This window comes from Psychrobacter cibarius, assembly GCF_904845955.1.
Lineage (GTDB): Bacteria > Pseudomonadota > Gammaproteobacteria > Pseudomonadales > Moraxellaceae > Psychrobacter > Psychrobacter cibarius_B.
The window spans coordinates 461,373-505,972 of sequence record NZ_CAJGYX010000003.1; the positions used below are offsets into that span (position 1 = coordinate 461,373).

At 42.4% G+C, this 44,600-nt stretch carries 35 protein-coding genes, 2 tRNA genes and 1 pseudogene (1 of these 38 only partly in view); 21 read left to right on the forward strand and 17 right to left on the reverse strand.

The window, feature by feature from the left end; translation table 11 throughout:
- Nucleotides 1-263, reverse strand: partial view of a M15 family metallopeptidase gene (locus tag JMV76_RS08715; protein ID WP_227690236.1) — the beginning only. The gene continues 787 nt to the left of window position 1, outside the view; the window shows 263 of its 1,050 coding nt (coding positions 1-263); the start codon lies at nt 261-263; its stop codon lies off the left edge, out of view.
- Nucleotides 264-680: 417 nt separating this feature from the next.
- Between JMV76_RS08715 and JMV76_RS08720 the strand changes: the two genes are divergently transcribed.
- The 11 genes from JMV76_RS08720 (at nt 681) to JMV76_RS08770 (ending at nt 15,970) form a co-directional block, all read left to right on the forward strand.
- Nucleotides 681-2,465 (forward strand): hypothetical protein, encoded by a 1,785-nt coding sequence (locus JMV76_RS08720; protein WP_201502379.1) that lies wholly within the window; start codon nt 681-683, stop codon nt 2,463-2,465.
- 66 nt (nt 2,466-2,531) lie between these two features.
- Complete coding sequence (gene tssM / locus JMV76_RS08725) at nt 2,532-6,578, forward strand: type VI secretion system membrane subunit TssM (protein WP_201502380.1); 4,047 nt, start codon at nt 2,532-2,534, stop codon at nt 6,576-6,578.
- Complete coding sequence (gene tagF / locus JMV76_RS08730) at nt 6,575-7,555, forward strand: type VI secretion system-associated protein TagF (RefSeq protein WP_201502381.1); 981 nt, start codon at nt 6,575-6,577, stop codon at nt 7,553-7,555. Before tssM ends, tagF begins: the two co-directional genes overlap by 4 nt.
- A gap of 110 nt (nt 7,556-7,665) precedes the next feature.
- Nucleotides 7,666-8,502 (forward strand): OmpA family protein, encoded by an 837-nt coding sequence (locus tag JMV76_RS08735; RefSeq protein WP_201502382.1) that lies wholly within the window; start codon nt 7,666-7,668, stop codon nt 8,500-8,502.
- 172 nt (nt 8,503-8,674) lie between these two features.
- A complete protein-coding gene (locus JMV76_RS08740) occupies nt 8,675-11,530 on the forward strand; it encodes a DUF2345 domain-containing protein (protein ID WP_201502383.1) in 2,856 nt (951 codons plus the stop codon).
- Between the two features lie 2 nt (nt 11,531-11,532).
- Nucleotides 11,533-11,964 (forward strand): hypothetical protein, encoded by a 432-nt coding sequence (locus JMV76_RS08745; RefSeq protein WP_045451239.1) that lies wholly within the window; start codon nt 11,533-11,535, stop codon nt 11,962-11,964.
- Nucleotides 11,961-12,485 carry a hypothetical protein gene (locus JMV76_RS08750; protein ID WP_198330575.1) on the forward strand — a complete coding sequence of 175 codons (525 nt, stop codon included), beginning with the start codon at nt 11,961-11,963 and terminating at the stop codon, nt 12,483-12,485. Before JMV76_RS08745 ends, JMV76_RS08750 begins: the two co-directional genes overlap by 4 nt.
- Before the next feature lie 157 nt (nt 12,486-12,642).
- Nucleotides 12,643-13,275, forward strand: a complete 633-nt coding sequence (locus JMV76_RS08755) for a hypothetical protein (RefSeq protein ID WP_045451234.1) — start codon at nt 12,643-12,645, stop codon at nt 13,273-13,275.
- Nucleotides 13,276-13,302: 27 nt separating this feature from the next.
- Nucleotides 13,303-13,749 carry a hypothetical protein gene (locus tag JMV76_RS08760; protein WP_201502384.1) on the forward strand — a complete coding sequence of 149 codons (447 nt, stop codon included), beginning with the start codon at nt 13,303-13,305 and terminating at the stop codon, nt 13,747-13,749.
- A 46-nt stretch (nt 13,750-13,795) separates the two neighbouring features.
- On the forward strand, nt 13,796-14,848 hold the full coding sequence (locus JMV76_RS08765; RefSeq protein WP_201502385.1) for a hypothetical protein: 1,053 nt from the start codon (nt 13,796-13,798) through the stop codon (nt 14,846-14,848).
- 408 nt (nt 14,849-15,256) lie between these two features.
- Entirely contained in the window at nt 15,257-15,970 is a 714-nt protein-coding gene (locus JMV76_RS08770) for a GAD-like domain-containing protein (protein WP_201502386.1), read from the forward strand.
- Between the two features lie 260 nt (nt 15,971-16,230).
- On the opposite strand, the gene copM is transcribed toward JMV76_RS08770, so the two are convergent.
- The 3 genes from copM to JMV76_RS08785 form a co-directional block, all read right to left on the reverse strand.
- A complete protein-coding gene (gene copM / locus JMV76_RS08775) occupies nt 16,231-16,965 on the reverse strand; it encodes a CopM family metallochaperone (RefSeq protein WP_227690238.1) in 735 nt (244 codons plus the stop codon).
- A gap of 125 nt (nt 16,966-17,090) precedes the next feature.
- Complete coding sequence (locus tag JMV76_RS08780) at nt 17,091-17,558, reverse strand: DUF305 domain-containing protein (RefSeq protein WP_087815467.1); 468 nt, start codon at nt 17,556-17,558, stop codon at nt 17,091-17,093.
- Nucleotides 17,559-17,634: 76 nt separating this feature from the next.
- Nucleotides 17,635-18,237: a DUF411 domain-containing protein gene (locus JMV76_RS08785; protein ID WP_201502387.1), complete on the reverse strand. Its 603-nt coding sequence runs from the start codon at nt 18,235-18,237 to the stop codon at nt 17,635-17,637.
- 257 nt (nt 18,238-18,494) lie between these two features.
- Here JMV76_RS08785 and JMV76_RS08790 point away from each other — a divergent pair, with 257 nt between their 5' ends.
- Nucleotides 18,495-19,262 carry a heavy metal response regulator transcription factor gene (locus tag JMV76_RS08790; protein ID WP_201502388.1) on the forward strand — a complete coding sequence of 256 codons (768 nt, stop codon included), beginning with the start codon at nt 18,495-18,497 and terminating at the stop codon, nt 19,260-19,262.
- Between the two features lies 1 nt (nt 19,263).
- Entirely contained in the window at nt 19,264-20,745 is a 1,482-nt protein-coding gene (locus JMV76_RS08795; RefSeq protein ID WP_201502389.1) for an ATP-binding protein, read from the forward strand.
- 286 nt (nt 20,746-21,031) lie between these two features.
- On the opposite strand, the gene JMV76_RS08800 is transcribed toward JMV76_RS08795, so the two are convergent.
- From JMV76_RS08800 to msrB, 4 genes are all read right to left on the reverse strand, one after another.
- Nucleotides 21,032-21,108: transfer RNA gene (locus JMV76_RS08800), tRNA-Asp, on the reverse strand.
- A 51-nt stretch (nt 21,109-21,159) separates the two neighbouring features.
- A tRNA-Val gene (locus tag JMV76_RS08805) sits at nt 21,160-21,235 on the reverse strand.
- Between the two features lie 304 nt (nt 21,236-21,539).
- A complete protein-coding gene (locus tag JMV76_RS08810; RefSeq protein ID WP_045451216.1) occupies nt 21,540-22,025 on the reverse strand; it encodes a glutathione peroxidase in 486 nt (161 codons plus the stop codon).
- Nucleotides 22,026-22,176: 151 nt separating this feature from the next.
- Nucleotides 22,177-22,602: a peptide-methionine (R)-S-oxide reductase MsrB gene (gene msrB / locus JMV76_RS08815; RefSeq protein WP_201502390.1), complete on the reverse strand. Its 426-nt coding sequence runs from the start codon at nt 22,600-22,602 to the stop codon at nt 22,177-22,179.
- A 646-nt stretch (nt 22,603-23,248) separates the two neighbouring features.
- On the opposite strand from msrB, the gene JMV76_RS08820 reads away from it, so the two are divergent.
- Nucleotides 23,249-24,892: an aminotransferase class I/II-fold pyridoxal phosphate-dependent enzyme gene (locus JMV76_RS08820; RefSeq protein WP_445260951.1), complete on the forward strand. Its 1,644-nt coding sequence runs from the start codon at nt 23,249-23,251 to the stop codon at nt 24,890-24,892.
- A gap of 110 nt (nt 24,893-25,002) precedes the next feature.
- Here the strand turns inward: JMV76_RS08820 and JMV76_RS08825 are convergent, their stop codons facing one another.
- Together JMV76_RS08825 and JMV76_RS08830 are read right to left on the reverse strand one after the other, a co-directional pair.
- The gene (locus JMV76_RS08825; RefSeq protein ID WP_201502391.1) at nt 25,003-26,610 is read right to left on the reverse strand and encodes an inorganic phosphate transporter; all 1,608 of its coding nucleotides are present in this window, start codon (nt 26,608-26,610) and stop codon (nt 25,003-25,005) included.
- A 639-nt stretch (nt 26,611-27,249) separates the two neighbouring features.
- Complete coding sequence (locus JMV76_RS08830) at nt 27,250-28,971, reverse strand: ATPase (RefSeq protein ID WP_201502392.1); 1,722 nt, start codon at nt 28,969-28,971, stop codon at nt 27,250-27,252.
- A gap of 253 nt (nt 28,972-29,224) precedes the next feature.
- On the opposite strand from JMV76_RS08830, the gene JMV76_RS08835 reads away from it, so the two are divergent.
- The 5 genes and pseudogenes from JMV76_RS08835 (at nt 29,225) to JMV76_RS15175 (ending at nt 35,410) form a co-directional block, all read left to right on the forward strand.
- A complete protein-coding gene (locus JMV76_RS08835) occupies nt 29,225-29,935 on the forward strand; it encodes an FFLEELY motif protein (RefSeq protein WP_201502393.1) in 711 nt (236 codons plus the stop codon).
- Between the two features lie 81 nt (nt 29,936-30,016).
- Nucleotides 30,017-31,177 (forward strand): bifunctional demethylmenaquinone methyltransferase/2-methoxy-6-polyprenyl-1,4-benzoquinol methylase UbiE, encoded by a 1,161-nt coding sequence (gene ubiE / locus JMV76_RS08840; protein ID WP_201502394.1) that lies wholly within the window; start codon nt 30,017-30,019, stop codon nt 31,175-31,177.
- A gap of 111 nt (nt 31,178-31,288) precedes the next feature.
- Complete coding sequence (locus tag JMV76_RS08845; protein ID WP_201502395.1) at nt 31,289-31,993, forward strand: ubiquinone biosynthesis accessory factor UbiJ; 705 nt, start codon at nt 31,289-31,291, stop codon at nt 31,991-31,993.
- A gap of 154 nt (nt 31,994-32,147) precedes the next feature.
- Nucleotides 32,148-33,809 (forward strand): ABC1 kinase family protein, encoded by a 1,662-nt coding sequence (locus JMV76_RS08850; protein ID WP_201502396.1) that lies wholly within the window; start codon nt 32,148-32,150, stop codon nt 33,807-33,809.
- A gap of 206 nt (nt 33,810-34,015) precedes the next feature.
- A pseudogene (locus tag JMV76_RS15175) lies at nt 34,016-35,410 on the forward strand (FAD-binding oxidoreductase).
- 92 nt (nt 35,411-35,502) lie between these two features.
- On the opposite strand, the gene ruvB reads toward JMV76_RS15175, so the two are convergent.
- From ruvB to JMV76_RS08880, 5 genes are all read right to left on the reverse strand, one after another.
- Nucleotides 35,503-36,483, reverse strand: a complete 981-nt coding sequence (ruvB, locus tag JMV76_RS08860) for a Holliday junction branch migration DNA helicase RuvB (RefSeq protein ID WP_201502430.1) — start codon at nt 36,481-36,483, stop codon at nt 35,503-35,505.
- 202 nt (nt 36,484-36,685) lie between these two features.
- A complete protein-coding gene (gene ruvA, locus JMV76_RS08865; protein ID WP_045446946.1) occupies nt 36,686-37,306 on the reverse strand; it encodes a Holliday junction branch migration protein RuvA in 621 nt (206 codons plus the stop codon).
- Nucleotides 37,307-37,400: 94 nt separating this feature from the next.
- Entirely contained in the window at nt 37,401-38,438 is a 1,038-nt protein-coding gene (gene fba, locus JMV76_RS08870) for a class II fructose-bisphosphate aldolase (protein ID WP_201502397.1), read from the reverse strand.
- A 555-nt stretch (nt 38,439-38,993) separates the two neighbouring features.
- Nucleotides 38,994-39,380 carry a hypothetical protein gene (locus JMV76_RS08875; RefSeq protein ID WP_201502398.1) on the reverse strand — a complete coding sequence of 129 codons (387 nt, stop codon included), beginning with the start codon at nt 39,378-39,380 and terminating at the stop codon, nt 38,994-38,996.
- A 259-nt stretch (nt 39,381-39,639) separates the two neighbouring features.
- Nucleotides 39,640-40,854: a phosphoglycerate kinase gene (locus JMV76_RS08880; RefSeq protein WP_201502399.1), complete on the reverse strand. Its 1,215-nt coding sequence runs from the start codon at nt 40,852-40,854 to the stop codon at nt 39,640-39,642.
- 355 nt (nt 40,855-41,209) lie between these two features.
- Between JMV76_RS08880 and JMV76_RS08885 the strand changes: the two genes are divergently transcribed.
- Nucleotides 41,210-41,539, forward strand: coding sequence for a TraR/DksA family transcriptional regulator (locus tag JMV76_RS08885; protein ID WP_045446956.1), 330 nt, complete (start codon nt 41,210-41,212; stop codon nt 41,537-41,539).
- Nucleotides 41,540-41,588: 49 nt separating this feature from the next.
- On the opposite strand, the gene JMV76_RS08890 is transcribed toward JMV76_RS08885, so the two are convergent.
- Both JMV76_RS08890 and JMV76_RS08895 read right to left on the reverse strand, forming a co-directional pair.
- Nucleotides 41,589-42,257, reverse strand: a complete 669-nt coding sequence (locus JMV76_RS08890) for a thiamine phosphate synthase (RefSeq protein WP_201502400.1) — start codon at nt 42,255-42,257, stop codon at nt 41,589-41,591.
- 172 nt (nt 42,258-42,429) lie between these two features.
- The gene (locus JMV76_RS08895; protein ID WP_045451193.1) at nt 42,430-43,518 is read right to left on the reverse strand and encodes a serine hydrolase; all 1,089 of its coding nucleotides are present in this window, start codon (nt 43,516-43,518) and stop codon (nt 42,430-42,432) included.
- 426 nt (nt 43,519-43,944) lie between these two features.
- On the opposite strand from JMV76_RS08895, the gene JMV76_RS08900 reads away from it, so the two are divergent.
- Complete coding sequence (locus JMV76_RS08900) at nt 43,945-44,580, forward strand: response regulator (RefSeq protein ID WP_055123802.1); 636 nt, start codon at nt 43,945-43,947, stop codon at nt 44,578-44,580.
- Nucleotides 44,581-44,600 lie beyond the last annotated feature (20 nt).

Genomic DNA, 44,600 nt, shown 5'->3' on the forward strand with positions numbered 1-44,600 from the left:
ATGACAATCAAAAAAGACAATGCCGATATCACTGGAATACGAGAAACATCTATATCCGAAATAAAACGAATAAACTGCTTGATACGATAATCAAATGCTTTCTTTGGTGTCTTTATTGATGGACGCTTGAATTTTAGGCTAGACAATCGATGAAAAAATACCATTACCTTATCTAATAGTCGCCCACATAGCTGCCGATCAAAAAGCATGACCATCATGAGGATAGAGAGCAATGTAAAGGCCGATACAGTCAAGTAAATCATAGGCAAGAGTCAGCGACAGTTGAGACGATAAAAACAAAATAATAATAAACAGGCGTTGATAATTATGATTTCGTCAGTATTATATAGACAAATCATCTCCTTTTAAAATAAAGCTAACTTAATTACACTAATTTTTATTTATTTCTATCCATTAGCTTATCTACAGACAACTTAAAAATACCATTTCATTATAAAAATTTACTTAATAATGCTTAAAAGGCTTGCTGGTTATCGATTTTATAGTTTAACAATATTTTCAAAGCGACTCCTATCATTACAACCGAATCATAAAAAAGACAAATAAAGTTAACTAGTATAGTAAAAATAAGCTTGTAGCTATCATGAAATTTGGATCGCAAAGCTTGTCTACATGGTAATAATCATAATAACAACCCAACAAATAGGGAGTTTAAATAAGTGGGCGTAAAAAAAACACTGTCATACGGCCGATCTGTTTTAGTCATGCTTTTGGTGTTGTATCTCATTTTGGTCTGGATGTACTTTAAAGACAATGCGCGACAGCTGACCTCATCTGGTTTATTACTATGGTTTGTTACCATCCCTTTATTGTTTCTTGGCTCTATCATGGCGCTCTCATGGTGGCAAAAAAAACTGGATAAACAAACAACCGATTCACCAAAGATACTTGATGGAACAACAGATAAAACAGACGCTATTAAGCCGCCCAATACTTATCAGTTATTCATCTATAGCCGTGTCTGTCTACCAGAAGGAGACTGTTGGTCTGAGGTGGTGGACAATGATGCAGACCTAACCGTACTGAGCGAGGATTTGACAGATATTGATGGTATGCCAATGTTGGTCAAACCGATTGCAAGACTCTTTGATGCCGCCGCCCTACCATATCCTAGTCTGTCTGATGCCTACTCAGCAGATTCAGAGTTTGACGACAGCTATTCAGACCATTATTTAGATTCGAACAGTGATTTAGACAGCAGTTTAGACAGCCATCTCGATGATGAGAGATTTACTGAACGTAAAGCTGCGTTAAATGATACTACCTTGCGTTTACAGGCATTAATTTATGAGCAGCTAGTCTTGAGCGAGGAGATGCTGTCTAGCCTTGCCGAACACTTTTACCAACATCACCAACAAGATACGACTCAGTCCAACGAAGCCATTCATATTCATCCCGAATGGCAGCAACATTATTTGGTGAGTGCCAACGAAGTAAGTAGTGAAAATAACAGCCGTAAAGAGAACAGTGATGACAAAATGACAGCAGCCTCTGCTGGTCATTTAGCCAATCTTCCTATCTATCTATGCTTACCTGCCAGCGCCGATTCAGCATTTTTAATCGCGACCATAAAAGAACAGTTAGCAACTTACGGTATTCCTGATACACGGCTTGCTATTACGATAATCATAACTGACAGCACTGATGTCGCAAACACCGTAGCAAATAATGGCGCTAACAATACTGCAATTGCCACACCTACAGAATTCATCAATAGACATCTACTGCCTTTATCTAAATCAACTGCGCCTGATCTTTGCTTAATTATCATTGCAGATTCACAGATAAGTGAAGAATGGCTAGACACTCATTTGTATGCTGAGCAAATGACCAATGTCGTTCCAACTGAGGCGGGTGCGCTGTTGCTATTCTCGAATCAAGCGGCTCAAGAGCTACTCAATATTGACGCCAGTACCAGTATTTTATTAACGGAGATAGGTACAGCTCATCGCACTGAGCTTTTGAGTGATAAACGTCGCTATTTGAATCATTTAACGACTATCAAAAGTCTATTAATAGACAATATGCTTTCACTGTCACCGACCGATACGACCACGCTAAAAACCCCTGATAAACAGACAGTAAAGTCCGCAAAACAATCGTCTGACATCAGCAGCAAAGAAAAATACAAGACTAATGTTGCTATAACAGACATGGCCATTACCGCCATGTCTGACATTAATCCATTAAAGCAGTCCTATGACTTATCAACGTATATGAGCTTTCTTGAAGCATTTATAGCACAAGGCGCTCTAGTAAACGAGCATCATTTAGGGCATTATATGCCATTGAATAATTGGTTGAAGCCATTCATCAGCCTATCACTATTCATTGACTTAGCCAAAGAAGACCAACAAGAGTCAGACATATCGTTTTTAATTACTCAACATAAGCACTGTAATATGCTTTGGTTGCTAGACTCTTCTCCAACATCTGAGTCGTAGTTTTAATGGTGCTTTGTCGTGGTAAATACTCGTTTTATTATCTTAAGTTCACACTAGGTAGCACGCATGTTTTCAAGGTTTTTTCATCTTATCTATAACCCAAGAGTATTATTGGCGCTGGGGCTCATAGTCGCCCTAGTCTTACTTTATGATTATGTGACTATTAAAACCTTTGTCATAATCATTGGCGTCCTAATCACATGTACGGTGCTGGGGGCGCTTGGCTATTACCTGTGGAAAAAACGTAAGCTTGCCTCAGATGAGCTGGCAAACTTAGTGGAGGATAATGGCAACGAGAGCCAAGGTGACGATAGCCCTCATGTGGCCAAAGATGAAAACGCTCAAGAAGTGCAAGCGCTACGTCAGCAAATGCAAGATGCCATTAAAACCATTCGCAAATCAAAGATAGGCGATCAAACAGGCAAAGCGGCGTTATATGAGCTGCCGTGGTATATGGTCATTGGTAATCCCGCGGCAGGCAAAAGCTCTGCAGTGCTACACTCTGGCTTAAAATTTCCCTTTATGGAACAAGGTAACAAGCTATCCGTTAAAGGCGTCGGCGGTACACGTAACTGCGATTGGTTTTTTTCGACTGAAGGTATTTTGCTCGACACCGCAGGACGTTACTCCGTTTATGAAGAAGATCGCTCAGAATGGTTGTCATTTTTAAGCCTACTCAAAAAGAATCGACCTAAAGCACCGATCAATGGCATCATCATCGCGGTCAGTATCGCCGAACCCACCAAAAATGACCCAAACTATGCCTTGGATTTGGCCAAGAATCTGCGCAGCCGTGTGCAAGACTTAACTGAACAGTTAGAAGTTTATGCGCCTGTCTATGTGGTCTTTACTAAAATGGATTTGATTTCAGGCTTCCGTGACTTCTTTAATGACTATGAGCAAGAAGAGCGCAGCCAAGTATGGGGCGCGACCATTCCCTACCCTGAAGACCCAGAAAACATCAATATTACTGACGTATTCGAAGAACATTTTGGCGTATTGGTCAATGGTTTAAAAGATTTGAGCACCACTAAGCTATCCTTACGTCATCAGCGCACGGTATCTCCCAGTCTAATGACTTTCCCAATGGAATTTCAGTCATTACGTCCCATGATACGGACGCTGATGCATGCTTTGTTTGAGGACAACCCTTTCCAATTTAAGCCCGTATTGCGTGGCTTTTACTTTACCAGCGCCTTGCAGGACGGGCAAGTTAGCAGCCAAATGACGTTGCAAATGGTACAAAATTACGATTTGCACCCACCTGCGATACCGCTCAATGCGCAGCAAGAAGCCGCAGACAAGCCCTATTTTTTACAAGATCTATTTTCTAAAGTCATTTTAAAAGACAAGCATTTGGTCAAGCAGCATAAAAACCGACACAAGCGTAGTCATCGTGCGCTTGCGACGCTAGCTGCTGTCGTGACTTTGTGTGCGGCTGTCGGTCTGTGGACATGGTCTTATGCCAATAATAAACAGCTCACTGAGCGTGTCGTGGCTGACTTACAGCAAGTCGCAGCGCTACAAAAAAATTCTAACGGTGATTTACAATCTCAGCTTGAGTCGCTCAATATTCTACAAAGTCGAATCGAGCAGCTTGAAGGCTATGAAGACGACAAGCCGCTGTCTTTGAGTTTTGGCCTCTATCAAGGCGATAAGCTTAAGCAAAAATTGCTAGCAGAATATTATAACGGCATCAGCATCATCGTCTTAGCGCCAACCAAACAAAATATCGAAACGTTTTTGACCGAAGTAAATACCAATGCCGATCAATTAGAAGTCCGTACAGAAGACTCAAGCACTGATGACACCTCTGATGCTGCCGTTAATGATGCTTATATCCAGTCAGACCCCACAGACGTTGAAGATGCTTATAACGCGCTCAAAGCTTATCTCATGCTTGGCAATCATGACAATTTAGAGGCCAGTCATTTGAGTGATCAGATGACCCGTTTTTGGCGCAACTGGCTCGAAGCCAATCGCGCTGACATGCCGCGTGACAAGATGATTCGCCAAGCTGAGCGTATCTTGAGTTTTACCTTGGCTCATGTCGACGACCCCGCCTTTCCATTGATCCAAAATGACTTAGGGCTGATAGACAAAACCCGTAGCAATTTATCCAAGGTTAGCAAAGGCCAACCTGCTCGTGAGCGTGTTTACTCTGAGATTAAAATGCGCGCATCTGCCCGCTTCCCATCGGTCACGGTTGCGCAGATTACGCAAAACAATGCTAATGAAGCACTGCTTGGTAGCTATGTCATTTCAGGCACTTTTACTAAAGAGGCATGGGAGGCTTTCGTCAGTGATGAGATTGATAAAGCTGCCACCACAAGAGTGGTCGCCGATGATTGGGTGTTGGCCACCAGCAGCCAAGATGACCTTACCTTGACGGGTAGCCCTGAACAGATACGACAATATCTGGTCAATCGCTATAAGCAAGAATATATCAGTGAATGGAAACGTTTTTTATCGCAAGTGTATGTTCGGGATAGCACAGGTTTCGATGATCATGCGGTCTTATTAAATCAGCTGTCCAATGCCACAGAGTCACCGTTAAAAACTCTGTTTGAGACAGTAGATCGCCAAACTCAATGGGACAATAAAGCAGCCAATCAAGCAGCTGGCAATGGTGGCGAATCTCGTCGCTCATTTGTCAATTGGTTTAAGCAAATCATCCTGCGTCAAAGCCCTGCTGAGCTGCGGCAAGCAGAAGCAGCGATGAATAATGGTGGTAGCTCTAGTAACGCCGCGCCTGTAGCACAAGCAAGCTCAGGTGTGATTGCGCAAGAATTCTCCTCTATACATGCGCTAGTAACGCCAAGAGAAGAAAATCAGGATCTGTCATTATTAGACAGCTATTTAGTCAGCTTAGGCGATATCCGAACCCGTTTTAACAATATCGCTCGGAGTGACGACATCGGCCCTGATGCTTTGTTGTTTGCCTCACAAACTCTCAGCCCCGAAGGCTCAGAGTTAACCAAATCTCTACAGATATTAGATGAGCAGATCCTGAGTCAAGCCAACTCTGAAATAAAACAACTGGTTCGTCCGTTGTTGAGTGAGCCACTGACTCGTTCATTTAACATGCTGCTGACGCCCACTAAAGCAGAGATTAATAAAGTTTGGAAAGCGCAGGTCTATAAGCCTTTCCTCGATAACCTAGGCAATAAGTACCCCTTTACGGCCAATGCAAACTTAGAAGCGACGCCTGCAGAGATCGGTCAATTCTTCGGCGAAGATGGCTATGTGGCGCGATTCGTCAACGAAACGTTATCGCCCTTTATCATTCGCCGCGGCGATCAAATCTCCAGTAAAATCTGGAATGGTGCAGGTCTGGGTCTCAACCCGCAGTTTGTCGCTGATTTTGGCCGTTACTTTACCAATTATATGGGCAGCAATAGCACAGGCGCTGCTGGTGCGAATAATACTGGTGGCGCTGCCAATCAAACCACTTTTCAAATTATGCCATTACCCGTCAGCGGTTTGACTGAATATACCATTGTAGTCGATGGTCAACAGTTGCGTTATCGCATGGGTACTCAAGCGTGGACAACGTTTGTATGGCCAAATCCAAGTAGCCAACCTGGTGCCAGTATTCGAGCCAAGGACTATGATGGCAGAGACTTTACTGTCTTTGAAGAAGCAGGCAGCTTTGGGGTAGAAAGGCTCATTAACAGTGCACGCCGTACTGAACTTGGCAATGATATCTTTGAGATGGCATGGTCTGGTGACGGTATCACTATCTCTGTACGCTTTAGAATCATCAGCGGCAGCGGCAGTAGTACCACTACCGGTCAAGGTCGCTCTACCAATCCCTTTACTGGCATGAAACTACCAGAGGAGATTATTGCCCTTGGTGTCACACGTACAGCAAGGCCAATTTCTGATGATAATGCTGTTGATGGCGATACTCCTAATGCGGGTTCTGGCACCAATCAGCCAGTACCGACTGGTGAGCAAAATACAAGCAATGTCACGCCGCCTGCCCGCGTATCTACTGTAGTCCCTAATACCGATAGTGAAAATAGTCCACCAGTACAGCCGCCTACTGATACCATGACGGCTACTGATGATCGTTCAGCCGTGACTGAACAGCAGGAGCAAACGCCATGACTCCAGACTCCTTGCCTTTAGTATATTTTGGAAAATTGCCTGCTCGCGGGGACTTTGTACGGGCGCGCGCTCATATCTCTGAGACCAATGCCATTGATGAATGGGTCAGCGAAGCGCTAGCCATGTCGGAAAGTGTATTTAGCGGAATTCCGATAAACAATGTCAGCAATCATAACTTTGCCTTTTTAAATTTCAGTCATATCGACACTAGAGCTAACGAGATTATCACCGGTGTTTTGATCCCTAGTCACGATAGTAGCTATAGAAATTACCCATTGATAGGTTTTGGCGTGCTTCATCTCGATAAACCGAAAAACTGGATGAACTATCTGCCCGTCAAGTCATCAGCGCTTTGGAATGACACTTATGAAGTTTTGAGTATGGCAAAATCCAAAACTGACAATAGCGATCTTATGGAGCACCTCAATCATAGCCAACTCAGCATCGATAACAATGCCAGTACTTACTACTATGATTTTATCAATACCACTACGTTGCATGATATCGCGATCTTAATGAACATTGATAAAACGCAGCTGATACAGCAAATCATTGCCACTGGCCTGTTATTTTTACCGACCTTTACTAAGGGTTTTTATGGCTTGAATAAAGCCATCTGCTGGTCACTTACCTCTGATAGAGAAAACTCGATACACATGGCCACTTTTTGGCACGATCTCATCAATGGTTTTTATCAGCCACACCAGCTCTACTTGAATACCTACTTATATCGTGTCGCTAATTGCTATCGCTTGCTCATGAGTTTTACTAAACCCGATGGACGTATACTCAAGCAAATATCAGAAAGTGAACAAACTTATCCTGAAGATTGGGTGGTCATCGCTCATAGCGACTGGACTCAAGGCTATATCGATGAAGACATTGGATTGACCCGTTTCAATAAAGTATTGTTACAAGACAATTTATATCTGTATGATACTAGGCAATTGTTTAAAAAAACTTTTTTAGCACAATAGATAGTGGCTCACGATAATTGCTGATTCGTAACAGCTAATAGTAGCCGCCATGCATCATACCCCTGCAATTAGTCACTGCTCAACAATAGACAGATTAAAAAGGTACTTGAATGAAAGTCCTCTCTAGAATAACAAAATCCAAGCGAACAAATCACACGAAAAACCTGCTATTAGCCGCCGCTATCACCCTTCCTATGAGCGCCGTTGTATTTGCAGAACATAACGACGCTCATGTGACAAATAACTCACAAAATGTGCCAGTGGTCATCAAAGGTGTGGTCGCTACCAGTTCAGACAAACAGCAATTGCTTGACAAGCTAAAAGCACAGTATCCTGATAAACCTGTCAGAGATGAAATCGAAGTACGTTTGAACATCAGTATACCGACCAACTGGCAACAGATAGCCACGACTATCATTGATAGCGACATCTCTAACATTCGTCAAGGGCGTATTGACATTCATGGTACGACCATTAGCTTACATGGCAAGGTAAGCAGCCTTGAACAAAAGCAAGCCATTCAAAACCGTATTCACTCGCGCCTAACTGATCTCTATCAATTAGAAAATCAGCTGGTCGTGGTAGAAGGTGAACAACGCCTCATAGACGAGACTTTAGGCAACCGTATCGTCGAGTTCGAGTCTGGTAGCACCAATCTAACGCCGATGGGCCTTGGTATCTTAGACGATATGGCAGGGGTGTTACAGCGGGTCGGTGATAAGCCTGTTCTTATCACCGGTCATACCGACAATGTCGGCAATTCTACTGCCAATCTTGCCCTATCAAATAAGCGTGCAGAAGCCGTCAAACAATACTTGATCGGTCGAAATATCAATGCGACTCGTCTCAGTACTACTGGCAAAGGGGACTCAGATCCTATCGCTAGTAACGACAACGAAGAAGGTCGCACTCGCAATCGCCGTATCGAATTTACCCTTAATGAATAACATCGCTATGTAGAACGTATGACGATAACGGCAACTAAGCAATGACGGTTAAGTGCTGATAGCTGGTTTGATAATGCTGAAAAACATACTGTCATTGCTACTAGAGATATCGATGCTACAAAAAACACCAATGCTAAAAGAGAGCCACTGCTAAAAAAATAGGGACATAACTATGCTACGCTTGACCAATACCGTGCTGCCTATGCACCCTGATCGGATCTATGCCAGTGAAGGCAGCACTCAAGCGCCCTATCCGAGCGCTCGCCAAGACATTAAGGCTCATCGTGCGTGGCAATATAAGCTCATGCATAGCGCTGATGAAGCCGATATCATTGCTCAACTAAACCCCAATGGTAATTGCCAATACCAGCAGCATGGTATCGACACTTATGTGTTACATGTTTATATCCATGAGCGGCATCACCCTCCCTTTACGCCATTAACCAATCTCATCGGTAGCCCTCTGACCTTGAGCTTTGATATTCCAAGTGGCCTAAGCTTTCGTCATCTGTATATAACGGCTGTGCATCAGCTAGATCATGATGGCAGCTACGGCTATTATCGCCTGCTCGCCCAGCCCATCACTTATCGTCTGCATCAGCATATACGCGGTCACATTGATACTCATTTGACCGTACAAGCGATAGTAGCAGAGCGCACGGCTACGCTGGATATAGAAATCATCGATGACAGCAACAATGGTGAAGATGCTAACTGGTCACCAGCACGCATGACCCAGTGGCAAATAAGCGACTGGACACATATTTGCGAGCGGCTCGCGCGTCAAGGGCTGACCGCCTATCTGCGCCATGAGCAAACGGACGAGCACAGTCCACCAAAGCTCGTTATTACATCGCATAGTCCAAGTAATAGCGATGGAATCAGCCTAAATATTGGCGCGCTGCGTTACCAGCAAGTGTTACATGACCGTGTCCATGCACCAGTATTGGCATTGAGTGAGCAGGTCATCACCCAGCCAAATTCAGTAACGATGCAGCGCTTTAATAGCAGCAGTGTTGCACACCCAACGCAGTCCGCTGACGTTACGATGAGCCGTAACCCTAATAACATAAGCCATTCAAATAACCACACTCTCACATTAGACACGCCAGCTGCTTTTGCGCCAGTAACCAATACTGAAACCATAGACGAAGCAACCATCGTGGCAAACAGTCATCAAAGTCAATATAGCGCCTATCATGCCCTAGCCCATGCTACCGATTTGAGTGTTGCCGATACTTTTATGCTTGTCGATCACAGTGCGCTCAATCAACACTACCGTGCTACTCATATCATTCATTTGGCACGCAATAGTCTGGCGCATGTCACAGGGCTGACCCAAAGCTCACGCCACCAACAGCGTCATGCGTCGACATTAGCATCTGGCATTCATTTAACTCAACTGCGCCTCATTACCGCTGATACCCCATGGATCGGTCCTTTATATAGCAGACGCGCTCTACCGCCGATGACGGGTATCACCGAAATGCAAAATGAGATGGATAGCCGTAACCATATGACGCCCACGCGCAGCTATTTACTGGATAGCCCTGCCCAGCCTATCAGTCGCCTTGAGGCTCAGGCTGGCGCGAACTACGGCACACACTTCACCCATAGAGCGGATGACCAAACCCTCATGCAATCTATCGGCGATAGCGAGCATCTAATTAACACTGGCAGTTTATTGTCATCGACTCGCCCTAGCCTATTTGCCACGGACAATGAACAAGCGATTGAAAGCGGTTATCGCAACACAGGCAACGGTTTATCAGAATGGATTACTGATCACCGTACAGAACAAGCGTACTCGCAGCTAAAAGTAGACAGTGCCGGGATATCTGCCAGTCTAAAGATGGGGGTCATCAATCCATCAGACACAGCCAAACGTCAAGGCATCGATGCGGCTACTAACGCTCAAATCAATATAAAATCAGGCGAAGCTCTCGTCCTTTCCACTCAACCGCAAACTCATACGCAATCTAGACAGCATAACTACCAGCAGCACACCCCGACCCTGACCCAAACTGCATTAGGTGGTCAGCACTTAGCCGAACGTTTAACACAATTGGCAACAGGGCTTGGACGTCATGTCAATGACCACAAAGCGATTAAGACGCAGCTTGAGACTATCGCAGAGGAACAGCAAACCAAAACCCATCAAACAATGCCATTCGCGTTAATCGATAGCGCAGCAGACAGTGCTTATGTCAGTGACGATACGCTGATTCACAGAAGTATGGGTGAGATGATTAGTACTACGCAGCAAGATATGATGATCAGTAGTGGGGAGAGTCATAACCAAGTCAGTAGCGAGTCTCTAAATATCATAGCCGATGGTCAATTTAGCATGACCAATGCCAAAGAGAATATCACCCTCTCCGCCCATACGGGTAAGCTTGAAGCCACGGCTAAGCAAGATGTCAATATAGCCTCCTCGACCAAAGAGGTTGAGATAGTAGCGACGAATAAAATTACACTTACCGCTGGTGGTGCAAGTATCACTTTGGATGGCGCAAATATTACGATAGCCGCAAAGCAGTTTACGGAGAAGGCTGGTAAGCATAGTAAGGCTGGGGGTGGAAGGGATGGGATGGGTTTGGCGGGGTTGCCGAGTTTGATAGCTGGTGCGATGTTTAAAGCGCAATTTAAGTTCGCTGACGATGATGATATCGCCTACACCAATACACCATATATTGCTATTAATGAGAATACAAAAGAAACATTCGAGGGTGTAACTGATGCTGAGGGAAATACTGAGACTTTTTATAGTTCTGACTCCAATAAGATTAAAGTACATCTAAGAAATGAAGACCCTTGGGGATCTATTAAGCTTTATAAAACTAAATTTAAGTTTACTGATGATGATGGTAACCCCTATAGTCATGTTCATTATCGTGCAATATCTGAGGTAAAAGAGTTAATTTATTTTGGAATCACTAATGCTGAGGGTGAAACTGAAAACCTTGTATCATCACTTGAAGAAAACTTTAATGTTCACCTCTATCTATCAACGAATGGAGATTATTAGTTATGCAAAAACCGCCTCAATATTCTACAGATAAAACTACTTTAGATGGTAAAACTAAACAGGTGAAGATTACAAAGGGGAACAAAAATTTAAAATCTTGTCCTGTATTTGAGAATTTAGTGCTCAGTGCAAAGGGATCTGAATATTTAGATGATATTAACTCTCGTCTTAAACTTGGTAGCTGGCTAACAAGATTTTTAGGTATAGGAGGAGTAGCTACTGTCTTTATAGGCGGAACAACTTTAAATGCAGAAGTTGCAGTAAAATCAACAGACTGGATAATGCTTGCAGAAGGTATGAGAGACGTGAGTAAGATAACTCGACGAAAAGTTGAAGACATAGCAGGTATGGCTGTCATTGACCTTCAAAGTGATGGAGCAAGTAACGATGAAATTAAATTCTTTAGATCTATTTACGATGGATGTATACCATGAAAAAAACTATATTCTTTTCATTAATATTAATCATATTTTCAGTACCGGCTTGTGCTAAAACAGAGACACAATTAGAAGATAAACTTACTCTAGAATCAGCAATAGAACAGTACGAGAACACTATAGATCTATGCACTGCTGAAGAAAAAAACAGAACTTTACCTGATGAAAGTACTTTAAAGAAGATAAGTAAAATTGACATAAAAAAAGTTAAAGATTACATATTATATCGTTCAGATATCAACTATAAGATATGTATGCTTAAAAATGGTGCAGCTCCACTTGAATATTTTGTAGCTTTATCAACAGATAAGGCAAAAAGCTCCGCAGTACGAAAGAGAGCACGTTTAATTTCTGAAGAAATAGTCAGCAGTCATATAATAGACAAAGTAAATAATATTTCAAATTTAACATCAGAAGAAATGTTACAACTAAAGTCAATCGGTTATTTAAACACAAGCTTTGATGCGGTTAAAACATATGATGCTTTAAAATCTTATAACAGCCAAAAAATCGATTGACTTAATGATAGAAATTAGAATAGCAATAAGTAAGAAGCAGTGCACTTTGATGTTTGATCTGAATGAGTAGATAGATATGTTGAAGCGATTAAGGTTCATTACTTCTTTTTTTATCATATTGATAGCTACTTCTTGCCAAGCTAAAACAAAGGTTAATATGCCTGATAAATCTTTAGAAATTTCATTAAACATGACTGCTAAAGATTTATACGGTGCTAACCCTGAGTATAAAGCTTTCCAAGAAGCAGACGCTCAGCCTATGGGGGTTACTTTTCAAGGTTATGATTTTCCAAGATATAAAGAACCTACTGTCATTATTAAATATCCTAATGGTGAGTTAAGTATTGACGGTGTTATGTCAGTCTTGGCTTACGACGATAACAAACAAGCAAATTACAAACTCTCGAAAGTCAATCTTGGCTTTTTATTCAACCATAAAGTAAGCGGTATATCAGACGAAGATGCCTATCAGAAAATGATGTCTTTCTTTAAAGAACTACAAGATAAAGGTTGGACTTATGCTAAAAGTTTAAGTGAACCTCGTTTAAGCCCTAAAGACAGCTTTACATTTGCCACAAAAGAAGGTGGAAGTGACTTTAATCTTGATTACACCTACCCTTTGAACTTTGAGCAATGGATGCAGCTCAGTGATTTGCAAATATGGCAACTGCGACATGGTACAGATGTATTTATGAATATTAGAATAAATAGGCAAAGTGACCCTGAAACAGGCAACCGTCATTACCTGATTAGCTTAGATATTTTCGATGAGTTAGAGTTAATAAGATAAATCATTCCTAATAGCTATGATGAATCTTTGACCAAAGAATATAGTAAGCTTTATGGCGGATTACCTGAAGCTAGACTTTTTTTCGAGACTAAAGCCATTAAAATGGGATTGAAGATTCAGCAAAATCAACCTGATTATACGCTACCACTCGTACTTAAAGAGACAGGTATCGACACCAGTAAATTTATCTCTATTGACCCTTATAAAATTACTTATGAAGAGTTTATGCAGCGTTCTGAGGCGGGTGAAGATATGACGCCTTATTATGAGAACCAGCCTACCACTAAACCTGAAATTACTAGTCAAGCCAAAGGGCGTTGCCCAGCAAATCAGCCTTGCCCTAAGTCAGGCTACTGGTTCACTCAAGCAAAAGCGAACAGTCGTGCCTACTTTAAGCAAGGTGACATCATGCCTGATTACCCTAACAACCAATGGGGCGAAGTTATTTGGCAGTTTGAAGGTGAACAAGGGTAAGGCTATAAAATCCCATTATTCAAGCAACTAAGGCATGTTTGGTATTATGTTTAAACAAATTTTCATTACTCTGATTTGCTTTAGCTTTCTTTTTTTAGCTACTGCCTGCCAAGCAGAAAAAGAGGTTATTATGCCTGATAAACCTTTAGAAATTTCATTAAACATGACTGCTAAAGAGTTATACGATGCCAACCCTGAGTATAAAGCTTTCCAAGAAGCAGATGCTCAGCCTATGGGATTTACCTTTCAGGGTTATGACTTTCCAACAAACAACATGGGGAAAGTAATTTTCCATTATTCTGACGGTAGTTTCAATATTGACCAAGTTGTCACTATTTTAGCTATGGATAAGGTAACTAGCGAGCAGAGAGGGTTGAATCAAATTACAGTTGCTTTTTTCTTCGATAAGACAGACAACGGTATATCAGACGCAGATGCTTATCAAAAAATGATGTCTTTCTTTAAAGAACTACAAGATAAAGGTTGGACGTATGCGCATTCAAATAGCGCTCCTAGGTTGACTGCCAAAGACAGTTTTACATTTGCAACGACAGATGAAGGTTCAGAACTATATCTTGATTACAGTTACCCACTTACTTTTAAAGAGTGGATGCAACTTAATGATCTACAGCTATGGCGATTAATATATGGCACAGAAATCTATATGGACATTAGGATAAATAGACAAACAGATCCATCTACTGGTAATCGTCATTATCTGATTAGTTTAGATATCTATGACGAATTAAAAAAAATTCAAACCAATTTAGACTCTGAGGATAGAATCAGATGGCAGGATGCCTATCCAAAAATCCATCCAGAAATAGCCTCTTGGAGATTAGAGAATGAGACTTCTGCCATCAATATGGGATTAAAAATTCAACAAGATCAACCTGACTACACCTTACCTATCGTTTTAGAGAAAACAGGTATCGATACCAGTAAGTTTGTATCCATTGACCCCTACAAAATAACTTACGATGAATTTATTGAGCGTCAAGAGGCAGGTGAAGATATGACGCCTTATTATGAAAATAAAACCAAGCCTAATAAACCCGAACTCACCAGCCAAGTGAAAGGCCGTTGTCTAGCCGGATAACCCTGCCCTAAATCAGGCTACTGGTTCACTTTAGCCAAAGCAGACAGCCAAGCTTACTTTAAGCAAGACGACATCATGCCAGACTATCCTAATAATCAATGGGGCGAAGTGATTTGGCAGTTTGACGGTCAAAAAGGTTAGTTTGTTATTATTTTACTTAAGCCACCTTCGGGTGGTTTTTTATATTTATGACTCTCAACTCAAGCTCGAGCTCCAATAACAAACAGGACAACTACCAGTATCATCCTGCTACTTTGATGCAACTAGGGCTTGATAGAGAATTAAACGACCACAGGGCAATTAATAAGGCATTATTAAACAGTAATAATAAATAGCAAGCCAACACCTACCAACAAATATCATTGACACTGATTAATATGTACAAGTAAACATCTAAAGGATAGAAAAATGAGTCACTTTATTATAGACGAAGGATTTGATTACTTTTTAGAAAAATTTGAACAACCCGACTGGCAAAAACCTGTTGATCAAGCTACCTTAAGTTACTATCAGGATAAATTACCTAATAGACTTCTATTCTATTGGGAGCGTTTAGGGTTTTGTCGCTTTAAAAAAGGCTTATTTTGGATAGTCAATCCAGCTGACTACGAAGAAGATCTGACTACATGGCTCGGCGATGAGGTTATGAGGCAAGATAACTATTATGTGATCGCTCGAAGTGGCTTTGGCGAATTATACGTTTGGGGTGAAAAATCAGGATTCACATTTGAAATCACTCCTACTCTAGGTTGGATATACCAAAAGAAAGGTAATGCAAAAGAAATAGCGTATGGAAAATCTAATCAAGAATTAGCTATGTTTTTTGGGTTTAAACAGATTGAATATACAGATATGGAAGACAATAACGGTAAACTACTATTTGACCGTTGCGTGAAAAAGTTTGGAGCACTTGAATACGATGAAATGTTTGGCTTTGTCCCTGCCCTTGCGATTAGTGACAATGCTTCTATCAAAAATATAGATAAGATGAATATCTTTGTACATCTCAATCTTTTACCCGACTTGATTGAAATCCAATACATAGACTTTAAGAAGTTGGGACAAATGGCATTTGGCGTTGAAGATACTTCAACTTTGCCTGATTTAGATAATTTGAAATGATTCATAATGACATAAGCCACCTTCGGGTGGTTTAAACACAGTTATATTATCCTAGCAAGTCTTACTCATATTAATGGCGTACCTAAGAGGCTCAACCTTTTAAGGCTTATGGTAGACAAAGGTGGCGACGCGAATATTGATACAGGCAATGGCAGAATTTTAGAGAAGATTAAGAAATATAGAGCAGAAGAAGCAGTACCTTAAGAAATATAAGACACTGCTTTTTATCTAAAATACTTCCATTCTTAAGCGCTCATCATTTAACTATTGTGCTTGGCTATCCAGTTTTGCATTTGCTCAATTTCAGGCTGCTGCGCGTTAATTACTTGTTGTGCCAATTGACGCATTTCTTCATTTTTGCCATACTTTAGCTGTATCTTTGCCATATCTACTGCGCCAATATGATGCGGCAACATACTACGAGCAAATGCCATATCTGGGTTAGGGTCAGCGATACCTGTCATCATTTCACTATGCATCGTATCCATACCTTTAGCATAAGCTGTCTGCATGGCTTCAGTATCAGACGTTGGCTCAGCAGCATCAGGATGGTTGGCAAGCCAGTTCTGCATTTGCTCAATTTCAGCTTTCTGAGCGTCAATAATCTCTTGTGCCAACTGACGCATTTCTGCATCCTTACCATACTTTAGCTGAATCTCTGCCATATCAACAGCACCTATATGATGACCGAGCATTCCTTGCGCAAAGGCAGCATCGGGATCGTTGTATGCCATGCCTGCCATCATCTCATCATGCATCTTAGTCATAGAGTCGTTATACTCTCCATGCATGCCCGTCATCGCATCACCTGACATATCATGACCTACATGAGCATCCATCGCGCTAGTGTCGGTTGTAGCATTATTAACGGGAGCCGCTTCGTCTTTGACAGTAGCCTCTGTTACATCATTCGTCGGCTGACAAGCGCCAAGCATCATCACGGCACTGACACTAACTGCAAGCATGGCAAGACGTGAATTTCTTATCATTTTCATAGTAGATCCTTCATTACGATCGTTTGGTAGTTATGGTTCATATAAAAACTGGCAAATCAGCTAAGATCCACCAGTTGGAAAAATCATTTAATTTATGTACTAAGAGCAGTGTGTTTTAAGGCTATTTATTCTAATGCTTCGATCAGTGCCTTCATCTCTTTAATTTCACGTTGTTGTGCTTCGATGATGTCGTCAGCAAGTTGCTGTACTCTAGGGTCTTCTATATCGGCTCTTGAGCTGGTTAAGATCGCAATTGAATGATGCGGTATCATAGCCTGCATCCAATCCACTTGATCGACGGTTGCTTGAGATCTGACGCCCCAGATACCCACGGCAAACATCAGCACACTAAGACCATAAATCATTAAGTTGACCTTAGTTTTCTTGTACATATTGCTCATAAAGGCGAGCATAATCACTGCCATGCCTGCGCCCATATATAGCGCCATATATGCTCTGGTCTCACTAAAATAAATATGATCCCACTCATAAGTATTGAAGTACATCATGATATACATCACCACGGTAGACGTCAGCATCATGAGGGTGAACTTTACATAAGGGTTCATCTGTTTTTGCTCTGCATGATTCATCAGTCAGTCTCCATCAATGCTGCTATCAGTACTACAATGAGTAGCTGAAATTTAAAAAACTATCTAAAGTATTAACTTATAGCTGCTGCTCTGCGGACTCAATCTCAGCGTATACTTGGTTTGTGCCATCTTTGTTGATTTGCATAATTTGGTATGGCATAAACTTATCTTGATATTCCATACCAGGACTACCGACGGGCATACCCGGTACCGCCAAACCAATGGCTTGCTTTGGTGGATTTTGCAAAAACTCAGCCACATACTTGGCAGGAACATGACCTTCGATGACATAACCATCACTGGTAACGGCGGTATGGCAAGAACGCATCTCAGCAGGCACACCGTAACGCTCTTTAAATAATGACAAGTCTGCAACATCATGGGCAGTTGTCGTTAACCCATTATCTTCTGCGTGCCCTATCCATTCTTTACAACAGCCACAATTGGCATCTTTATAGACAGTGGCTGACACGTTCTTGAGCAGGTCTGGGTTGTTGGATGGTGTCACTGTTTGCTTACTCTGTATAGCGTTTGCCTCACCACTGCTGGCGTTAGCGGCATTGGCAGTAGAGGTGCTAGCATTAGAAGCATTGCTGTCAGATTGCCCACATGCTGATAATATGGCAGCGGTTAATAAGACCGCTGACCCTCGAACAAACTTAACGGTAAAAGGCTTCATAGAGGCTTCTCATAGTGTTGAATATTTCATAGTGTTGAATATTTCATAGTGTTGAATATTTCATAGTGTTGAATATTAAAATTAGGATGTACTGATGCCAAACTAGCATAGCCACTCTGACAGTCAGATGACGCCAAGATGACAATTTTGTCATCTTCTAGACTGAGCATAGGTTTATTACCAGTATTCCTCTATGATTGATAACAATAGAGACATTTTATATTGATCTTATCCTAAATAATTGGCGCGAGTATGCTATGAAAGTATTGTTAGTCAAAGATGAGTTATCGCTTGGCGACTACATTAAAAAAGGTTTAAGCGAGGCAGGTTTTATCGTTGAGCATAAAACCACAGGTTTAGATGGGTATCATGCATTGATGACTGAGGACTTCACTGTCGTGGTGATGGATGTGATGCTGCCTGATGTCAGTGGTTTTGAGCTGGTCAGTAACTATCGCGCTGCTGGTAACACCACCCCTGTATTATTTTTGACCGCAAAAGATGACCTTAGTGACCGTATAAAAGGCTTTGAGATTGGCGGTGACGATTATCTTACCAAGCCTTTTGCCTTCGCTGAGCTGTTGGTCAGAATCAAAAGCTTACTACGCCGTGCCAATCAAGCAGATTACACCAGCACAGTGCTTCAAATGGCTGATTTAAAACTGGATATCGCCAAACGTAGCGTGCATCGAGATAAGGGTTCTATCAAATTGACGGCCAAAGAATTTGCGCTATTGCAGTTTTTACTTGAGCATCAAGGCGAAGTATTGCCCCGCTCTGTCATCGCTTCACAAGTATGGGATATGAATTTTGATAGCGATACCAATGTGATTGATGTGGCGATAAGACGCTTACGCAGTAAAATCGACGATGGCTTTGAAAATAAGCTCATTCATACCGTACACGGTATGGGCTATAAACTAGAAGCGGACAATAGCGCCGTTACAGTCAATAATGAAACTAGAATTGATATGAGTAATGAGGCTAATAAGGTTTCTAAACTCAACCACATTGAAGTGAAATAGCATGGCATATAAATCTGAGCATCGACGCTTGTCATTACTGTGGCGCACTACCCTAGTATTAACGGTATGTGTGCTGATATCTCAAGCTTTTTTGTACATATGGATACAGCGTTCGGTTAATGATCATTTTGAACAAATGGACTCAGAGATCCTGACTCATGCTGCGTTTAATTTACGACAGTATATGACAGAGGTGACATCGGATGATCAGCGCTCTAACAACCTTGCCGACCCTGCTCATCTCGCCAATACAGCATCATCCGTGATAGATATCTTTCGACCAGATTATGAAGTCAAAACAATTATCACTGACCATAATGGACATGTCATTAATAGTCAGCCAAAGGATTTTATTGATAAACTCAATGACTCCCAATTGGTCGAAAAACTATGGCAGCAGCACCGCGATCAACCCTTTGACTTGCAGCTTAATCATCGTCATTATCGCGCGCTGGTCATTGAGCACTCTAATCGCTTGGCATTAATCGCGCTACCGATTGATGTGCATCATCAATACCTTGCCCAGTTTAATCGCCATCTTATTCTGATACTTATTGCGATCACTTTTATCTTAGTATCAGTGGCGGCTTTTAGCGTCTATTTAGGATTCGCCCCCTTAGCGACCATCAGTCAAAAAATGGCACGTATCAACGCCGAGCAGTTAGACGATAGAATCATCGTCTCTGAAATGCCAAGCGAGCTGCGACCATTGGCTGACGCTTATAATGCCATGATGGATAAACTCGAACATAACTTTGCCTCATTATCACAGTCTTCAGATGACATTGCTCACGAACTGCGCACACCACTGGCAACATTAAGTACCCAAACTCAAGTGATGCTCAGTAAACCTAGAGACCATCAAGAATATGTCGAGCAGCTACATCATCAACACGACACGCTCAAGCAACTATCCCTGCTAATTAACAATATGCTATTGCTGGCAAAAACTCAAAAAGGTCTTTACGATTCACAACGTCATCTTGTCGATACTGACTCACTGATAATTAAGCTCATCGATTATTTTGAGCTGATAGCCGAAGAGCGCGGTATCTCTTTTGAGAAAAAAGGGGCATTTGATGTGGTATTAGGGGATGAGAGCTTGTTACAAAGGCTGTTTGCCAACTTGATATCCAATGCGGTTTACTACGCCGCCAGCGACAGTATCATTACTATTACCGCCGTTTCTAGGACTGCTAGCCTCATAAAACATAACGCTCACGCCCTTAGAGAAACGGCTCAGCAGCCCTCGCTAAACATCACCATCACTAATCGCTTGCAGACGCCTCTAACTCAGGCGGAAGCAGATAGACTGTTTGAACGCTTTTATCGTCATGACAAATCCAATAATCAGCACTCGGGCACAGGACTAGGATTGGCCATCGTACAAGCAATCGTCAATGCCCATAACGGCAAAGTCAGTATTACCATTAAGGATGAGTATTACTTTCAAGTTAACGTACAGTTATTAAAAGAATCATAGGACGTGTTTAATCGAGAATAGTCACCGTTTGGTCACCGAGCAGGTGGTCAGCAAGGAGGTGATCAGCGATTTTCAAAAGATAGAATGTATGCAACCAAACTTATAGAGAATACTTTATCTAAGATAGACTAGTCCCTAAGAGTTGATAAGGGAAAAAAAGCCAACCTTTATAGATAAAGGCCGCAAGAAGAATTTTAGACACAAAAAAACCCCAAACAAAATTATGTTTGAGGCGAAACTTGCTTAAACTCGAGAGTTTAAATTTGTTTTAGCTTTTTACTAAATATGGCGCAGCGGACGGGACTCGAACCCGCGACCCCCGGCGTGACAGGCCGGTATTCTAACCAACTGAACTACCGCTGCTTAGGTCGTCTTAGCATCTTCTCTTATTACAGAGACACTCGCTAAAAAGAGTGGTGGGTGATGACGGATTCGAACCGCCGACATTCTGCGTGTAAGGCAGACGCTCTACCAACTGAGCTAATCACCCTGAGAAGCGTTAAAAAATTGCACTGCAATTTTAGCTTCGCAAGTTAAAATTCCTTAAAAGGAATTTTATAGAAAGTTTAATCTTTAAAGTTGTCACGCTTTAAGTCAGTAAAAATTCTAACAACATTGAACTTAATTAAGTCCCCTTGCTGTGGGTGTGTATTATATAGATTTACACATGGCTGTCAAACAGTATTTTCATTTTTTTAACCTATTTTATAGGTTTTTATTTATTAATCTGACAAGCCTATGTTTTCATTGGATTTATATTTTTATAAAAAACCAATAAATTTTCAAGCATGACCCTATTTACTGGCTAATGCTTGTTCGATATCCATTTTTATGGCTTCTGGTTTGGTGGTTGGCGCATAGCGGTCAATGACCTGTCCATCTTTACCAATTAAAAACTTAGTAAAATTCCATTTGATACCGTCTGTTAATACGCCACCCTTTTGCTCTTTGAGCCAATCAAAAATAGGATGAGCGTCTTTGCCATTGACATCAACCTTCGCCATCATTGGGAAACTGACACCATAGTTCTTTTGACAAAATGCGCCAATCTCCTCATTACTGCCTGGATCTTGCCCGCCAAATTGATTACAAGGGAAACCAATAACGACCAATCCTTGATCTTTATATTGCTGATATATTGCTTCTAAACCTTCAAATTGCGGCGTAAACCCACATTTGCTGGCGGTATTGACGATTAATAACATCTTACCTTGATAATCAGCAAAGGCTTGTACAGTTCCGTCCATGTGCTCAGCAGTAAAATCATAAATAGTACTCATCATTTGTCCTTAAATTGATTAATTTATTATTTTGGTTTTTTTAAGCCGTGCTCATGTCTCAATAACATTCATAGTTCTAATAACTGGCAAAGAAGCATATCGCACTTCTTTGCCATGATTCTAAAACAATTTAAGCGACTTGTTCTACCGATTACTTGTCAGGTTTATCTAGATCAATAGACACAGAATTGATGCAATAGCGCATCCCCGTCGTCTCGCTTGGGCCGTCAGGGAAGACATGACCTAAATGTGCGCCGCAGTTACTACAGGTCACTTCTGTCCGCGTCATGCCCAGCGAATTATCCACATGCTCCTCGATAGCGCTGTTATCAACTCCTTGGTCAAAACTTGGCCAACCACAGCTGGCATCAAATTTATTGCTTGAGTCAAATAAGCTCGCACCGCAGCCTTTGCAGCGATAAATACCGTCATCAGTCGCATCGTTATAGACGCCCGTAAATGGGCGTTCTGTGCCCTTTTCACGCATCACGTGATATTCATCAGCACTCAAACGCTCTTTCCAATCAGCTTCTGTTAATTGGCTGATCTCTTCTTGGCTAAGTTGATTGTCTTGCATAATGTATCCTTAATTTGGGTATGTATTATCTCATCCATTAGCATTAGCTTTTATCTGCTATTAACTAACACTTTATCGCCATATTTTTATAAAAACGATGGGCCTTATCTATTGTTTATCCACTCAATATTCAAGGTATACATTACAAGAAAACTATCATAAACAAGCGATAGTGTAAGGTATTGAAAAAGCTATGATAAATAAAATACAGCAAATTTTCTTAACGTATCAATGAATATAGATGTAGCCACGACAATGATTCTCTGAAAGAAGTTTGATATATAGGGCGTGTCCTCAATTCAATCGATTATCTTCTAAATGAGCTAAAAATGGCTAAATTTTGCCAAACATCGTCAAATAGCTTAGCAATATCTCGATATTATTTGCACTACTTTCCTTGTTTAACGACAATTTATCTCATTTTTATTACCATTTTTAAAATAAGGACACGCCCTAGTAGAGTAGCAATGAGGTAACTATAATACTATCAATGCAAGTTATTCTTGCATTGATAAATACATCTTCCTTAAAAACAGCTTGCATTGATACTGACAATGCAATAATATCTTGCATTAAGGCTTAATTAAAACAAATGCCTGCTTTCCTTCTCTCCATTACCAACTAATGAATAAAGGCTTGAATGATTATGGCTGATGACAAAAATAAAAGTACACAAGCCGAAAGACTGGTACAGCTACGTCGTGATAAAGGGCTGACTGCTGAGCAATTAGCGCAAGCCATGACCGCAGCAGGCGCAAAAGTCAGTCGCGGGGCTATCTCGAATTGGGAGCGTGGCACCAATGGCATTGTGTCATCTAAGCTACCAACGCTAGCACACATTTTAGGCTGCAGCGAAGGCTATCTGTTACGCGGTGAACTAAAAAACGACAGTGATAATAATAAAGAGGTGAGTGAAAGCACTCATTCTCATAATAAGGATAGTCAAAATACGTCATCTGCTCAAACTGACAAGATACATGACTCCCAAGCCAATCACACTACTACAACTCCTACTATAGATACAAATTCACAAAATAACCCTATGAGTGGTCACACTATGAACACAATAAAAAAATCGGATAAATTACAAAATGTTTGCTACGACATTCGAGGCCCGCTATTACAAACAGCCAATAAGATGGAAGCAGAAGGCAAACGTATATTAAAGCTGAATGTCGGTAACCCAGCCCCCTTTGGTCTAGAAGCCCCGCATGAGATTTTGCGCGATGTGGCGATGAACCTACCAGACGCGACCGGTTATTCCGACTCGCAAGGGATTTTTTCAGCGCGCAAAGCCGTCCTACAGTACTATCAATCAAAGGGGTTGCTATCGGCAGTTGATGTTCGTGATGTCTATTTGGGCAACGGAGTTTCTGAGCTGATTGTAATGACCATGCAGGCTTTGATGAATGATGGTGACGAAGTGCTTATCCCAATGCCAGACTACCCGCTTTGGACGGCAGCGGCGAACCTAGCTGGTGGCACAGCGGTACATTATCGCTGTAATGAAGACGACAATTGGCATCCTGATATCGAAGACATTAAATCTAAAATCACCTCTAAAACCAAGGGTATCGTGGTGATTAACCCTAATAATCCAACAGGTTCACTTTATAGTGATGAATTACTCAAACAAATTATTGAGGTCGCTAAAGCGCATGATTTAATCATCATGGCCGATGAAATTTATGATCGTATTCTTTATGATGATATGGTACACACCCCAATGAGCACCTTGACTGATGATGTGCTGGTGCTCTCATACAATGGATTATCTAAATCGCATCGTATCGCGGGATTCCGGGCAGGTTGGATGATGGTGTCTGGCAAAAAACACCATGCCACTGACTTTATCGAAGGCTTGGACATGTTAGCGTCTATGCGCTTGTGTTCCAACGTCCAAGGTCAATACGCTATTCAAACCGCGATGGGTGGCTATCAAAGCATGAAAGAGCTCACGTCAGAGCGTGGGCGCTTATATAAGCAGCGTGAAATGGCTGTGTCACGGCTTAATGCGATAAAAGGTATCTCTTGTACCATGCCACAAGGCGCGTTTTATTGCTTTCCAAAGATGGACCCTGATGTTTACCCTATCGAAGATGATATGGCATTTATGATGGATTTGCTTGTTGAAGAAAATGTCTTAATGGTGCAAGGAACAGGCTTTAACTGGGATAAGCCCGATCATTTCCGCTTGGTATTTTTGCCAAACCTACATGATTTAGAAGATGCCATGGACCGCTTAGATCGCTTCTTTGCCAAAAAGCGCAAACAATTTGGTACCGAATAAACCTTAACTTGACATAAAAGAAACGCTTATCGGCATGATGCTGATAAGCGTTTTTTATTTGGAAACGTGCTTATAAATAACGTTAAATAAAACTTTAATAAGCGTACATTTTAAAAAATATTGACCAAAATGATATAACTGATTGCAGACATTGCCGCTGCTGCAGGAAGAGTAATGATCCGTGCCAAACCGATAGGGTTCATCAACGCCGAATTGGTGTCTCTATTGACGATACCGATACCCAGTACTGCACCGACCAAGGTATGCGTGCTTGATACAGGCAGCCCCATAGTTGATGCGCCCATTACCACTGCTGCCGCAGCCAATTCAGCTGAAAAACCAGAAGCGGGATGCATTTTTGCCAAGTTGGTACCAACCGTTTGAATGACTTCTTTACCAATGAACCAAAGACCAACGATAAGCGCAACACCAAAGGTCAGCATAACCGCAGGCGGTACAGCGGCTTCAGTCGCAATGCTATTGGTACGGATAACATCCATAATCGCAGCAAAAGGACCGACTGCATTGGCAATATCGTTTGAGCCATGGCTAAAGGCAAAAGCAGAGGCAGTAAAGACTTGCATCCAGCTAAACATAATAAACGTCGCTTTGGTCAAATCCTCTTTATGTTTACCGCGGATACTCTTGGTATAGATAAAGGTCGCAAGCCACACCAGCGCCGCGATCATACCCATGATTAAAAAGCCTTGCAGCGTCGTCATGCCATTATTGACATTCTTTAGCCCCTTAAAGATGACCAAAGAGGCCATGACCGCGCCGCCTGCAGCCGCAATGATAGGCACCCATTGCTTCAACGCTTTTAGCGTATCAAGGTTGCTGCGTTCATTTTCAATCTCATAAAGCTGTTTATAGTAGTCAGTCTCTAAATCTTCAACATCGCAATCATCATCTTTGTAGATTTCTTGATCACGCAACATCGCTGACGTATAGGCAAGTTGTTCTGATTCTGTTAAACCGTCCAAAAATTCTTTGTGGTTTTGTTTTAAGGTTTTTTTGTCGCCTTTCAAAGTCGCAATGTGCGCCTCTGTTCTATCATTATATTCGATGATATTTTTCTTAATCTGTCCATATAATACATAGGACAAAACGCCGCCCAATAGCGGTGATAATACCCAAGAAATCGCGATGGTGCCAATCGTACTCCAATTCACCGTTGATAATGCCATTTCAGTACCACCTAACGTGATACCTAATACAATAGAGCTACCAACAACGCCGCCAATAATGGCGTGCGTGGTCGAAACAGGCAGACCTTTTTTGGTGGCAAATAATAGCCAAAATGCGGCAGCGATGAGCGCTGACAGCATGACATAAATGAATTGGTTGGGCGTTACTGAAAGACCATCTAAATCGACAATGCCGCTTCGAATAGTATCGGTGACTTCACCACCTGCCAGTACGGCTCCGGACACTTCAAATATCGCTGCGATACCCAATGCCTGCGGGATAGTCAACGTCCCTGCACCTACTGAAGTACCAAAGGAGTTGGCGACATCGTTACCACCAATATTGAATGCCATAAAGACACCAAAAGCAGTGGCCACAATAAATAGCGTCGTCTGTTGACGCATCGTGTAATCTAGACCCCACCACAAAAAGTAGGCGGTCATCGCAATCAGTAAAATGGCAAAAAATAGATTTATTCTCATAGAACCGACTGATTTGGCTGGCTCTGTAGAACTGTTGCTGATACCCATACGTTGATACGTCCTGCGTAAGCTGATTGAAATTATAGGCGGTTGATGACATTGCGCGGCTATTAATAATGCTCGTGATAGCTTCTGACATTAATATAACGTATATGAAACGCGCAATATGCTTGCTAAAAAACGGTTTTTCTTACTGCTATCTTGGTGCTCTACCCTAGCGCTTACCTTTTATTTACTCGTATTTTATTTTACGTAAAGGCAGCAAATAAGATAAAACACATCACTCAATATGTCACAAAGCCGCAAGGAATATTGCCAAATCGTCTGATTACAGCAGCTTGCGGCTTAGATATGTCGTAGTAATAATTTTGGTTCTAATAACTGCTATTGTAAGAACCTTTGCCAAACTTATTAATCAGAGTGATTAAAATGTCTGTGTCAAAGGGTAAAAACACGCTACTCACTCAGTGAGTTTCGTGCACAGCAGAAGCTATTACGCGCCTATTATATTAAATATAAGCGCATAATGCATGATGATATTGCAAGATTTGTAACTGCCAGCAGATGTGTTAGAAAACATCCTGCTGTAACGCCGCATTATACTCTCTTTCCCTGAATTTATTTAACGTTAAATATATAATTATGGCGCTTTGTAACCAACTACCTAATTGAATGACCAATCACATATCAGCTGCCACACACCGCTGATAGTTGCTTAATCGCATGATCTAAAACATCCAAACGTGCTTGACGCTTCTCATTGGTCGCGATGACGCACCACGGTGCGTGCTCTGTATCGGTACGTGCCAGCATATCCGCCGCAGACTGCACATAATCCGACCATTTATCACGGTTGCGCCAGTCATCGTCCGTCAGCTTAAACTGCTTGTGCGGTGTCTTTTGACGTGCCTCAAAACGTTTAAGCTGTTCTTTTTTATCGATAGCCAACCAGTATTTGATAACGATTGTCCCCGCCGCGGCTAAATCCGCCTCAAAGCGATTGATTTCATCGTAAGCACGCTGCCATTCCTCATCCGTGGCAAAACCCTCAATGCGCTCAACCAAAACGAGCCCATACCAAGTCCGATCAAAAATGGCAATACGGCTAATACGGTCGGTTTGCTCGTTCGGAAGTTTGGTCCAAAAACGCCATAGATAAGGATGTTGCAGCTCATACAACATTGGCGCACTGATATTATAAATTTGATACTCGCGTGGGTCGAGCGGCGCCACCAATCTTTTAATCGCGCCACCTTTGCCAGCAGCGTCCATTCCTTCAAAGGCAAAAACGATATGACGCCCTTTGCGCGCACGCAGCAACTGGGCAAGGCGAACTTGTTTTTCTACCAACGCATCACGGTAGTCCGACTTATCAATCTCTGCATTATTGATATCTTTTAAACATTTAGGAATTTTTACGGGTTCAAACTTTGCTGATTTGAGTGATTGCTGAGCTTGCTTCTTAGCCTTCGATTTATCAGAGGTTTGTACTGTATTTTTTTTACTACTCATTAGCGCGGTTTGCATCGCTTGTAGCACTTCATGGCAAAAATGGTCAGCCGCATCTGACTTGTCATCACCATCAATGATGATCCAATCATCTTGCTGGCGTAGCAGAACGGTAGCCACTTGATTAAAGGTTTCGATAACTTTTTTACTATTCCAGTCAATTTGGTATAAAAACTGCGGATCGGCTTCATCATCATTCAGTCGCGCTTGCAACGTTTCGATATCGACATGGAACCAGCATTTAAGCAGTCGGGTTTGATTGGCAGCTAGGTCTTGTTCGAACGCTTGTAGCTTAATAAGCTGCTGCTGTAAATATGCTTGCCATTGCGCAATCGGCAACGCTTTGTCGTTGTCAGACTTGTCATTGTCAGACTTTGTGCTTTTTGATTTTAGATTTTTTGACTGTTCCTTATTATCATTGACATTATCATTGGCATTGACATTGTCTGACGTTGCCATACGCATGACGTTATAAAGCAAGTCAGCATACCAGTTGCCAAAATGAACCATCACATCGCCATGACGGGGTAACGCCTTGGTATGTGCCTGCCAAATCGGCTGATACGCTAAGGGACAATCACCAACGGTTGCCTCAACTTTAAGTAGTCGAGGATCTACCCATTGGCGCAATTGCTTAACAGCAGTGCCCTTGCCTGCCTGCTCCATACCATTGACCAATACCAATAGCCCTGTTGGTTTATTGAGGGTTGGTGGCGTCTGTTGCCGCGTTGCTCGTAGAGCATATTGGGCGGTGACCAGTGCCAATCTCAGTGCATCTTTGTCCATAGAAAACTGGCTCAGGGGATTGGGGGTTAGGCGCTCATCGACAATTTGCTCACTAAATCGTGCACTTAGCGCTTGTGGTGCGGTGGGTTCAGTCGTCTTATTATTTTTGCTCATAACTGTCATCATCCTATGATTGAAAGCGTGTTAGCGTCATCATAGCATTGCAGCAATTCGGTAAATAACGCTGCTATGTAACAGTTTGACATTTGTATTCTGCTTTATTTTCTTTTAAGGTGAACACAATCTCAGACACATGCTGTAATCACGCTCTATAAATACAAAAACCAAAAATATAAAACACGGTTTATCCTGAGCTTTTTATTCGCAACCTTTTAATCCTCTTTACTTTTATGCAGGTTTACTGACCATGGCCTCTTTAGCCGACTTACAACAACATTTGAACCGTTTTTGGGCACTGCCTTATCATGAAGATTTGGCATTAAACGATAAACTTAGCGAGGTGCAAGCTTGGCAACGAGATCGTATTCAGAACACTCATAAAACCTTATTTGAACAACCTCAAAATCAGCTGATGGCAGATTATTTTTTGACACAATTGTATGGCGGCGATGAGTTTAAATTGCTGGCCAGACAGTTAGAACGTATTGTGCCTAAAGCGCAAAAAGTTGAACGTTTTGCGCCAGCAGCGGCTTTAGAGACTGGCAGCATGGCAATACAAGCAGCTATCTTAGCGATAGAGCTAGATTTACATTTAGCAGAATGGCTATTGGCCCAAGATTTAGCCGTTAACGAAGACAACATGCTGAACGCCTATCGCGTAGTCAATGAAGCCGACACCAGACGTATCCAAATCGGTCATTTAAAAGAGGTGTGCTATCGTACCGATAAATATATAAACTCTTTTATGTTGCAAAAAGCCTTTGCCTTGGCTAAAGGCACCGCCTACCGTTACAACTATCAGCCTTTGTATAAATTTATCGATTCAGGCTTTAAAGCGATGAAACCACTAAAAAGTGTCAGCGGCTTTATTGAACCGTTTTGTGAGCGTGAACTTGAGATTATTGACCGTGTTCATGAGACGGATAATGGCGGTAAGCCAATGACGTTTGGTGTATGATAGACGCATCATTTGCTTGGTTAGCTGCTATTTTATACCTTGCAAACCAATAATCATAAAAGTGAATAACAGGATAATGCTATGACCGATAATACCAATAACAACACCGCTCACTCTGACCAAAAGCCAGCGCTCAACACCACGACTAATGGTCACCTGCAAGATAAATTGGTCAGAGATAGCATCACCCACAATCAAAATATTACGTCACAAGTACAAGCACGTCGAAGCTATGAAACTAATACCACGCTTAATACAGGTATTGATGCTGGCGTCGAAAACAGCAAGAGAAATGACTTTACACAAGTCCAAGACCTACCAACGGGAACGCCACAAGGCCAACAAACCACTATGCCAAATAATACTACCAGTAACAATATCAGCAACAACGCTAATAGCAACCATGTAGACAATGTATCTGCACAAACACAAACCGCCAAACAAACGCTTTTTAATCAACGTGATGACATCAATAACCCACATACGCCTGATACTGACGGTAATGAAGAAACGCATTTTGGCTATAAGACTGTCAATAAAGCTGAAAAGCAAGCGCGCGTTGCCGATGTTTTTACCTCAGTTGCCAAAAAATACGACATCATGAACGACTTAATGTCATTTGGTATTCATCGACTATGGAAGCGTTATGCCATTAGCTTATCAGGCGTGCGTGCGGGTCAGCATGTGCTTGATATCGCTGGCGGTACGGGTGATTTGGCCAAAGTATTTAGCCGTGAAGTCGGTAGAAATGGCCATGTGGTGTTATCAGATATCAATGCCGCCATGCTAGAAGTCGGTCATGAACGCTTAATCAATGCTGGCTGCAACAACGTCGATTTTGTACTTGCCAATGCAGAAACACTCGCGCCATTTGATGACAATAGCTTTGATTTGGTCACTATCAGCTTTGGTCTACGTAATGTCACGGACAAAGACGCAGCGCTCAAATCGATGTACCGTGTGCTTAAGCCAGGTGGACGTTTATTAATTTTGGAGTTCTCAAAACCTGTATTTGAGCCATTGTCTAAAGCCTATGATTTATACTCATTTACCGCCTTACCTATTATGGGCAAGCTGATTGCCAATGATTCTGAGAGTTATCAATATTTGGCCGAATCGATTCGTATGCATCCTGATCAACAGACGTTGAAACAAATGATGCAGCAAGCGGGCTTTGAAAATTGTGATTATCATAACTTGACGGCTGGTATTGTCGCTGTCCATCGCGGCTTTAAAGCGTAATATTAAGTTAAAAACTATCGTAATAGACATGCCATCACGTAAAGTGGTGGCAACTGACCTTTACAAATGATGCGCTCTTTTCAGGCGCTCAACTGACTATGCGAGAGCCTTATGCTGACTGTTCTACTTTTGGCGGGTGCCGAAAAGCTGATTAACCTTGCTATTGCTAGTGATGAAATTACCAAATCAGGATTGGCACCGCTTGCTGGCAAAGTGTTGCGACTCAATATGGCCATGCCTGAGATTCGTTTGGATATTTTATTCACTCATGAGCGTTTGCGTTTTGAGCCGGTGACAACCGAGAGTGTGTTTGAGCAAAGTGGCGCGATGAACGAGCACCAACAAGCCAGTATGGAGCGCGCACGGATTGGTCATAGTCGCCCAGACTGTACCATTACTGTAGATAGCCCAGCGCAACTGCTGAATCTGATGCGTGGTGCCGAAGGCAATTTACCTATCGCGGGTGACTACAAGGTACTAATGCAGCTCAAACAACTGGTCGCAGGTTTCGATCCAGATGTTGCAGGACAGCTTGAGCCATTTATTGGTAAGCCGATGGCCAGTCAGTTACATCTACTTATATCACAGCTAAAAGGTAACTGGCGTCATAGTGCCAAACGCGCTTTTGACGATGTCAGCGACTGGGCTAATGAGGTAGCAGGTAATAGTGCTCCTGATCCTACCGAGACAGCAGAAGTAAACGATCTTAAGCAGCAACTGTTAAAGCTGCGGGCTGATGTCGAACGTGAAGAGGCCAAACTTGCTGCTATCAAAGATGAACAGGCACGCTTTCTCAATAACTCGTTTCATCAATAACTGTTGTCGTCGATGATCGCTAAATTCTATTATCGATAGCGCTTTTTATAGATAAGTGCAATTTATAGATAAGTGCAATTTATAGATAAGCACAGTTTATAAATAAGTGCAGTGCCCACCCTATTTTCGACTTTCTTTAGAGTACCCATACCTCATGCTATTATCTCATCGCGCCCGTTTACTTGAGCTTTGGCGTATCGCCGCAACTTATCGCATCGATACTCATCTTTCTATCGAAGACGCGCCACAGCTGCAACCTTTGGCGCGTTTGATTCGCCTACATCCAGCGGCGTGGGGTAAAAAACACCAACCCAATGCGATTAAATATGCACTTGAAGACATGGGCACACTGTTTTTAAAGCTCGGACAACTATTGTCAACGCGTCGCGATTTAGTGCCGCCTGAGATTATCGAGCAATTGGTTCAACTACAAGATAAAGTCAAACCTTTCAATTCTGATGTGGCCATTACCCAAATCCAAGACCCTAAACACGGTCTTGGTCAATCGATTGGCACCTTGTTCGCACGCTTTGATGTCAAACCTCTAGCGGCGGCTTCTATTGCCCAAGTACATACTGCTGCGCTGCATGATGGTCGTGAAGTGGTGGTAAAAGTGGTGCGTCCTGATATTCGTACCACCATCATTGCTGATTTTGAGCTACTACGTGAGCTGGCCAATTGGGCATCAGCGCGTATTGAAGCGGCACGTGCCATTCATATCATCGATATTGTCGAAGACTATCGCCAAGTGATGTTAAACGAGCTGGATTTGATCTTAGAGGCAGACAATACCACTCAGATGCGCAACAACTTCTTGGGTTCCGCATTGATGTACGTACCAGAAGTCTATGATTCTGCCAAAAATGTGATGGTCATGGAGCGTATCCAAGGCGTTCCTATCTCGCAAGTTGAAGTGTTTGATAAGCTAGGTTATGACCGAGCAGCACTAGCAGAAAAAGGCTTAACGATATTTTTTACCCAAGTATTCCGCGATAACTTCTTCCATGCCGATATGCATCCGGGTAATGTGTTTGTAGAGACGCCGCCGGTTAAAACGCTCACTGCCGATATGGCAGCGGTTGACTTAGGGCACGAACCACGCTATATCGGGCTTGATTGCGCCATCATGGGTACGCTATCAAAAGACGATCAGCTTATCGTCGCGCGCATGCTGTTGGCGGTGATGAATAACAACTTTACGGCGATGGTTGATATCGTCAGCCGTGCCGGTTGGATTCCACCAAATACAGACAAGCATGCCCTGATGCGCGATATGAAACGCACGGTTGGTCCAATGTTACAAAAGTCTATCAGTGATATCGACTTTGCTGGTGTCTTAATGCAAATTTTAGATATCGCCCGTCGTCACCATATGAGTATCCCGCCGCAACTCATGCTGCTATTGAAGACCTTGGTTCATGTCGAAGGACTCGGTCGCGACTTGTATCCTGACCTTGATATCTGGTCACTTGCCAAGCCGATTTTAAGCAGTTGGATTAAAGAGCAGCTCGATCCGATGCGTAATTTGCAACACTTGCGTCAGCAGTTACCAGAGATTTTATTATCGACCACTGATATTCCAAAGCTATTGGATCAAGGCTTACAAAGCCTTGCCTCACAAGGATCACGCCAAGACAGTCAACTGCGAGAAATACAACAAATTCGTGCGGATATGCTTAATGATCGCCGCCGAGATTGGCTAGCACTGTCAGGTTTTGCCATTTTAATTGCTATTGCAACACAGGTTGTTGGCTGGCTCTCGCCTATCTTTTATATATTGGCTATTTTGGTTGTCGTTTGGCGTATTTTAGCTTAACACTCTATTATTTTTAATAAAAATAAGTATTGGTTAATAGCCATTACTATCTAATTTTTATTCAATAAACTCCCACTCACTTTCATTGCTTTTTAGTGACATTTAAAGTGAGTGAGAGCTTAGCTTTTACATTGCCTCATTTCTCATTGGCTCGGTAAAAAAGACACTCTGTATAGGAGTCACCCATGTCTACCTCTAAAATATCAATGGCTAAAAAAGACCACAGCGAGGCTATTGCTGCCTTACAAACCCGTTTCGGTAAACAACTTACTACCAATATAACGGTACGTGAGCAGCATGGGCATACGATGACGTGGCTTGCCAATCAGCCACCCGATGCCGTCTTGACAGTAACAGATAAGCACGAGGTAGCAGCTGCGGTGGAGATTTGCAATCAATATAAAATGCCAGTGATTGCATTTGGTATTGGTTCATCCTTAGAAGGTCAATTAAATGCGCCTTATGGTGGATTATGCATCGATATGCATGCGATGGATGGAATATTGCAGGTACATAATGAAGATCTGACGGTGACCGTACAATCAGGCGTCACACGTGAGCAGCTCAATCACTACTTACGTGATACAGGACTGTTTTTTCCAATAGATCCGGGTGCCAATGCCAGTATCGGCGGTATGGTCGCCACTCGCGCTTCAGGCACCAATGCGGTACGTTATGGCACGATGAAAGATGTGGTACTCGCGCTTGAGATAGTCACCGCTAGTGGAGAGATTGTCCGCACTGGTACCCGTGCCAAAAAATCTGCGGCGGGTTATGACTTGACGAGATTAATGATCGGCTCAGAGGGGACACTTGGTATTGTTACTTAGGTGACGCTTAAACTATTCGGTATCAGCGAGCGTATTGGTAGCGGTATTTGCCATTTCACAACGATTGAAGATGCCTGTCAGGCAGTGATGCTGACCATTCAAATGTGCTTGCCGATTGCGCGCATTGAGCTACTTGATGCCATGCAAATTAAAGCCTGTAATCAATATGCCAATCTTGATCTGGATGAGACGCCTACCCTATTTGTAGAGTTTCATGGCACAGATACCAGCGTCGCTGAACAAGCTCAAATGTTTACGGATATTATCGAAGAATTCGGCGGTCGTGACTTCGCTTGGGATACCAATGAAGCCGAGCGCAAGCGTCTGTGGCAAGCACGGCATAACGCTTATCATGCCAGCTCTGCTCTACGTCCTGAAGCCAGAGCCTTATCGACGGATGCTTGTGTGCCCATTTCACGATTAGCAGAATGCGTCAGTGCGACAGCAAAAGATATCGAAGCGTCGGGTATGATTGGGCCTATCGTCGGTCACGTTGGCGATGGTAATTTTCATGTTTTGTTATTAGTCGATACCGATAACCCTGAAGAAATCGCTACTGCTGACGGCATTATCAGCCGCTTAGCTACCCGCGCTATTGAAATGGATGGCACTTGTACAGGTGAGCATGGCATCGGGCAAGGCAAACAAAAATATATGCAGCAAGAGCACGGTAATGCCTTAGTGCTGATGCAAGCGATTAAATCAGCCCTTGACCCTAAAAATATCTTAAATCCAGGTAAAATATGGCCTGAGGCTTTACCCACTGTTTAACTGTTAAATGGTGATTATAAGAAACCAAAGCCTAAAAAATGCCCCTACGTTTAATACTCTAGTTAAACGTAGGGGCATTTTTTAGGCTAATTTCATAACATCTGGTCAATCGCCATCTGGGTCAGTACGCGTCCACGTGCAGTACGTAATACGTAGCCTTGCTGAATAAGGTATGGCTCAATCACATCCTCAAGCGTACCGCGATCCTCAGCCATTGCTGCTGCTACCGCTTCAACGCCAGCTGGACCACCATCAAAACGTTCGTGCAATATCTCAATATAACGTCTGTCCAAATGATCAAGACCACGTCTATCAACTGCCAGCATATCGAGCGCACTGCCCGCAATCGCGCCATTGATAGTACCGTCGCCTCTCACTTCAGCATAATCACGTACACGGCGTAATAAACGATTGGCAATCCTTGGCGTACCACGCGCACGGCGAGCAATTTCCACCGCGCCATCTTCACTCATCGGTACACGCATCAAACGTGCGGCACGACTCACAATCGTGGTCAGGTCAGCAATATTATAAAATTCGAGCCGCTGCACAATGCCGAAACGATCACGCAGTGGTGAGGTCAATAATCCTGCTCGCGTGGTTGCCGCAACCAAGGTAAACGGCGGTAAATCCAGCTTAATAGAACGTGCCGCAGGCCCTTCACCAATCATAATATCCAGCTGAAAGTCTTCCATAGCGGGGTATAGTATCTCTTCAATAACGGAACTCAATCGATGAATTTCGTCGATAAATAGCACATCACCTTCTTCTAGATTGGTTAGCATGGCTGCTAGATCACCGGGACGCTCAAGCACAGGTCCTGAGGTTGAACGCAAATTACCACCCATTTCACGAGCAATAATATTGGCAAGCGTCGTTTTTCCAAGACCGGGCGGACCAAAAATCAAAGTATGATCTAATGCCTCACCCCGACCACGCGCTGCGCCAATAAATACCTCCATCTGCTCACGTACCACTGGCTGACCAATATATTCAGCCAATAATGCCGGTCGAATATTAGAATCAGGCGCATCGCCTGCCCCTTCGAATGGATTAATCAAACGATCTTGCATCATAGGTTTTATCATTATATTAAATCATTATTTTTAAAGAATAGGTATAAATAGCATAACCAAACGCTACGTATAAGTCATGCAAAACATCATAAAGCAGCTACTAAATAAAGCACAGCCTAAAACGAAAATAAGCGACAATGAATGTCGCTTATCTGTTTAAGACTTATTGATACATATCAAGGGTAGTGAGCTATATGAATCAAAATCCTGACAACTGTTGCAATGTGGCTTTTAGTAAACCTTGCGTATCGGCAAAGGTATTACCATTACTCTTAGCAGCTTTAATCGCTTGCTGTGCCTCTCTTTCTTTATAGCCCAAGCTAATCAACGCGCCTTCTACCTCAGCGATGATGCTGCCCTCGTGAGACACCTCAGCAGGTTGCATGGCAAACTCTAAATGACTGCTATCGACTTCGATATTTTTCAGCTTATCTTTTAGCTCAATCAATAAGCGCTGCGCTGTTTTTTTACCGATACCGGGAATACGGGTTAATGCCGTCTCTGACTCTTGCTCGACATGCATCTTTAGCTCAGCAGCTGACATCGCAGATAGCATTGCTAACGCCATTTTTGCGCCAACGCCATTGATCTTGATCAATTGACGAAAGACGTCACGCTCTTTGCGATCGATAAAGCCATAAAGCAGCTGCGCATCTTCACGCACATGAAAGTGCGTCCAAATGCTCGCCTGCTCATTGAGACGCAACTGGCAAAATGACGGTAGCGGCAGCTCTATATCGTAGCCGACACCAGAGGTGGTCATGACACAGGCAGTCGGTGCCATCAAATACTGCACTTGACCACTAATCAATCCGATCATAATCCACTACCTTTATTAGAGCTGATATAAAAAATGAACTGAGCTGCTATTTAATGATAAATGCTATTAAATAAGCATATCTTGTTGGCAACGCTTATCTATAAAAATCAACCATACCTTCAAGACTGATCGGGCGAATTTTATGTGCCTGACCAGCTGAACCAAAGGCCTCGAAACGATTGGTACAGATATCTGACATCGCAACCATAGAGGCTTTGAAGTATTTACGCGGATCAAATTCGCTAGGGTTTTCTGCAAGGAATTTACGAATAGCGCCCGTTGATGCCAAACGTAAATCGGTATCGATATTTACCTTACGCACACCATGCTTAATCGCTTCAACGATTTGCTCAACCGGTACACCATAAGTCTCACCGATGTTGCCACCATTTTCATTGATAACTTTTAACCACTCTTGCGGCACTGATGACGAGCCATGCATGACCAAATGAGTGTTAGGAATACGGGCATGAATCTCTTTTACACGCTCAATCGATAGGATGTCGCCTGTCGGTGGACGGGTGAATTTATAAGCACCATGACTGGTACCGATAGCAATGGCTAACGCATCGACGTTAGTGTCTTTAACGAACTGTTCTGCTTCATCAGCACTGGTCAATAGCTGCTCGTGATCTAAGACGCCTTCTGCGCCAGAGCCGTCTTCTTCACCAGCCATACCAGTCTCAAGACTACCTAAGCAACCAATTTCACCTTCTACCGAAACACCGCACGCGTGTGCCATCTTGACAACTTCGCGAGTCACGCTGGCATTGTAATCATAATCCATTGGCGTTTTACCATCTTCACCGAGCGAGCCGTCCATCATCACTGATGAAAAGCCCAGCTGAATTGAGCGTTGGCAAATCGCTGGTGACATACCATGATCTTGATGCATCACGACTGGAATATGTGGCCACTCTTCGATAGCAGCAATAATCAGATGACGCAAAAATGCAGAGCCTGCATAACTGCGTGCACCAGCACTAGCCTGTACGATAACAGGAGAATCACAGGCGTCGGCTGCCATCATGATTGCACGCATCTGCTCTAAATTATTAACATTGTAAGCAGGGACACCGTAGTTATTTTCGGCGGCATGATCTAGAAGTTGACGTAACGATATTAAAGCCATAAGACGCTCTCTGATTAAATTTTGAATATGATATTAAGAAATCATTCTTAAAAATACGATGTTGCAACAATTGCCCTAAAACCCTAGCCTGATAATAGCCAGACCAGCAAAAAACCAGTGTTTTTTGATCGTAATTATTACGCCGTGATTATAGCAAAAATTGCCAGCGCTTCGTAGCGGTTAACCGACTATTTCTTTCTTTGCTTGATTCACAAAACAGAATGATAGCGAGTTTTATAAAACAATTTGATAAGTTCCATATGATACGCAGCTGATTGAAAAAATGGATAAACCTTGTGCACCATATTTTTGACTGACTAGGGCATGCCCTCAATTCAATCAATGGATATTTAAATGCGCTAAAAATGAGGACACACCCTAACCTCTAGATTATGATTTTAAATACAAAAAAGCCTTGGCTATCACCAAAGCTTTTTAAATATTTTGAGGGCTTAGACAGTAATCAATACCTGCAACCAACAGCTTAATAAGCTATTCATCAATCGATAAATTAGTAGATCAATGGCTTAGGTCCAGTTGCTTATGTATTGATAATTAGTACTGTTGTTCTGCTTCTACTGCGTTTTCACTGGCTTTATTCTCAACAGCAGATGCGCCATCGGCAACCACTTCAGCAGTTTTGGCAACGGCTTCATTTGCGCCTACCACAACTGCTTCACCAGTGTTTTTTAGTGCATCTGTAGCAGCAACACCGGCAGTTTCAGCGCCTTCGGCAACTTCAGTACCAGCATCTTTTGCAGCAACTTCAGCTTCAGCGGCAGCGGCTTCTGTTTCAGCAGCGGCAGTATCAGCGTTAGCAGCAACATCATCACCAGCAGACTCAACAGTAGCTTCGGCGTTCTCTTCTGTTTGTTGGCTACATGCAGTGATTGCAAAAGTACCAGCAAGTACGCTAGCAAGTAATAAATGGCGTTTTAACATAATAAATCCCTCATAAATAAAGCATGTCAAATACATGATTTGCGCTATTTTATAGAGTGCAAATTAGACATGCAATCATAATTTTCAGTATAGAAACAAATAATTACTACTTAATAATAATGAGTGGCCACTGACTCTTATTTCTCTTAAAACAATAAGATAAGAATAGTAGCCAAAATATTATTGATACAGCGTACATGAGATGGTGAGGCTAAATTGTACGGCTAATGTTACTCATCTGCTAAATATCGTTAAAGCGTTACGCATCAATCTGTAGAGCAGCAACCGCAGGCAATACCTTGCCTTCTACAAACTCTAAAAATGCGCCACCACCTGTTGACATGTAGCTAACGCCATCTGCCACTTGATATTTATCAATTGCAGCAAGCGTATCACCACCACCAGCAATCGAAAATCCTTCGCTGTTTTTAACGGCATTTGCTATGATTTGTGTGCCCTGACCAAAAGCATCGACTTCAAAAACACCGACCGGACCATTCCATAAAATGGTTTTTGCGTTGATAATAGCATCCGCTAATTGGTTAGCACTTTTTGGAGCGATGTCCAATATCATGTCATTTTCGCCAATCGTATCGACAGATTTGATGGTCGCAGTGGCTTGTTGTAATGAGCCCGTGAAGTCAGCAAAATCAATCTCATTTTTATCAGCAACGACAACATACTCAGGTAATAAAATCTCAGTCTTAGTCATAATGTCACGAGCTGTCTCAACCAAGTCCGCTTCATAAAGTGATGCACCAACGCTATAACCTTGCGCGGCTAGGAAGGTATTCGCAATACCGCCACCAACGATAATCTGCGAGCACAATTCAGACAAACTGTGCAGCACTTCTAGCTTTGTCGATACTTTTGAACCACCAACGATTGCCAACATTGGCTGTGCTGGGGTTTCAAGTGCCCAGCTTAACGCATCAAGCTCAGCCGCCAATAAAGGTCCTGCACAAGCTGTTTTTCCTGCTCGATGCATAGCTTGGGTAACGCCTTCTGTTGAGGCCTGCGCACGATGTGCGGTGCCAAATGCATCCATCACGAATACATCGCATAAATCAGCGTATTTCTGTGCTAAATCCGCATCGTTTTTCTTTTCGCCCTGATTAAAGCGCACGTTTTCTAATAGCATGACCTCGCCTGCTTGAATTGTCACGCCTTCAGTAAGGTAGTCATTGTTTAAGCTAACGGGCTTTGATAACTCTGTGGCTAATTTATCGCTTAAATACTCAGCAACTGGTGCTAGCGAATATATCGACTCAGGACTGCCTTCAGTTGGACGACCTAAGTGTGAACAAACTATAACGGCCGCGCCTTTTTCTAACGCCATCTTAATCGTAGGCAAACTGGCTTGCAGGCGTGCATCACTGGCGACTTTACCGTTTTTAATAGGCACATTGAGATCTTCACGAATCAACACCACTTTATCCGTTAAGCTCAGCTCACTCATACGCAAAAAATTCATTACCTGCTCCTATGCATCATCTCTTGTTAATCTATCGGTTGGCTTTTTACTCATTACTGAAAATATTTATCAAATCGGCTGCTCTTGTCTGTGGCTTTATAAAAGTAACCAAGCAAGAATTTGAGGCGGTGTATTCTAGCAGTTTTCTAGCAAGTGCTCATAAAGAACGCACTATTAAATTTTACTCGGGCGTATCCTCATTTTGAAAATGGGGATAAAAATAAGACAAATGGCTAAATTTTAATAAAAATCAGTAACATTTCGTGGTGGCACTTAGTAATAAGGCTGTTTAAGATGCTATTAGCACTGATAATAAATAATACCTACAATAAAAATAACCCATTAGGAGAACCCAATGAGTATCGACCTTCAAGCTGCCAAACAAAACCTACTAACACTTAAAGAAGAATATGAGACTCGTATCGATAAAATCGAAGATCATATCCAAAACCCGCAAGACGACCTCAATGAGCATTGGGAAGACCAAGCCATCTCTTATCGTCAAAACGACATGCGTACAAATTTGATGGTTGAAGCCCGTCAAAGTTTGATCTATGTCGAAAATGCACTAAGTCGTATTGAAAACGGGACTTATGGTAAATGTGAAGTCTGCGGTGAGCAAATTGAAGAACAGCGCTTACAAGCACTGCCTTACGCTACCCTATGTATGGAACACGCTGAATAACGACCCATTTTTACTCTAAAACATCCATTCCAAACCAAAGTTCCAGTGATCAAGTAGGCGTTTTCCATTGAGAGAACGCCTGCTGCCATTGTTTACAGCGCGCAGCGATTTGATCCACGGGCAAATCCATAATATCTCCAACGACCCCCACGTAAGTAATGGGCAAACCTGCCAGCTCGGTGACATTTTCTGCCGTCAAGCCACCGATGACACATATCGCTATATTTTGCTGACAGCCATCTATGAGCTGCTGACGCGAGATAACATTGGCGTTAGGTTTTGTACTTGAGGTAAAAATCGCACCCATAGCGGCATAGCTTACGCCCTCATTTTTTGCTTCTTCAACCAGTTCTATCTTGCCATGACAAGTGCGTCCGATCACTTGGTTTGGTTGTAGTTCGTGCTTAGCATCAGTGACTTCGCCATCTTGTTGACCCAAATGCACACCAACGCCGAGCTTGGCAGCCAGTTTAATATTGTCATTGATGACGACTGGTACGCTGTACGCTTTCGCCAACTCAACTATTTGTCTAGCCTCTTCGTATAGACGAGACTCACCATCAGGTAGCGCCAATATCTGCTTGCGACGAATTTGTAACAGCGCAATGAATCCTGTTGCTAGTGCTGCTTCTAATTTGCGATACAGCAGCGCAAACTCATCGTCATTGGTCAGTAAATATAGCTTTGGCGCTGATATAACAGTCGATGTTTGAGTCATGTTATTTTTCCTAGAGTGTGTCCTCATTTTAAAAATGGAGATAAAAATGAGATAAATTTTTAGCCCATGTAGAAGTCCATTGATTAAATTAAAGACAAACCTTAAATTCAACACAATAAAAAGGCTGTTATATCGAATAACAGCCTTTTTTATAAATGCTAAAACAGTAAAGTTATACCGTGCGGCGTGTCGCTAAACTGTTTAGAATATTTTTGGCATCACCCCAACGTGTGGCTGAGCTGTTCGCTCCTAAGATGACGATAATTGCTGGGCGGTTATTCACACGCGTTTCCATGACCACACAACGACCAGCTTCATTGATAAAACCTGTTTTTGAGATACCAATTGGATAATCACCGGCACGAACCAAGCTACTGGTGTTATTGGCTTTATAAGTACGGTTACCACTTGAGTAGTTAGACACATAAAAGTCATAGCTCTTGGTGGTCGAGAAACGACGAATCACGTCATAGTTACCCGCCGCGCGAACCATTTTAACCAAGTCATTTGATGAAGCGACGTTGCGCTTATCAAGACCCGTTGGATCACCAAAGAAAGCCGTGGTCATACCCAGATCTTGAGCTTTGCGATTCATGGCACGTATAAAGGCGGTATAGCCACCTGGATAATTACGCGCTAAACTCTTTGCTGCTGGATTTTCTGATTTCATCAGTGCCATCAGCAACATCTCAGCACGATTCAAACGATCGCCTGATTTGAGGTTAGAGCTGGCACGCTTAGGGCCGACGAAATCTTCTGGATCGAGTGTGAGCTCTTCACGCATATCGAGACCAGCATCCAATACGACCATGGCCGTCATCACTTTAGAGATACTGGCCATTGGGCGTGCAATGTCAGCATCTTTTTCATAAATAGATTCGCCCGTTTCAGCATCGATGACCGCAACACTACGCGAATCAGTGCTGATCGGTATCATGTTACTGCTACCAAATGAGCCACGATACGTTGTATTGTAGCTGTTACTGCTATTGTAACTGTTATTACTACTACCGAAGCTATTGGCGTTGGTGATACTGGTCGTACCATTGCCACTATCAACTTTCTTGATAGCTGAGCCTTTGGATTTGTACATAATATTACGTGCTTCAGACAGACTATCGGCACCGCCCCAACTCATGCGAGCACTAGAGCTAGTGTCAGCGCTACCATTAATAGTAAGTGCGGCTTGTGCAACACTGCCCAAACTCAATGAAATCATAGCAGCGATTAATTGCTGTTTGGTTAATGGTAGTTGCTTCATTATGCCTCCTGCTGTCACGATGCTGTTAATTAGAGAATCAGTTACATACTAACCAATAGCAACAACGTACGTAGCGTTTATGAATGGGTTTATAAGTACTCGTATAGAGTTTTTGTATTTTTAGTGTATCATGGTTTGCATTTAAGTTTAATGTATCAAGCTGATTTAATAATTTATTTTGGTGTAATTCAAATTTTACTACAACCACTTTATATTACAGAAACATTGACTCACATTTCAGCAATATATCTTAACTTTGAACACTGTAATTATTCGTTTTTTGTTATATTAAACAATGGTATCTATCTAAAAGATTAGCAATATTTTATTTTTTCAAAAACTAAAAAAACGACTCTAATGATTTTATTTTTTGTCATTTAGCGTCAATAAAAGCCTTCATTCTGACAAACAACAAAGAGTATCGTTATGATTAAAGTACTGGTAGTAGATGATCATGATTTGGTGAGAATGGGTATTAGCCGCATGTTGTCAGATAGTATCGATATCGAAGTAATCGGCGAAGCGGACAGCGGTGACATGGCCATCAAATTGGCCAAACAATTGCGCCCTGATGTGGTTTTGCTTGATGTCAATATGCCTAATATTGGTGGGCTTGAAGCAACCAAACGCTTAATTCAGCTGGATATGGGTATCAAAATATTGGCCGTCAGCAGTATGTCAGCGCAGCCGTATCCTTCGATGCTTATCAAAGCGGGGGTCAATGGCTATATCACGAAGGGCACGCCGCTCGATGAGATGATTCGCGCTGTCAAAAAAATCTATCAAGGTGGTCGTTATTTTAGCCAAGATGTCGCTGAGCAACTGGCTGATGTTTTGCTGTCAGATAATGCCAACTCACCTTTTGACTTACTGAGTGATCGCGAAAAACAGGTGGCAATGATGGTTGTTAACTGTCAAAGCCCGCAGCAAATCGCCGATCAGCTATTTGTGAGTGTCAAAACCATCAACACTTACCGCTATCGTATTTATGAAAAAGTTGGGGTTGATAGCGATGTGAAGTTAACACATTTGGCCATTCGTCATGGTCTAATTCAGCCATAACTCATTAGGGCGTGTCCTCA

Excerpts from the sequence above, each read along its gene's own strand:
- JMV76_RS08810 (WP_045451216.1), bottom strand. The coding sequence starts at position 22,025 with ATGAGTACTATTTATGATTTTACTGCTGAGCACATGGACGGAACTGTA.
- ruvB (WP_201502430.1), bottom strand. The coding sequence starts at position 36,483 with ATGCAAGATCGTTTGATTAATCCATTCGAAGGGGCAGGCGATGCGCCT.
- JMV76_RS08790 (WP_201502388.1), top strand. The coding sequence starts at position 18,495 with ATGAAAGTATTGTTAGTCAAAGATGAGTTATCGCTTGGCGACTACATT.
- JMV76_RS08780 (WP_087815467.1), bottom strand. The coding sequence starts at position 17,558 with ATGAATCATGCAGAGCAAAAACAGATGAACCCTTATGTAAAGTTCACC.
- JMV76_RS08745 (WP_045451239.1), top strand. The coding sequence starts at position 11,533 with ATGCAAAAACCGCCTCAATATTCTACAGATAAAACTACTTTAGATGGT.
- copM (WP_227690238.1), bottom strand. The coding sequence starts at position 16,965 with ATGAAAATGATAAGAAATTCACGTCTTGCCATGCTTGCAGTTAGTGTC.
- JMV76_RS08825 (WP_201502391.1), bottom strand. The coding sequence starts at position 26,610 with ATGGGTATCAGCAACAGTTCTACAGAGCCAGCCAAATCAGTCGGTTCT.
- JMV76_RS08750 (WP_198330575.1), top strand. The coding sequence starts at position 11,961 with ATGAAAAAAACTATATTCTTTTCATTAATATTAATCATATTTTCAGTA.
- JMV76_RS08880 (WP_201502399.1), bottom strand. The coding sequence starts at position 40,854 with ATGAATTTTTTGCGTATGAGTGAGCTGAGCTTAACGGATAAAGTGGTG.
- ubiE (WP_201502394.1), top strand. The coding sequence starts at position 30,017 with ATGACCGATAATACCAATAACAACACCGCTCACTCTGACCAAAAGCCA.
- JMV76_RS08820 (WP_445260951.1), top strand. The coding sequence starts at position 23,249 with ATGGCTGATGACAAAAATAAAAGTACACAAGCCGAAAGACTGGTACAG.
- msrB (WP_201502390.1), bottom strand. The coding sequence starts at position 22,602 with ATGCAAGACAATCAACTTAGCCAAGAAGAGATCAGCCAATTAACAGAA.
- JMV76_RS08885 (WP_045446956.1), top strand. The coding sequence starts at position 41,210 with ATGAGTATCGACCTTCAAGCTGCCAAACAAAACCTACTAACACTTAAA.
- fba (WP_201502397.1), bottom strand. The coding sequence starts at position 38,438 with ATGGCTTTAATATCGTTACGTCAACTTCTAGATCATGCCGCCGAAAAT.
- JMV76_RS08830 (WP_201502392.1), bottom strand. The coding sequence starts at position 28,971 with ATGAGCAAAAATAATAAGACGACTGAACCCACCGCACCACAAGCGCTA.
- JMV76_RS08765 (WP_201502385.1), top strand. The coding sequence starts at position 13,796 with ATGTTTAAACAAATTTTCATTACTCTGATTTGCTTTAGCTTTCTTTTT.
- JMV76_RS08895 (WP_045451193.1), bottom strand. The coding sequence starts at position 43,518 with ATGAAGCAACTACCATTAACCAAACAGCAATTAATCGCTGCTATGATT.
- JMV76_RS08900 (WP_055123802.1), top strand. The coding sequence starts at position 43,945 with ATGATTAAAGTACTGGTAGTAGATGATCATGATTTGGTGAGAATGGGT.
- JMV76_RS08835 (WP_201502393.1), top strand. The coding sequence starts at position 29,225 with ATGGCCTCTTTAGCCGACTTACAACAACATTTGAACCGTTTTTGGGCA.
- JMV76_RS08875 (WP_201502398.1), bottom strand. The coding sequence starts at position 39,380 with ATGTTAAAACGCCATTTATTACTTGCTAGCGTACTTGCTGGTACTTTT.
- ruvA (WP_045446946.1), bottom strand. The coding sequence starts at position 37,306 with ATGATCGGATTGATTAGTGGTCAAGTGCAGTATTTGATGGCACCGACT.
- tagF (WP_201502381.1), top strand. The coding sequence starts at position 6,575 with ATGACTCCAGACTCCTTGCCTTTAGTATATTTTGGAAAATTGCCTGCT.
- JMV76_RS08795 (WP_201502389.1), top strand. The coding sequence starts at position 19,264 with ATGGCATATAAATCTGAGCATCGACGCTTGTCATTACTGTGGCGCACT.
- JMV76_RS08845 (WP_201502395.1), top strand. The coding sequence starts at position 31,289 with ATGCTGACTGTTCTACTTTTGGCGGGTGCCGAAAAGCTGATTAACCTT.
- JMV76_RS08755 (WP_045451234.1), top strand. The coding sequence starts at position 12,643 with ATGCCTGATAAATCTTTAGAAATTTCATTAAACATGACTGCTAAAGAT.
- tssM (WP_201502380.1), top strand. The coding sequence starts at position 2,532 with ATGTTTTCAAGGTTTTTTCATCTTATCTATAACCCAAGAGTATTATTG.
- JMV76_RS08735 (WP_201502382.1), top strand. The coding sequence starts at position 7,666 with ATGAAAGTCCTCTCTAGAATAACAAAATCCAAGCGAACAAATCACACG.
- JMV76_RS08785 (WP_201502387.1), bottom strand. The coding sequence starts at position 18,237 with ATGAAGCCTTTTACCGTTAAGTTTGTTCGAGGGTCAGCGGTCTTATTA.
- JMV76_RS08850 (WP_201502396.1), top strand. The coding sequence starts at position 32,148 with ATGCTATTATCTCATCGCGCCCGTTTACTTGAGCTTTGGCGTATCGCC.
- JMV76_RS08890 (WP_201502400.1), bottom strand. The coding sequence starts at position 42,257 with ATGACTCAAACATCGACTGTTATATCAGCGCCAAAGCTATATTTACTG.
- JMV76_RS08770 (WP_201502386.1), top strand. The coding sequence starts at position 15,257 with ATGAGTCACTTTATTATAGACGAAGGATTTGATTACTTTTTAGAAAAA.
- JMV76_RS08740 (WP_201502383.1), top strand. The coding sequence starts at position 8,675 with ATGCTACGCTTGACCAATACCGTGCTGCCTATGCACCCTGATCGGATC.